At 45.0% G+C, this 57671-nt stretch carries 53 protein-coding genes, 3 tRNA genes and 1 pseudogene (2 of these 57 only partly in view); 33 read left to right on the top strand and 24 right to left on the bottom strand.

Annotated features, from left to right (window positions below):
* Positions 1–1771 carry the 5' portion of a primosomal protein N' gene (locus FTV29_RS01290; RefSeq protein WP_180074973.1) on the bottom strand. The gene continues 452 nt to the left of window position 1, outside the view, so the window shows 1771 of its 2223 coding nt (coding positions 1–1771); it begins with the start codon at positions 1769–1771; its stop codon lies beyond the left edge, outside the window.
* Between the two features lie 150 nt (positions 1772–1921).
* Between FTV29_RS01290 and gspF the strand changes: the two genes are divergently transcribed.
* The 3 genes from gspF (at position 1922) to FTV29_RS01305 (ending at position 4261) form a co-directional block, all read left to right on the top strand.
* Positions 1922–3127, top strand: coding sequence for a type II secretion system inner membrane protein GspF (gene gspF / locus FTV29_RS01295; RefSeq protein ID WP_074383949.1), 1206 nt, complete (start codon positions 1922–1924; stop codon positions 3125–3127).
* Positions 3128–3206: 79 nt separating this feature from the next.
* Positions 3207–3641: a type II secretion system major pseudopilin GspG gene (gspG, locus tag FTV29_RS01300; RefSeq protein WP_005095357.1), complete on the top strand. Its 435-nt coding sequence runs from the start codon at positions 3207–3209 to the stop codon at positions 3639–3641.
* 284 nt (positions 3642–3925) lie between these two features.
* Positions 3926–4261, top strand: coding sequence for a hypothetical protein (locus tag FTV29_RS01305; protein WP_100355491.1), 336 nt, complete (start codon positions 3926–3928; stop codon positions 4259–4261).
* Between the two features lie 153 nt (positions 4262–4414).
* Here FTV29_RS01305 and lnt read toward each other — a convergent pair whose 3' ends face one another.
* Both lnt and FTV29_RS01315 read right to left on the bottom strand, forming a co-directional pair.
* Positions 4415–5974: an apolipoprotein N-acyltransferase gene (lnt, locus tag FTV29_RS01310; RefSeq protein ID WP_159138691.1), complete on the bottom strand. Its 1560-nt coding sequence runs from the start codon at positions 5972–5974 to the stop codon at positions 4415–4417.
* Positions 5971–6810 carry an HlyC/CorC family transporter gene (locus FTV29_RS01315; protein ID WP_005095361.1) on the bottom strand — a complete coding sequence of 280 codons (840 nt, stop codon included), beginning with the start codon at positions 6808–6810 and terminating at the stop codon, positions 5971–5973. Before FTV29_RS01315 ends, lnt begins: the two co-directional genes overlap by 4 nt.
* A 202-nt stretch (positions 6811–7012) precedes the next feature.
* On the opposite strand from FTV29_RS01315, the gene tusA reads away from it, so the two are divergent.
* Positions 7013–7273, top strand: a complete 261-nt coding sequence (gene tusA, locus FTV29_RS01320) for a sulfurtransferase TusA (protein WP_100329307.1) — start codon at positions 7013–7015, stop codon at positions 7271–7273.
* 248 nt (positions 7274–7521) lie between these two features.
* On the opposite strand, the gene FTV29_RS01325 is transcribed toward tusA, so the two are convergent.
* Positions 7522–9234, bottom strand: coding sequence for an electron transfer flavoprotein-ubiquinone oxidoreductase (locus FTV29_RS01325; protein ID WP_005095364.1), 1713 nt, complete (start codon positions 9232–9234; stop codon positions 7522–7524).
* A gap of 186 nt (positions 9235–9420) precedes the next feature.
* Here FTV29_RS01325 and FTV29_RS01330 point away from each other — a divergent pair, with 186 nt between their 5' ends.
* The 5 genes from FTV29_RS01330 to FTV29_RS01350 all read left to right on the top strand — a co-directional run bounded on the left by FTV29_RS01330 (position 9421) and on the right by FTV29_RS01350 (position 13846).
* Positions 9421–10032: a DUF1285 domain-containing protein gene (locus FTV29_RS01330; protein ID WP_005095365.1), complete on the top strand. Its 612-nt coding sequence runs from the start codon at positions 9421–9423 to the stop codon at positions 10030–10032.
* A 48-nt stretch (positions 10033–10080) separates the two neighbouring features.
* A complete protein-coding gene (murI, locus tag FTV29_RS01335) occupies positions 10081–10953 on the top strand; it encodes a glutamate racemase (RefSeq protein WP_180074974.1) in 873 nt (290 codons plus the stop codon).
* A 118-nt stretch (positions 10954–11071) separates the two neighbouring features.
* Positions 11072–12100, top strand: coding sequence for a DUF4062 domain-containing protein (locus tag FTV29_RS01340; RefSeq protein WP_005095369.1), 1029 nt, complete (start codon positions 11072–11074; stop codon positions 12098–12100).
* 65 nt (positions 12101–12165) lie between these two features.
* Positions 12166–13179 (top strand): ferrochelatase, encoded by a 1014-nt coding sequence (hemH, locus tag FTV29_RS01345; protein WP_180074975.1) that lies wholly within the window; start codon positions 12166–12168, stop codon positions 13177–13179.
* 22 nt (positions 13180–13201) lie between these two features.
* Positions 13202–13846 carry an MBL fold metallo-hydrolase gene (locus tag FTV29_RS01350; RefSeq protein ID WP_180001392.1) on the top strand — a complete coding sequence of 215 codons (645 nt, stop codon included), beginning with the start codon at positions 13202–13204 and terminating at the stop codon, positions 13844–13846.
* Between the two features lie 38 nt (positions 13847–13884).
* Here FTV29_RS01350 and FTV29_RS01355 read toward each other — a convergent pair whose 3' ends face one another.
* Complete coding sequence (locus FTV29_RS01355; RefSeq protein ID WP_005095373.1) at positions 13885–14067, bottom strand: hypothetical protein; 183 nt, start codon at positions 14065–14067, stop codon at positions 13885–13887.
* Positions 14068–14241: 174 nt separating this feature from the next.
* On the bottom strand, positions 14242–14415 hold the full coding sequence (locus FTV29_RS01360; protein WP_005095374.1) for a DNA gyrase inhibitor YacG: 174 nt from the start codon (positions 14413–14415) through the stop codon (positions 14242–14244).
* Positions 14416–14500: 85 nt separating this feature from the next.
* Here FTV29_RS01360 and FTV29_RS01365 point away from each other — a divergent pair, with 85 nt between their 5' ends.
* Both FTV29_RS01365 and FTV29_RS01370 read left to right on the top strand, forming a co-directional pair.
* Positions 14501–15145, top strand: a complete 645-nt coding sequence (locus FTV29_RS01365; RefSeq protein WP_171063366.1) for an SAM-dependent methyltransferase — start codon at positions 14501–14503, stop codon at positions 15143–15145.
* Between the two features lie 4 nt (positions 15146–15149).
* On the top strand, positions 15150–16349 hold the full coding sequence (locus tag FTV29_RS01370) for a TIGR03862 family flavoprotein (RefSeq protein WP_159138694.1): 1200 nt from the start codon (positions 15150–15152) through the stop codon (positions 16347–16349).
* 157 nt (positions 16350–16506) lie between these two features.
* On the opposite strand, the gene FTV29_RS01375 is transcribed toward FTV29_RS01370, so the two are convergent.
* Positions 16507–17088, bottom strand: coding sequence for a hypothetical protein (locus tag FTV29_RS01375; RefSeq protein WP_159138695.1), 582 nt, complete (start codon positions 17086–17088; stop codon positions 16507–16509).
* Between the two features lie 15 nt (positions 17089–17103).
* Positions 17104–17880 (bottom strand): class I SAM-dependent methyltransferase, encoded by a 777-nt coding sequence (locus FTV29_RS01380; RefSeq protein WP_074383957.1) that lies wholly within the window; start codon positions 17878–17880, stop codon positions 17104–17106.
* 113 nt (positions 17881–17993) lie between these two features.
* Here FTV29_RS01380 and FTV29_RS01385 point away from each other — a divergent pair, with 113 nt between their 5' ends.
* The 3 genes from FTV29_RS01385 (at position 17994) to FTV29_RS01395 (ending at position 20632) form a co-directional block, all read left to right on the top strand.
* Positions 17994–19265: a hypothetical protein gene (locus tag FTV29_RS01385; RefSeq protein WP_159138696.1), complete on the top strand. Its 1272-nt coding sequence runs from the start codon at positions 17994–17996 to the stop codon at positions 19263–19265.
* Positions 19266–19391: 126 nt separating this feature from the next.
* Positions 19392–19589, top strand: coding sequence for a hypothetical protein (locus FTV29_RS01390; protein ID WP_005172920.1), 198 nt, complete (start codon positions 19392–19394; stop codon positions 19587–19589).
* Between the two features lie 89 nt (positions 19590–19678).
* Positions 19679–20632 (top strand): 2-hydroxyacid dehydrogenase, encoded by a 954-nt coding sequence (locus tag FTV29_RS01395; protein WP_159138697.1) that lies wholly within the window; start codon positions 19679–19681, stop codon positions 20630–20632.
* A 70-nt stretch (positions 20633–20702) separates the two neighbouring features.
* Here the strand turns inward: FTV29_RS01395 and FTV29_RS01400 are convergent, their stop codons facing one another.
* Entirely contained in the window at positions 20703–21197 is a 495-nt protein-coding gene (locus FTV29_RS01400; protein ID WP_159138698.1) for a hypothetical protein, read from the bottom strand.
* A 226-nt stretch (positions 21198–21423) separates the two neighbouring features.
* Positions 21424–21813 carry a hypothetical protein gene (locus FTV29_RS01405; protein ID WP_005095392.1) on the bottom strand — a complete coding sequence of 130 codons (390 nt, stop codon included), beginning with the start codon at positions 21811–21813 and terminating at the stop codon, positions 21424–21426.
* Positions 21814–22053: 240 nt separating this feature from the next.
* Here FTV29_RS01405 and FTV29_RS01410 point away from each other — a divergent pair, with 240 nt between their 5' ends.
* A complete protein-coding gene (locus FTV29_RS01410; RefSeq protein ID WP_180074976.1) occupies positions 22054–22887 on the top strand; it encodes a hypothetical protein in 834 nt (277 codons plus the stop codon).
* 25 nt (positions 22888–22912) lie between these two features.
* On the opposite strand, the gene glyS is transcribed toward FTV29_RS01410, so the two are convergent.
* Both glyS and glyQ read right to left on the bottom strand, forming a co-directional pair.
* Positions 22913–24982 carry a glycine--tRNA ligase subunit beta gene (glyS, locus tag FTV29_RS01415; protein ID WP_180074977.1) on the bottom strand — a complete coding sequence of 690 codons (2070 nt, stop codon included), beginning with the start codon at positions 24980–24982 and terminating at the stop codon, positions 22913–22915.
* Entirely contained in the window at positions 24982–25965 is a 984-nt protein-coding gene (gene glyQ, locus FTV29_RS01420) for a glycine--tRNA ligase subunit alpha (RefSeq protein WP_005095400.1), read from the bottom strand. Before glyQ ends, glyS begins: the two co-directional genes overlap by 1 nt.
* Positions 25966–26278: 313 nt before the next feature.
* Here glyQ and FTV29_RS01425 point away from each other — a divergent pair, with 313 nt between their 5' ends.
* Together FTV29_RS01425 and FTV29_RS01430 are read left to right on the top strand one after the other, a co-directional pair.
* Positions 26279–27121, top strand: coding sequence for a transglutaminase family protein (locus FTV29_RS01425; RefSeq protein ID WP_005172908.1), 843 nt, complete (start codon positions 26279–26281; stop codon positions 27119–27121).
* Positions 27122–27354: 233 nt separating this feature from the next.
* Entirely contained in the window at positions 27355–28473 is a 1119-nt protein-coding gene (locus FTV29_RS01430) for an HPP family protein (protein ID WP_005095404.1), read from the top strand.
* A gap of 122 nt (positions 28474–28595) precedes the next feature.
* On the opposite strand, the gene FTV29_RS01435 is transcribed toward FTV29_RS01430, so the two are convergent.
* From FTV29_RS01435 to FTV29_RS01445, 3 genes are all read right to left on the bottom strand, one after another.
* Positions 28596–30008, bottom strand: coding sequence for a DASS family sodium-coupled anion symporter (locus tag FTV29_RS01435; RefSeq protein WP_005172903.1), 1413 nt, complete (start codon positions 30006–30008; stop codon positions 28596–28598).
* Positions 30009–30091: 83 nt separating this feature from the next.
* The gene (locus FTV29_RS01440; protein WP_159138791.1) at positions 30092–30877 is read right to left on the bottom strand and encodes a sulfite exporter TauE/SafE family protein; all 786 of its coding nucleotides are present in this window, start codon (positions 30875–30877) and stop codon (positions 30092–30094) included.
* A gap of 216 nt (positions 30878–31093) precedes the next feature.
* The gene (locus tag FTV29_RS01445; protein WP_005095409.1) at positions 31094–31369 is read right to left on the bottom strand and encodes a PspC domain-containing protein; all 276 of its coding nucleotides are present in this window, start codon (positions 31367–31369) and stop codon (positions 31094–31096) included.
* A 243-nt stretch (positions 31370–31612) separates the two neighbouring features.
* On the opposite strand from FTV29_RS01445, the gene FTV29_RS01450 reads away from it, so the two are divergent.
* Complete coding sequence (locus tag FTV29_RS01450) at positions 31613–32305, top strand: hypothetical protein (protein ID WP_005172899.1); 693 nt, start codon at positions 31613–31615, stop codon at positions 32303–32305.
* A 191-nt stretch (positions 32306–32496) separates the two neighbouring features.
* On the opposite strand, the gene FTV29_RS01455 is transcribed toward FTV29_RS01450, so the two are convergent.
* The 5 genes from FTV29_RS01455 to FTV29_RS01475 all read right to left on the bottom strand — a co-directional run bounded on the left by FTV29_RS01455 (position 32497) and on the right by FTV29_RS01475 (position 38495).
* Positions 32497–32572: transfer RNA gene (locus FTV29_RS01455), tRNA-Lys, on the bottom strand.
* Positions 32573–32630: 58 nt separating this feature from the next.
* Positions 32631–32706 (bottom strand) — tRNA-Lys (locus FTV29_RS01460).
* Between the two features lie 20 nt (positions 32707–32726).
* Positions 32727–32802 (bottom strand) — tRNA-Lys (locus FTV29_RS01465).
* Positions 32803–32997: 195 nt separating this feature from the next.
* Positions 32998–34839 (bottom strand): long-chain-acyl-CoA synthetase, encoded by a 1842-nt coding sequence (locus tag FTV29_RS01470; RefSeq protein WP_159138790.1) that lies wholly within the window; start codon positions 34837–34839, stop codon positions 32998–33000.
* A 173-nt stretch (positions 34840–35012) separates the two neighbouring features.
* Entirely contained in the window at positions 35013–38495 is a 3483-nt protein-coding gene (locus tag FTV29_RS01475) for an Rne/Rng family ribonuclease (RefSeq protein WP_159138789.1), read from the bottom strand.
* A gap of 766 nt (positions 38496–39261) precedes the next feature.
* Here FTV29_RS01475 and FTV29_RS01480 point away from each other — a divergent pair.
* From FTV29_RS01480 to FTV29_RS01510, 7 genes are all read left to right on the top strand, one after another.
* On the top strand, positions 39262–40218 hold the full coding sequence (locus FTV29_RS01480; protein WP_005095416.1) for an RluA family pseudouridine synthase: 957 nt from the start codon (positions 39262–39264) through the stop codon (positions 40216–40218).
* Between the two features lie 195 nt (positions 40219–40413).
* Positions 40414–41082: an HAD-IA family hydrolase gene (locus FTV29_RS01485; protein ID WP_159138788.1), complete on the top strand. Its 669-nt coding sequence runs from the start codon at positions 40414–40416 to the stop codon at positions 41080–41082.
* A 406-nt stretch (positions 41083–41488) separates the two neighbouring features.
* Positions 41489–42286 carry a 2-keto-4-pentenoate hydratase gene (locus FTV29_RS01490; RefSeq protein ID WP_005095421.1) on the top strand — a complete coding sequence of 266 codons (798 nt, stop codon included), beginning with the start codon at positions 41489–41491 and terminating at the stop codon, positions 42284–42286.
* Between the two features lie 24 nt (positions 42287–42310).
* Positions 42311–43204 carry an acetaldehyde dehydrogenase (acetylating) gene (locus tag FTV29_RS01495; RefSeq protein ID WP_159138787.1) on the top strand — a complete coding sequence of 298 codons (894 nt, stop codon included), beginning with the start codon at positions 42311–42313 and terminating at the stop codon, positions 43202–43204.
* Between the two features lie 11 nt (positions 43205–43215).
* On the top strand, positions 43216–44235 hold the full coding sequence (gene dmpG, locus FTV29_RS01500; protein ID WP_004278525.1) for a 4-hydroxy-2-oxovalerate aldolase: 1020 nt from the start codon (positions 43216–43218) through the stop codon (positions 44233–44235).
* A gap of 429 nt (positions 44236–44664) precedes the next feature.
* Positions 44665–45924, top strand: a complete 1260-nt coding sequence (locus FTV29_RS01505; protein ID WP_159138795.1) for an OprD family outer membrane porin — start codon at positions 44665–44667, stop codon at positions 45922–45924.
* 284 nt (positions 45925–46208) lie between these two features.
* Complete coding sequence (locus FTV29_RS01510; protein ID WP_005095425.1) at positions 46209–47069, top strand: alpha/beta fold hydrolase; 861 nt, start codon at positions 46209–46211, stop codon at positions 47067–47069.
* 379 nt (positions 47070–47448) lie between these two features.
* Here FTV29_RS01510 and hcaR read toward each other — a convergent pair whose 3' ends face one another.
* Positions 47449–48357, bottom strand: coding sequence for a DNA-binding transcriptional regulator HcaR (gene hcaR, locus FTV29_RS01515; protein WP_005172878.1), 909 nt, complete (start codon positions 48355–48357; stop codon positions 47449–47451).
* Between the two features lie 280 nt (positions 48358–48637).
* On the opposite strand from hcaR, the gene hcaE reads away from it, so the two are divergent.
* The 8 genes from hcaE (at position 48638) to FTV29_RS01555 (ending at position 56750) form a co-directional block, all read left to right on the top strand.
* Positions 48638–50005, top strand: a complete 1368-nt coding sequence (gene hcaE / locus FTV29_RS01520) for a 3-phenylpropionate/cinnamic acid dioxygenase subunit alpha (protein ID WP_005095430.1) — start codon at positions 48638–48640, stop codon at positions 50003–50005.
* Complete coding sequence (gene hcaF / locus FTV29_RS01525; RefSeq protein ID WP_005095432.1) at positions 50002–50520, top strand: 3-phenylpropionate/cinnamic acid dioxygenase subunit beta; 519 nt, start codon at positions 50002–50004, stop codon at positions 50518–50520. The genes hcaE and hcaF overlap by 4 nt, the downstream gene beginning before the upstream one ends.
* Positions 50520–50846, top strand: a complete 327-nt coding sequence (gene hcaC, locus FTV29_RS01530; RefSeq protein WP_005095433.1) for a 3-phenylpropionate/cinnamic acid dioxygenase ferredoxin subunit — start codon at positions 50520–50522, stop codon at positions 50844–50846. The genes hcaF and hcaC overlap by 1 nt, the downstream gene beginning before the upstream one ends.
* A gap of 2 nt (positions 50847–50848) precedes the next feature.
* Positions 50849–51664 (top strand): 3-phenylpropionate-dihydrodiol/cinnamic acid-dihydrodiol dehydrogenase, encoded by an 816-nt coding sequence (hcaB, locus tag FTV29_RS01535; RefSeq protein WP_005172874.1) that lies wholly within the window; start codon positions 50849–50851, stop codon positions 51662–51664.
* A 113-nt stretch (positions 51665–51777) separates the two neighbouring features.
* Positions 51778–52743, top strand: a complete 966-nt coding sequence (locus FTV29_RS01540) for a 3-carboxyethylcatechol 2,3-dioxygenase (protein WP_074383973.1) — start codon at positions 51778–51780, stop codon at positions 52741–52743.
* Between the two features lie 5 nt (positions 52744–52748).
* On the top strand, positions 52749–53975 hold the full coding sequence (hcaD, locus tag FTV29_RS01545) for a 3-phenylpropionate/cinnamic acid dioxygenase ferredoxin--NAD(+) reductase subunit (protein WP_159138786.1): 1227 nt from the start codon (positions 52749–52751) through the stop codon (positions 53973–53975).
* Positions 53976–54286: 311 nt separating this feature from the next.
* Positions 54287–55195, top strand: coding sequence for a DMT family transporter (locus FTV29_RS01550; RefSeq protein WP_100534656.1), 909 nt, complete (start codon positions 54287–54289; stop codon positions 55193–55195).
* A 499-nt stretch (positions 55196–55694) separates the two neighbouring features.
* Positions 55695–56750 (top strand): MBL fold metallo-hydrolase, encoded by a 1056-nt coding sequence (locus FTV29_RS01555; RefSeq protein ID WP_159138785.1) that lies wholly within the window; start codon positions 55695–55697, stop codon positions 56748–56750.
* Between the two features lie 54 nt (positions 56751–56804).
* Here the strand turns inward: FTV29_RS01555 and FTV29_RS15225 are convergent.
* The 3 genes and pseudogenes from FTV29_RS15225 to FTV29_RS01570 all read right to left on the bottom strand — a co-directional run.
* Positions 56805–57005, bottom strand: a pseudogene (locus FTV29_RS15225) (DoxX-like family protein); the annotation flags it as partial.
* The gene (locus FTV29_RS01565) at positions 56995–57438 is read right to left on the bottom strand and encodes a thiol-disulfide oxidoreductase DCC family protein (protein ID WP_005172862.1); all 444 of its coding nucleotides are present in this window, start codon (positions 57436–57438) and stop codon (positions 56995–56997) included. The pseudogene FTV29_RS15225 and the gene FTV29_RS01565, both read right to left, overlap by 11 nt.
* 96 nt (positions 57439–57534) lie before the next feature.
* A protein-coding gene (locus tag FTV29_RS01570) for a catalase (RefSeq protein ID WP_005095448.1) crosses the window boundary here: on the bottom strand, positions 57535–57671 show its final stretch. Its footprint extends 1384 nt past the window's final position; 137 of the gene's 1521 nt are visible here — the last part of the coding sequence; its start codon lies off the right edge, out of view; it ends in the stop codon at positions 57535–57537.

A 57671-nucleotide genomic window follows, 5' to 3' on the forward strand; every position in this document is an offset into this window, starting at 1 on the left:
CCTGAACGATCAGTTGTGCGGTACGTTCGGTGGCACGGAAATCCACACTGAGCAGACCGGAATCAATATCCAGAATCGCCACCAGCGTCACATAAGGAAAATGATGCCCTTTGGCCAGCATCTGGGTGCCGAGCAGAATCGCGGGTTCACTTTTTTGAATCTTGTCATAGATTTTTTGCCAGCTACCCACCCGGCTGGTGGAATCGCGATCGACCCGAATCACTTCATGATCTGGAAAAAGTTCATTCAGATGTTCTTCGACCTTGCCAGTGCCCATACCCAGTGTGACCAGTTCCTGATGCTGACACTGCGGACAGTGCTCCGGCATTCGGTGAATGGTGCCACAGTGATGGCAATGCAGATGCTGATAAGGCTGGCGATGCACAGTAAAATTGGCATCGCAGTGCGGACATTGTGCCTGCCAGCCACAACTGCCACAAAGCAGGACGGGGGCATAGCCACGGCGGTTTAAAAAGATCAGTACCTGTTCTTTTTTCTCCAGACGCTTTTTGATGTCCTGAATCAGTTGCAGACTGATGCCATGCTTTTTCTGTGCCACCTTTAAATCCAGAATATGGATTTTCGGCATTAAGGCTGTGCCGGCACGTTGATTCAGCTCCAGCACCTGCATTTTGCCATGTTCAACCAGCGCATAACTGTCGATACTTGGTGTCGCTGATCCCAGCAGCACTGGACATTGCTGTAAATGGCCGCGGTACAGCGCCACATCGCGGGCATGATAGCGGAAACCTTCCTGCTGCTTAAAAGACAAATCATGTTCTTCATCCAGAATGATCAGACCCAAATTCGGTATGGGGGTATAGATGGCGGAACGTGTGCCGAGGATGATTGAAGCTTTGCCAGTCTCTGCTGCCTGCCAGGCTTGCAGACGTTTTGTATCATTTAGGCCTGAATGCAATAGCGCGATATGACACTGAAAACGCGACTGGAAACGGCTAATCGTTTGCGGGGTCAGACCAATTTCCGGCACCAGCACCAAAACCTGCTTGCCCTGTTTCAGCACCTGTTGCATGATTTGTAGATAGACTTCGGTTTTACCACTGCCGGTCAGACCATCCAGTAAAAAAGCCTGATATTGATTGCGATACTTTAATACCTGATCAATGGCATGTTTCTGTTCAGGATTAGCGGTCAGCGGCATTTGCGCCAATTGCATCGGCTGTGGACTGAAATCTTGTGGCTCCAGCACACAGATACAAATCTCTTTTTTCTCCAGTGCTTTTAAGGTCGCAGTTTCAATTCCGGCCAAATTCAATACATTTTCAGTGGTGCCAACCGGATGCAGTTTTAAAATCCGGTAGGCTTCCTGCTGCTTTTCCGAACGGCGTATTTTAGCTTCAGCATCAGGGTTCAGAAGTTTCCAGGTGCGGGCCAGCAGGTTATAAGGCTTACCTTGGCGTAACAGCGTTGGCAGGGCACTGTGCACCACTTCACCCATCGGAAACTGATAATACTGTGCCGACCATGTCAACAAACTTAAAACTTTAGGGTCTATGATGGCACGTTCATCCAGCAATTCAGTGACGGGCTTGAGTTTAAAACGTGGGTCGACCGGAGTATCTGCGGAGAGCTTTTCGATAATCACCCCAACCAGATTCTGTCGTCCAAAAGATACCAATACGCGTGCGCCGACCTGGGCCTGCTCAAATTGTTCTGCATTCATACTGTAATCAAAACAATCGAATACATGCACAGGTACAGCAACGCGTACGCGACAAAGTGGACTAGAATCGGTATGAGAATTTTGCATGTCTGGTGCTGGATATCCTGAAGAAATTTCGTCGTGCTTAAAGTTCGATTATGGTAGAGTGAGCAGATAATTTATATCAAAGAATATGAATGATTTCGGTGGTCTGACGCAACAGCGTTAAGCAAAATTTTGGAAAATTAGAGCATTACAATGCCTGCATATCAGTTTATTGCGCTTGATGCTTCAGGAAAGCAGCAAAAAGGCGTGCTGGAGGGGGATTCTGCACGTCAGATCCGGCAACAGTTAAGGGATAAAGCACTTATTCCGGTCTCTGTTGATCCTGTCGAGAAAAAAGACAAACATGATCGGCGGAAATGGTTTGAAAAAAGCATTACCGCTTATGATCTGGCCTTAATGACCCGGCAATTATCTGTCCTGGTCGCCGCCGCGATTCCGCTGGAAGAAGCCATCCGCGCCGTCGGCAAGCAAAGCGAAAAAGTACATGTACAAAATCTGCTGATGTCGGTGCGTTCCAAGGTTCTGGAGGGGCATAGTCTGGCGCAGGGTCTGCAACAGTCCGGGCGGTTTCCAGAATTGTATATTGCCACCATTGCGGCCGGTGAACGTTCCGGGCATCTGGATCTGATTCTGGATCAATTGGCTGACTATACCGAAAACCGTTTTGCCATGCAGAAAAAAATTCAAGGCGCGATGGTCTATCCAATTATTCTGATGCTGATGTCTTTTGCCATCGTGATGGGGCTGATGACTTATGTGGTGCCAGATATCGTCAAGACTTTTGATCAAAGCAAAGATGCCTTACCGTGGATTACGGTCGCCTTGATGAAAGCCAGTGATTTTATTCGTATTGCGTGGCCATTTCTCTTGGTTGGCGGTTTCTTGGGCATCTCCCTGCTGATACGATTCTTAAGAACCACAGCCGGGCATTATGCCTTCGACCGTTTAACCCTGAAACTGCCTTTATTTGGAAAATTATCACGCGGGATTAATGCCGCACGTTTTGCCAGTACCTTATCCATTTTGACCCAGTCAGGCGTGCCTCTGGTCGATGCCCTACGGATTGGCGCTGCAGTCAGTAATAACTGGGTGATTCGTGATGCGGTCAATCTGGCAGCGGAAAAAGTCACCGAAGGCGGCAACCTGGCAACCCAGCTGGAGCGCAGTGGTTATTTTCCGCCGATGATGGTACAAATGATCAAAAGTGGCGAAGCCTCGGGCGAACTGGATCGCATGCTGGAGCGTGCATCACAGATGCAGGATCGGGAAGTCACCACGCTGATTTCGACTTTACTGGCCTTATTGGAACCTTTAATGCTGGTGCTAATGGCCAGTATTGTTTTGGTCATTGTGATTGCGGTGATGCTGCCAATCGTCAATATGAATAATATGATTTAAACAGAATCAAGTTAAAATTCCTGTGGTATTAAAATTAAATTGAATGTTGTGAATGATGCAAATGAATGAGAGAGATTGAATGAAAAGGAATCAATTAAATAAACAGACGGGCTTTACCTTAATCGAAGTGATGGTGGTGATTGTGATTCTCGGTGTGCTTGCTGCACTGATTGTACCGAACGTGATGGGACGCGGTGAAAAGGCCAAAGTGGATACCACTGTGATCAAGTTACAGAGTATTGCTGGTTCACTGGACCAATATAAGCTGGACAATGGCAAATATCCAAGCATGCAGGAAGGTGGTCTGGATGCACTGGTGAATCAGCCAGCGACTGCGAAAAACTGGTTGCCGGGCGGCTATGTCAAGGGCGGCTATCCTAAAGACAGTTGGGATAATGATCTGCAATATGTGATGCCGGGCACAAATGGTCGTACTTTTGATCTGTATTCATTCGGTGCAGATGGTCAGTCGGGTGGTGAAGGCACCGATGCTGATATTTATTATCAGCCTTGATTGAGAATCAATATAAACTCTCAATAGATGGAATATATCACTTCACTTAATAGATGTTTTCAATACTAAGTGAAGTGATAATAACTCTTAATTATAAATTATAATCTAAGTTTTTGATATTTATTGTAATTAATTAATAATTTGTATATGCGAGTTATAATAAGAATTATTCCCATATTTATCTATTACAATTATCGTAAAATATGAATAAATATAGACTTTCTATTTACTCAAAAAGGCTCATAATGATCTGAACGGCACTTGACGAGCCAACGGAGAAGAATATGAAAGCATTAATCTTAGGGGATGAGATAAACCAATTTCATTGGTCGATGCTGAAATCTATTCTTTTGGTTTTAAGCATGTTACCGATTAGTCAGGGCATTCTGCATTTATGGCAGACTACCGAGGGTAGCAGCCAGATTATGGTAGGTTTTTTTGCCATCAGTTTGATGAGTTCATTATTTGCATTGTGTTTCTGGTCGGCATTGAAAGCCTCGGTATTGCAATTAAAACAACGGCAGATGTCTGTATTCGAAAATATGATGGTGCAAACTTACCGCTATCTTCCAATGTTATCCCTCGCCAGTATGATTTCTTATCTAGCAGTTCAGTTCTAAAATTTGAAATATAAAAAACCGAGGCATTGACCTCGGTTTTTTATTGCCTTGAGTGTCCGTCCCTTTCGTAAAGGGAGCTTAGGAGAGATTGATAAGATGTTATATCTAGTAATCCCCCTAAATCCCCTTTTGTAAAAGAGGGACTTGAAGAAATTATCTTCTCGACTTAAAGCTGACATCCACTTTACGGGGACGGAAGCGCCATCCCAAGAGCAAAAGTAAAACTGAAAAGATCATCACCGGCCAATCACTCAGTTTCATATAAGGTGTTTCGCCTTGCATGGCTGGAAGTTCACCCCGCAGTACCGCTTCCTGATCCATCGGGGCTTTTTTCACAATATGGCCATTGTGGTCAATAAAGGCGGTCACGCCGGTATTGGTGGCACGGATAAACCAGCGGCCATTTTCCTTGGCGCGCATTTGTACCATTTGTAGATGCTGCAAAGGTCCTGCCGTGCCGGTAAACCAGGCATCGTTCGAGACCGTAACTAAAAAGTCACTTTGACTGGCATTGCGGCGTGTCAGGTTTGGATAAGCAACCTCATAACAAATTGCGGAACCTAAAGGATGGTTTTTCACATTCAAGGGCTTTTGATTGTCCGCCCCACGGGTAAAGCCGCTCATAGAGGGATCATTCTGTAGACCTGGCAATACCCAGCTTAACCAGCCTGACAGCGGAATATATTCACCAAAGGGCACCAGGCGCTGCTTTTTATACAAACCCTCCGACTCATCACCCGTGGCCATAATGCTGTTGTAATATTTCGGATAACCCGCAGCTTGTGATTCTGGTAAGTCCCAATACGGAATGCCGGTGACCCATGCAGTACCGGATTTTTCAGCCTGTACTTTCATCGCTTCGAGAAAAGCTTCAATATCGGTCTGGAACATCGGAATCGAGGACTCTGGCCAGACAATCAGGTCACGGCCCCATTCGGTCTTGCTCAGATTGGCATAAATCAATAAAGTTTTTACCTGATATTCAGTCAGCCATTTCAGATCTTGCGGAATATTGCCCTGAATCAGAGAAACCGTAAGCGGCTTTTCATTCTTTGGTTGCACAAAACTCAATTGAGCCGCGCCCCAGGCACCGAATAGTAAAATTGCAGCAGGAACCGCCCAGAACAGACGTCGGTTCAGAATTTCGACCAGTGTACAGGCCAGAATAATCACGACAAAAGATACCCCAAACACCCCAAACAGAGGTGCATAGGCATCTAGGTAGCGTTCGGTAAAGGCATAGCCGGCAAACAACCACGGGAAACCGGTAAAGACCCAGGTTTTAGACCATTCAAACAGAACCCAAAGCGGGGCAAAGGTCAGAGGGGTTTCCGGGAAAAAGCGGCGATAGACAAAGGTTTGAACGGCGCTAAACAGGCCCATCACCAGTGCCATGATCAAGATCATTACAACACTGAGAAATGCACTGGTATCGCCGTAGACATGAATTGAGGTATACAGCCAGAATGCGCCCACAAACCATAGGCCAATTCCATAGGCCCAGCCAATTCCAAAGGCCTGTTTGGCACTACGTCCACGCAGGCAGGCATAGAGTAGTGCCGGAGACAGGATGGCCAGCCACCAGTAATGATAGGGAGCCAATGCCAAACTGAAGATAGCACCTGCAAATAAGGCAATTAAAACAGGATAGATCAGCGGCAACGGTTTTTGCTGTTGATCAGAACTCAACAGCTTGTCGAAATACGCTCTCATTGGCGCACGGCTCGAATTAGGTGAATAGAGCGTGAATCTGCTTCAAGAATGGTAAATTGCCAGTTTTCCAGTTCAATGGTCTGGCCTTCAAGATCGTTCACCAGACCAATTTCCTGTAATAACAAGCCACCCATGGTTTCCACTTCATCGTCAGAAAAATTCGCATCCAGCATATTATTGAAATGCTCAATCGGGGTCAGAGCTTGTACTATCCAGGTATTGGCGGTGTTTGGATCGTTATCCGGAACAATGAATTGTGCCTCTTCATCGGCATTGTCATGTTCATCTTCAATTTCACCAACAATTTCTTCCAGAATATCTTCCAGCGTGACCAGACCCGAGGTGGTGCCGTATTCATCAATCACCACGGCAATATGGGTCTGGGTGTTTTTCAGCATCCGCAGCACCTGATCGGAACGGGCGCTCTCTGGTACAAATAAGGGTTGACGCATCAGTGCGCGAATATCGACTTTGGAGGTTGGTTCGGTCAGAAAAGGCAATAAATCCTTGGCCAATAGAATGCCGACCACATTATCGGTTTGATCGGAGGAAAAGACCGGAAAACGCGAATGCGCAGATTCGACCAACACATGCAGGATATCCAGCAGTTGGTCATCTTCCTGTAAGCTGATCATCGACGTGCGAGGCGTCATGACTTCGCGAATTTTGGTTGCCGGAAGGTCAAGTACACCTTCAAGCATGGCAACAGTATCGGGTTCTAAAAATCGACGTGAATCTTGTACTAATTTTAGCAGTTCGTCGCGAGTTTCGGGTGCAGTTCCCAGCCATTTACGTAAGCCGCGCATACCCCACGACGGGCCTGATTCCTCGTGCATGATTTTTCCTGAAGACTCTTAATATCTAAAAAAACGTGGTTTTATCATACCGCAGAAAATACGCTTGTCTATTGTAAATATGATGTGCAGGCATGATCGTATCAGTCAGGGCTGCGTTTAGTCGTGTGTACTTTGGCAAAGCCGCAATGCCCGAGCGGGATTATGCTAAAATATTTTCAGTCTTCCACTCTTGAGTCTATCGATGCCCCCAACTGAAATTATCCCAAGCCTGCAATTAAATACCCGAGGTTTACGCTGTCCTGAGCCAGTCATGATGTTGCATCAGGCCATTCGTAAATCTAAAGCCGGTGATGTGGTTGAGGTGTTTGCTACCGATAATTCAACCTCTTGGGATATTCCAAAATTTTGCATGCACTTGGGACATGAATTGCTGTTGCAGGAAGAGTGTCTGGATGAAAACGGCAATAAAGAATTTCATTATCTGGTGAAAAAGGGCGGCTAAATTGGCCGAATTTTTTTTGAAATTTATGATCTGATAAGAGTTCCTATTCGATCTTAAAAATAATATTATCGCCATTCTCCAGAAAATAAACCCGCTTTCGAGCGGGTTTATTTTGTTCTCATGAGAGCTTAAATATTCGGATATGAGAACTTGCGGAATATATTCCTCATTCGCAAGATTACCCTAACATTACATGTTAGGGTATGAGCTCGCGCAAGGACTAGCCGAATTACATATTCGGATACTAATTACATGTTAGGGTAATTAGGACCACCGCCACCTTCCGGTGTTACCCAGGTGATGTTCTGAGATGGGTCTTTAATGTCACAGGTCTTGCAGTGTACACAGTTGGCTGCATTGATCTGGAAACGTTTTGAACCGTCATTATTTTCCATGATTTCATAGACACCCGCCGGGCAGTAACGCTGCGCCGGTTCATCCCATTTAGGCAGGTTTACTTCAACCGGAATAGAGGCATCGGTCAGCTTTAAATGCGCAGGCTGGTTTTCTTCATGCACGGTATTCGATACAAATACAGAAGATAAACGGTCAAAAGTCAGCTTGCCATCCGGTTTTGGATAGTTTGGCTTGAAGCTTTCAGCGGCTTGGGTTTTCAGTGCAGCATGGTCTTGCACCAGATCATGCAGGGTAAATGGTACTTTGAACACGTTCTGGTCGATAAAGTTAAATGCACCACCCATCCATTGACCGAACTTGTGCATCGCCGGGCCAAAGTTACGTGAATTGTATAACTCTTCTTTGAGCCAGCTGTTGTTGAACTTGTCGGTATAAGCGGTGAGTTCCTTAACAAAGAAATCGTCACCCTCAACCACACGTGCAATAGCCAGATCACCGCCTTTTTCCACACCAGCCGCAATCGCTTCAAATACCGCTTCACCGCAGAGCATGCCGGATTTCATTGCGGTATGTGAGCCTTTGATTTTGGCAAAGTTCAGGAAGCCGGCATCATCACCAATGAGTGAGCCACCCGGGAAAGTGAACTTCGGTAACGAGTTAAAGCCACCTTTGGTCACGGCACGGGCGCCATAAGAAATACGCTTGCCGCCTTCTAAATACTGCTTGATTAAAGGGTGGGTTTTCCAGCGCTGCATTTCCATGAATGGATACATATGCGGGTTGGTGTAGGACAGATCCACGATCATACCCAAAGTCACCTGATTGTTTTCAGCGTGATACAGCCACCAGCCGCCTGAAGAACCGGTTTCATTCAATGGCCAGCCGGCGCCGTGCATCACCAGACCCGGTTTGTGCTTGGCAGGATCAATCTCCCAGAGTTCTTTAATGCCGATCCCGTAATGCTGTGGATCTGCATCTTTGGCCAGATTGAATTGTTCAATCAGACGTTTACCGAGGTGACCACGACAGCCTTCAGCAAAAATCGTATATTTGGCATGCAGTTCATAACCCGGAGTAAAGTTATGCGTCGGTTCGCCATCTTTACCAATGCCCATGTCACCGGTCTGGATGCCTTTTACCGTACCATCTGCATGATACAGAATGTCTGAGGCGGCAAAGCCCGGGAAGATTGAAACTTCCAGTTCTTCTGCTTTTTGGCCTAACCAGCGCACCACATTGCCGAGCGAGATGACGTAGTTGCCATCATTGTGCATGGTTTTTGGCACCATCCAGTGTGGTGCTTCTTGTGATTTTTCATCTGAAAGCAGGAAGAAGGTTTTATCTTCAGTCACCGGCACATTGAGCGGCGCGCCTTGTTCTTTCCAGTCCGGGAACAATTCATTGATGGCACGCGGTTCTAGCACAGCACCAGACAGAATATGTGCGCCAACTTCGGAGCCTTTTTCTACGACACAAACGGACAAATCATTTAAGTTGTTTTCAATTGCAAGTTGACGGATTTTGATCGCAGCAGATAGACCCGCAGGGCCTGCGCCGACGATGACGACGTCAAACTCCATCGATTCACGTTCGATGTGTTCCATGTAGGACTCCTCATATTACTATTCGGTGGCAACCATAATCGGATGATTGGGTGCTGCCATAAGTGTTCTTGGTTCCTAGACACAAAAATACTGGTGTCTTTGATAATCTGGGCTAGTATAGTTTTAAACCGAGTTTTAGCCAATTGGCTGAAACATATTATTTTTCCGTCATTAAGGTCTTCTTTTATGGATAAGCCAGTACCCAGCAAACATCTGACGAAAAAAGTAACTTCTCCTGATGATAAAAATTTAATGGATATCGCGCAATACTTAAAAGATGCACAGGGCGGTCACAAAAGGTCAATTCCTCCTTTGGAGCAATGGCAGCCAAAGCATTGTGGCACAATGGATCTGAAGGTTTTGGCCAATGGAGAATGGTGGCACGAAGGTCAATTGATCAAACGCCAAGCCATGATTGACCTGTTTGCAACCGTCCTTTGGAAAGAGCAGGGAAAATTCTACCTAAAAACACCGGTAGAAATGATTGAAATTGAAGTGGAAGATGAACCTTTATTGGTCAATCAGGTCGATCAGGTCGAGATTAATGGACTGAGCTATTTGCAACTGGGCACCACAACCCAAGACCTGATTATTGTGGATGCTGAACATCCGATCTTTATGCGTGAATATAAAGATGAGTTGCGACCTTATGTGCATGTACGTTTTGGAATCAATGCCCTGATCCAGCGTGCCGCATTTTTGCATCTGGTCGAGATGGGAGAGCTTGATGAAAATCCGGCAGGTGAAGCCGTTTTAAGTTTGAAAAGTGGCGATTTAGACTTGCATTTGAGCACCTGAGGTTTAAGCTTGGTCGCTAGAGTTTTTGACACCGCAATTCAGACCGTTATGAGCGCCATTCAACCCATTTCCCCGCTATTAGACCCGATGCCCAACGCAACAGCAGATGCACCGATTGGTATTTTTGACTCGGGCGTAGGCGGCTTGTCGGTGGCTCTGGAAATTGCCCGCCATCTGCCGAATGAACGCTTTGTCTATTATGCCGATACTGCACATGTGCCTTATGGCCCGAGAGATGATCAGGAAATCCGTAGCCTGACTGCTCAGGCGATTGAATGGCTGTATCGTCAGGGCTGTAAAGTGGCAGTCGTGGCTTGTAATACGGCCTCTGCCTTTAGTCTGGATTATTTGCGTGACTATTATGGCGAGAACTTTCCAATTATCGGTTTGGTGCCAGCACTTAAACCTGCAGTCTTGAATACCCAGTCGAAAACAGTTGCGGTCTTGGCAACACCGGCCACTTTTCGCGGGCAACTGATTAAAGATGTGATCTCCCGTTTTGCCGAACCCGCTCAGGTTAAAGTCCTGCCTGTGACCAGTCTAGAACTGGTACCTTTTGTTGAGGCTGGAGAGCAGATGAGTGAAGCCTGTTTACAGATATTAATAGGGATTTTACAACCAGTTGTGGATCAAGGCGCTGATTATTTAGTACTGGGATGTACGCATTACCCCTTCCTAAAAGCGTCAATTCAGTATATTTTTGGTCAAAAGCTGACATTAATTGACTCAGGATTCGCAGTTGCGAGACAAACGGCCCGAATTTTAATTAAAAATGAGTTATTATTTGAGCATGAGCGTAAAGAAAGCGTGAAAATTGAATTGGTGGTGAGTGGGCAGAATGCTGAACAGCTCCGGCCGGTTTTGCAGCACCTGATTCCTGCCGGTTTAAAATGGCAGATCAGTAATATGAGTGCAGTTTAAAACTCATTTTTATAATTTTAAAAGAACGATATTTTTTCATTTTGGGGTGGTCATATTGTGTCAAAATGCATGAATTCATGCATTTTTTATGCAAATGTACAGGAGAAGAGGATAGCCCATGCTGGATAAACGATACCAAGTGTTCATCTCAACCTCTGGGGCAGAAATGCAGCCGGAACGTATCATTTTGTCTCAAACATTAGTGGGTATGGGGTTCTTCTCTTGGGGACTGGAACAGCGTACGCCGCTGAATACTGCTTTTTCACGCCGCCAGATTGATGATTGTGACTATGTAGTGATTTTGCTAGGTAGTCAGTATGGGGAACAGTCTGTCTCGGGTGTCGGTTATATGCACCTCGAATACATCTATGCAGTGACCAAGCAAAAACCGATTATTGTGTTTATGCATGACGATCCGGCATCACGTGAAAGCTCATTACATGATACCAAGCCGGAATTACGGGAAAAGTTTAAGGAATTTCGTCAATTACTGCAGCAGGAAGTAGACCAGGTCTTTACTTATCGCAGCTTGCGCGATCTGGAAATGGCAGTACGTTTTAATATGCCGCAAATGCTGGAGCGTTATCCGGTGACCGGATGGGTGCGTCCGCAAAATACCCAGGCGCTGCATGACGAGATTGATCAGCTCAAGGCTAAAGTGAGCCAACTGGAGCGTGATGGTGGAACGGCGGAAATAGATCCGTTCCTGAGCCTGCCTAAAGTATCCATGCATGAAGTCTTTTCTTTTGAATACCGGATGCAGGCTTATCAGGATGGAAACTTTAAGGAAATTAAAGTTCAGAAGAAGCTGACTTGGGCGCAATTATTGGCCCTGCTGGGCTCTACCTTTGTGAACCCGACACCGGAAGAGTTTTTCTCCAAGCGGATGAATGAATATTTAAATGAAAACGGTCTGGAAGATGCACGGGCAGAAATGCCACGTGCACATGCCGTGGCTCGTGCCCAGATGAATATTCGTGCCTTGCATAGCTTGAAAATTCAGATGCGCCAGAATGACTGGATTGTGCCATCAGGTCGGGATGACCGCCAGCGCATGCTCTGGCAGATTACGCCGAAAGCTCAAAAATTACTGGACAGCAGTTTGCTGGATTTAGATCGTACTTTTCAATCTAAGTCAGTGTATTAATCCATATAGAGAATCAATCAAAAACTGTTAAAGTACAGGGGTTGATACCATGACGGATAAACTGAATGTCTTCTCCTGCTAAAGCTAAAGTGACGATTATATTGGCCAACTTGGGTACGCCAGATGCGCCCACGATTCCAGCAGTACGCCGTTTCCTGAAGCAGTTTTTGTCTGATCAGCGGGTGATTGAAATTCCGAAACCCATTTGGCAAATAATCCTGCGTTTATTCATTTTGCCATTTCGGCCTAAGCGGGTTTCACAGGCCTATGCACAGGTCTGGGGAGAGGATTCACCGATGCGTGAAATCCTGTTGCAGCAGGTCAATGCAGTCAAAACCCATTTGACCCCGCTCTATCCGCAGTTTGAGTTGAATGTGGTGCCAGCAATGACTTATGGCAATCCGAATATTCAGCAGGTTTTGGCCAGAGTGTCTGAACAGCCGCAGGACCATGTGATCTTATTTCCACTATTTCCCCAATATTCTGCTACTTCGACTGCACCTCTCTATGATGCCCTGGCAAAATGGGTGGTGAAGCAACGCAATTTGCCTGGTTTGAGCATCATTCGGGATTATTATCAACATCCTTTATTTATTCAGGCTCTGGCGCAAAGCGTGCGTGACTATCAGGTAGTGCATGGTCAGCCGGAAAAACTGTTAATGTCTTTTCATGGTATTCCGCAGCCTTATGCCGACAAAGGCGATCCTTATGCCGATCGTTGTCGTATTACCGGACAACTGGTTGCACAGGCGTTAGGTCTGAGTGCAGAGCAATATGCGATTAGCTTTCAGTCACGTTTTGGCAAACAGGAATGGATTAAGCCCTATACCGATGTTGTGCTGGAAGACTGGGCCAAACAGGGGGTGAAATCCGTGCAGGTGATGAGCCCGGCATTCTCGGCTGACTGTCTGGAAACGCTTGAGGAACTGGCCATAGAAAATGCCGAAACTTTTAAATCTCTGGGGGGAGGCAGTTATCGTTATATTCCTGCTTTAAATAGCCGTGAAGATCATTTGCGATTGCTGAACAGTTTGCTACAGGCTAATCTGGATGCATTGACACAAACGCTTGCTCATTAATTTTTCCGAGGTTTTTTGCCCTATGTTACAAGTCAAAATTGTTCCGGTTACTGCTTTTCAGCAAAACTGTTCGATCATTTGGGATACGGACACGAAAGAAGCCATTTTGATTGATGCAGGGGGCGAAGCTGAAAAACTCAAAGCTGAGGTCGAAGCTCTGGGCTTAACCGTGAAAGCTTTATGGCTGACCCATGGACATCTGGATCATGCAGGTGCAGTAGGCGCCTTGAAAAAGGCCTGGAATGTACCAGTAATTGGGCCACATAAGGAAGATGCTTTCTGGCTGGACATGATTCAAGAGGTTTCAGCGCGTTATGGTTTTCCGATTCCAGAAAAAGTTGAAGTGACACAATGGCTGGAAGGGGGGGAAATACTGAAGCTCGGTAATGAAGAATTTGAAGTGCGTTTCGCGCCAGGGCATACCCCGGGCCATGTGATGTTTTATAATAGCAATCATGCCCTGTTATGGACGGGCGATGTGCTGTTTAAAGGCTCGATTGGCCGTACGGATTTCCCGCGTGGCGATCATCAGCAGCTCTTGGATTCAATTCAGCGTGAATGTTTTAGCCTGCCGGATGAAACCCAGTTTATTTCAGGACATGGACCGATCAGCACCATTGGTTTTGAAAAGCAGCATAATCCCTTTGTTGCAGGCAAAGCGGGTTAAATATCGACGTGAATAAAAGACCAAGTATCCTTGGTCTTTTATTTTGAAAATGGATCACTGCTAAATTGACGAGTTTGCATGTGAATTAGCCAGGCCATAAAAGCAAAAAGTACACCCAGTACAATAAATAAGCTATCTTGTTGGAAAATACCGACTCCCAGAGAGAGAAGTGCCAGTAGACCCACCCCAACTAATATGACTTTTAAAATAATATAGCTCATATTATTGCTCTAAAAATAATGTGAAGATTTAGAGTAGAACAATAATGCTAAGGCACGATGAATGGTGTTAATTCGTGTTGGCTTTTCAGGGTGATTTTATAAACTTTATGTGATTTTTGGCTAATTTTCTACATAGTCTTCAGTTCAGAAATGTTTTTTTACTGTACAGAACTTCTAATCCTCAGAAGTGTCCGCCTGCGGTGCATCTTGAGTGGGCAAGCTATATTCTTCATTGGCCCATGCGCCCAGGTCAATCATCTTGCAGCGTTCTGAACAGAAAGGACGGAAATCATTCTCTTCCCAGGTCGTCAGTTTGCCACAGCGCGGACAGTTTAAAGTAGTGGGCATGAGATCAACTCCAAAGAAAAATAAAGCTTCGATTAGGCAAATATAGCCGCACTTGGTAGACTTATGCGGTTTTTATTAGTTTGATCTGATTATGCCGATTCGTCAATTTCAAGCACAGCGTATGCATGCACCCCGTGATTTTCAAAGCATCAGTCCTGAAGCGGTCTGCATCGAAGTCGGGGCGGGTAAAGGCAAACATGCTTTGTTATTTACCAAAACCCACCCCGATACTCAACTGATTGCGATTGAACGTACCCGCGAAAAATTCCTGGCCATGCAAAAACAGCACGGGATTGAAGGTCAGGCCAATTTACAGACCGTTCATGCCGATGCTTTGCCGTGGATCGTGCATGCATTGTATCCAGAGCAGGTAGAACAATTCTTTATTTTGTATCCAAATCCGGAACCGCATAATCCGGCGCAGCGCTGGGTCAATATGCCATTTTTTGAGTTTTTACTTTCCCGTTTAAAGACGGGTGGAACCATTACACTGGCCAGTAATATTCCTGCCTATATCGAAGAAGCAGAACAGCAGGCAGAACAACTGTGGAAATTACCTTTTATTAAAGAAGTTATTGCCCAGGATTCAGCACGCACCCATTTTGAAATTAAATATCTGGAACGTGGGGAATTGTGTCAGCAACTTATTATTACTAAACCTGAAGCTTATGTGACACGGTTTGATGATTTCCAGCCTTTGCAAGGGCAGAATGCTAGCATCGCGGAATAATCAGATGAGCAAACGTATTGCCATTGTTGGCGCTGGCCCTGCCGGGTTAATGGCCGCAGAAGTCCTTAGTCAGTTTGATTATGAGCTGCACGTCTATGAGCAAAAACCGTCTGCTGCACGTAAATTTTTGATGGCAGGCAAAACCGGCCTGAATATCTCTCATGCGGAACCGGTTGAGCAATTTGTGCAGCGTTATGATCAGGTGGACTGGTTGTCGCCATGGGTCAAACAGTGGGATGCTGTCTGGATTCAAAACTGGATGCAGGAACTCGGCATTGAGCCTTATATTGGTTCATCCGGTCGGGTATTTCCCACAGAGATGAAAGCTGCTCCCTTGCTGCGTGCCTGGCTCAAGCGCTTGGCCAGTCATGGCATCCAGTTTCATTACCGGCATAAAGTCAGCCGCCTGCATCAACAACAGCTTGAGCTGCACGATCTAAAAAATAATGAACTTCGCACTGAAAAATTTGATGCGATTATTTTGGCCTGTGGCGCAATATCCTGGTCAGAACTGGGCAGTGACGGCGCATGGCAAGCCTGGTTAAAACCCGATGAGATTGAAGTTTTTCAGGCCAGTAATGCCGGGGTGGAATATCCATGGTCCAAGTTCATGCAGCCAGTCTTTGGTCAGCCTTTAAAGCGTGTAGAAGCCTGGGTCGGGCAAGGTGAAAAAACCATGGGTGACATTGTGATCAGTCATTATGGGCTAGAAAGTGGTTTGATTTATAAGCAGGGAAGAGGTTTAGGCGAACAGCTAAAACAAAGTCAGCAAATGCAACTGAGTCTGGATTTATTTCCTGACCAAAGTGTGGGGCAATTGGCGAAAAAATTACAGCCGACTAAGAAGCAGTCTTTAAGCAATGTTTGGCGTAAAGCCGGATTGGATGGTGCCAAAGCGGCTTTGGTGCGTGAACTGGTGGCCAAGACTTGGTGGCAAGATGCTGCTGAATTAGCCAAGCAGATAAAACATTTGACCATTCCACTTACAGGCTTTCGTCCGATTGAAGAAGCGATTAGCTGTGCAGGTGGGGTCAAGCGTGAAGTGCTGTCGGAACAGCTCCAACTTAAATCCAATCCGTATGTATTTCTTTGTGGGGAAATGCTGGACTGGGATGCACCGACTGGAGGTTATCTGCTGACAGCCTGTTTTGCTACAGGCCGGGCGGCAGGTCAAGGGGTGCATCAGTTCCTAGAGGCCAGCTAAGTCATTTTATGCTGAGGGAGAAAAAGCCCTTATTCTGAAATGCAGACCAAGCCTGGACAGTATCATGCTTATTCAAGGTGCCTGTATGCACCCGTTGAGCTTAGATGTTCGCTGTGTATTTTAGTCAAGCTGGGTGCAAGCAATGAGCTCCATGGAATTAATTGGCTGGGCGGGCAGGTGCTGTGTTGGCATTCAGATCCGGATATTGCGAACGCCAGCGTTCTAGTTGCTCTTGCGCATGCAGATATTTCCCTAAACCTTTGACACTTTCACTGGCCTCATTCACTGTTTTGGTTTGAGTCTCAGGACTATTTACCAATTTGTCCTGATGTTGCCAATATTGATACATCATGCCCTGAATATAACGGCCCTGTTCGGTTTTCAGTTCTAAATCCTTCAGCATATTCAGGGCTGACTGTACATGATCGCGCTGGCGTTGCTGAATAAACTCCGGACTCAAGCTATCTTCATCACGCATGCTGTTTAATTCTTTTTCCAGCTCCGCACTCATTTCCTGAAAACGTTGCTCATAATCGGTCAGTACTGCAATATCATGTGGATCCTCAGTGGTTTTGGGGAAGTCTTTCAGCGGCTCGGTTTTCAGTTCCTGCATCACCTGATCTGAAGCCGTACTGTCTGCAGCCGGTTCGGTACTTTCTGATGTTTTCTGGTCACATGCCATGAGCAGCATGACTGCTGCAAACAGGGCAGTGCGTGTCATTCCTGATATTTTATGCATGATTGACTCCTGTTTTTAATTAGTTTTTTTAAATACGTATATATGAGTAATATAAGGAAAATCAATCATTTCCTCTATACCTTTGGCTGTATAGTCCCAGATAATCTGTTCAAACTGTTGTTTGAGCTGTGCTTGCCGGGATGCTGGCATGGCTGCAATAAAGCTGGTCGAGAGTAGCCGTTTTGATACCACCTGCTCCACACTGCCCTGTTGTTGCCGAGTCATGCTGATTTCTGCATACGGCTGAAACAGGGTTTGTTGTTCAAATACCTTGCGCCACGCTCCGCTATGATAACGCGGGGTATCACCTTCTAATGGGGCGATACACTCTGCCAGTGCCTGAACCCAGGCTACCCGGGTATCCCGCTGATTCCAGACCAGAACCAGATAAGCATCGGGTTTGAGGACTCGGTTGAGTTCCTGTAAGGTCTCTGCATTCGCAAACCAGTGAAATGACTGTGCACAAAATACCGCATTCAGGCTATGATCAGGCAAGGGGAGTTGATGGCTCAGGCCTTCAACAGCCTCAATGTCCGGATGGGCCAGTTTTAATTGTGCCAGCATTTCCGCAACCGGATCGACAGCGATGATGTTTTTACTGAGCGGGCGTAAATAAGGAATAAACTTGCCGGTCCCACTGCCCAAATCCAAAAGACGCGCATCGACAGGCAAAGTCAAAGTATCGGCCAGCCACTGACTGATCTCTGCCGGATAATCGGGACGCACTTGCTGATACAGCTCGGCAGATGCACTAAAACCCCGTTTTGCTGCCGGATGTAATGATTGTGTCATATTTTGCGCTTTTTAATCTTTTTGATCGATATAAAATAGCATATTCACTTTTTTGACAGCATTCATTGATTGAATTGTTGTGGAAGGGTTCGATTTACCAGCACGGGAAAGTTATGGACAAGCAGATTGTTTTTGAAGATGAGCATATACGCGCGATTTTTATGCCGGGGTCATCTTCAGAATTGATTTTTTCATTTGGCGATTTGATTACCCGTGCCAAGGGCCTCAACATCAATGCAGAAAAGTCGCTACAGAAATTTGAATTCAATGTTCTGGGTATTATGCCCAAGCACAAATCCTGGTTCCCGCAAGGTTCCATGTGGAACATGTTAGAGGCAGTGGCTGAACTGATTGCGCCGTTTCAGCAGCGGGTTGCCTATGGCGGCTCGATGGGTGGCTATGCCGCGATCAAGTATTCCTGCGCCTTAGGCGTGCAGCGCGTGGTGGCGATGGTGCCGCAATATTCGATCAATCCGGATGATGTACACGATGCCCGCTACAATATGTTCTATCAACCAGAGCTGAATGCAGGAATGCGGGTTGAAGCCGAAGATATCGATAGCACGTGCGAATATATTATTGTTTATGATCCGTATTGTGCCGAAGACCGTGCGCATTATCTGAAATTACAGGCCCTGATTCCGCAGCATCATGTGCTGCATTTGCCATTTACCGGACATGATGCCATTGCCGTTCTGGCCAGTTCCGAATTGCTGTATGACTTTTTGGTACATGATTACGAACCGAGTTATTTTTACCAGAAAATGCGTCGGGTCAAGAAAAACAGCAAGTTCTATTATCGCAAAGTCATTGAAAATGTCTTGCCACGCCATCGTATGGCCTTGGGGCGTATCCTGAAAAATAATGATCTGCAACTGGATAATCAGTTTTTTGATGCCAGCCAGAAACAGGTGATCTTAAGAGAATTATTGCGAAATAAACAGGTCGATCAGCATGACCTGCTCAAGCTCGGCATTCATGTCAATTTGCCGCAGGAAAATCGTCAGTTGCTTCTGGATCAATATGGACATGGTCTGGTATTTAATGTCATCAGTCATAAAATCGAAAGTTATGCAGAAGGCGCGATTGCCCTGAACCATAAATTCCTGATTCCGATTTATGCCAAAGGCAATGGCCTATTGAGCATCAGCTTGAATGATGAGCGTTATCTGGTGGTGATGAATGACCGGCATGTCATGAAACTGATCAAGGAGCAGGATGAACTCAGTCTGGGCATGCACCCGATTCTCATGAAACGTTATAGCGATTATTATATGTTCAGCTATAAGCACTTGAATTTAAGTACCAATGAGTATGGCGCTGCGGCCTTTATCGATGAAAGTGACAAAAATACGCAGTTTGTGACGCACAATGAGATAAACTAGCTTTATTTTTTAATAAAAAACAATTACTTGACATGTGATTGGCTAGGCATAATATAGAGATAGGCGGTACAAATAATATCCACCCGTACTGCTCCCGATAGTTGAAACGAACCAGGGGGTCTCTATATGATGCAATCTGCCCAGATGATACAAGTCTGTTTCATGGTCGGTTTAGCGCTGCCCAATCTGGCACATGCAGAAAGTGTACATCCAGCCGTGATTATGATGAGTGCATCGATTATTTTCATGATCATTCTGGCGGTGTATGTGATCTATAAAATCCGGCGTTCATTGCGCAATCATCTCGATAAACCGCTAGATTAAGATTGGCAGAGCGGAAACTGCTTGAAAAGCCTCAATGACTTGTTTTAAATGATAAAGATCAATGGTTCAACAGGATTGAGGGAACAGCCATGAAAGCCGTTTATTTAGACTATGCTTCTCTAGACCAACAGGATTTGGACTTTCAGGCACTGCATGCAGCCTTTGATCCGCTTGTGTTGTATCCAACGACTTCGGCTGCCGAGATTGCTTCCCGCGTGGCCGAGGTTGAGGTCATTATTAGCAATAAAGTACTGATTGATGCTGCGACCATTCAGCAATCTCCTGAACTGAAACTGATCCTGATTTCTGCGACCGGCAGCAATAATGTCGATCTGGCTGCGGCCAAAGCACGCGGCATTGTGGTCTGTAACTGTCAGGCCTATGGTACTTCTGCGGTTGCGCAACATACTTTAATGTTAATGCTCAATCTGGCCACTTCATTTCTGTCTTATCAACGTGCGCTACAACAAGGCCAGTGGCAAAAATCTTCACAATTCTGTTTGCTGGATGCGCCAATTGTCGAGCTGGCCGGAAAAACACTGGGCATTGTCGGTTATGGTGAACTGGGCCATGCGGTGGCGAAACTGGCTGAAGCTTTTGGCATGAAAGTTCTCATTGCGGCGCTGCCAAACCGTCCAGCAGATGCATCCCGTGTACCATTTACCGAGTTGCTTGCTCAAGTTGATTTTCTCAGTCTGCATTGTCCACTTACTGAAGACACTCGACATTTGATCAGTCATGCTGAACTCGAAGCGATGAAGCCAAGCGCATTTTTAATTAACTGTGCGCGTGGTGGTATTGTCGATGAAGCAGCCTTGGCGCAGGCGCTGCGTGAGGGTCAGATTGCTGGTGCAGCGACTGATGTCTTAACGGTGGAGCCACCGAAAGAAGGCAATGTCCTACTCGATGCAACAATCCCAAACCTGATTGTGACGCCGCATAATGCATGGGGCAGTGTTGATGCACGGCAGCGCATTGTGAATCAGATGGTCGAAAATATTGAAGCTTTTAAAAATGGCCAGCCGATACGGCAGGTGAATTGATTTTTAACCCTTCTCTTGAAGTGAATATTTTTTGCTGAAAGATAAATAAAAAGCCCATGACGGGCTTTTCTTATAAATCAGTCACTGCATAACTGGTGGCAGTGCCGGAACCGGATTGAGGCTGCATCTGCGGTGTTGTGGTTTGCTGAGGCGCAGAGGATTCACTCAAAGGCTGTTGCACAATCGGTGCTGCTTGTTGAGGGTTGGCGCGCCACACTTCTTTGGTTTGCTGGATTTTCTGATTGGTTTGTTGGGCTGCTTGCGTAGCTCCCTGATCGACTTTTTGTGCGGTTTCTGAAGCCGCTGCCTTGGTATTTCCCCAAGCACGATCTACACCTGGTTTGACTTTGGCAATGCCTTTTTCAGTCACTTCACCGACTTTTTCTGCGGTATTGATGACGCCTTCCTGAGCTTTATAGGCAAAGACATGCAAAAGATTTGGATTGGTGCCATATGGCGCAATAGGTTTGCTGGTTTGTGCTTCTGATTCGGTTGCAGCTTGTGTCAATACCGGAATGCAGATTAAAAATGCAGTGCCGAGAATAATAGATTTTTTCATCATCATAATGTGATCGACCTCGAAGTAGTCAAATAGCGATCTTTTGTTTGATTTTGAGTGTAGCGGATAATTTCACGAAAACAATGAAGAACTGATGGATTCGCTAGCGCTTCCAAGAAGTACAATTTAGCTTTTTTGTAATGAAAGACGGCGCGGTGAGATATGAAACCGGTTTTTATTTATTTTAGATAAAGAATTGCCCCATTTTCTGAATAAAAACAGGGCAGGATGCTTAGTCACATTGAGTTAATGCATCTTTGGCAAAGTGATGGCGGAGTGAAATAAAGTTTTTTTGTACATTTTTGGCATGTAGATCAAACTTTTGTGCAGTGCTGGTGCCGTCGCGCTGGAAAGTTGCTGAACCTGCATCCATCAGGGTAAGGCCTTTAAATGACCATTGTTCAACGACACGGTTATTGCCAAGATCGCCGGTAAATTCAATCACGCATTTGTCGAGGAACTTGGTCAGTTTTGCCTTGTTGTTGGTGGTTTCTGGAGATACTTCGAGGTTTTGTACTTCCTGTAAGACGCCAACTTCAAGCTGCGGGATTTTTGGTGCAGATGTACAAGCTGTAACTGCGATACTCGCAAGACCCGTCAAAATAAGAGCTTTAAATTTCATATGATTCTTTCTTGTTGAGTGTTGTTAGGTTGAGTATAGGCAATTCAGATGAAATTGCCTATGATTTGAAAACTAATTTTAAAGAATACTCTACCCGTATAGATATAAGTATGGATCATCTACTAGACTCATCTACTAGACTCTTTAGATCAAATAGAAAATTTAGAAAATCAGCTGCGTAATTATATTAATTGTGGAGTTCTTCATTACCAATTATTAAATGATAAGCACAGATGGTGGATGCTATGCAGTGCTTTAGATGTGTTAGGAGACACATCCTTAGCCTTTAAGGATTATCTGCAAACGGAGTTTCCTAAAGAAACAGGGCTTAAATACATTCATTGCTATGGAATTTTACAATGTTTCATTCTTCAACAAGATAGCTTGAAGCATCTATATGAAGTATTCAAAGTTCAATGGGAAGCAAATAGTGAGTTGAAAAAGATCCGTAAGGTTCGGAATGCTTCGATTGGGCACACAATCCTAAATAATGAAGGAGGAAGAAGCGAAAAAGATAAGGATGAATTTAATAATTTTATTTCTCGTATCACAATTAATAAATCTGGTTTTGACTTGTTGAGATATTCTAAAAAGAAAGAAGATACAGTTTATGAAGAAATTTCTATTTATGAGTTACTCAAGAAGCAATTAGATGAAGCAATTGTTCTCTTGAGAAGACTGAATAAAGAAATAATTATTATGGAAAATGAAGTTAAAAAGAAATTTGAAAATGAAAAATTAGTTGGCTTGTTGCCAATTTCTTATTGGTTTGAAAAAATTCATAGTATTTATGATGAGCAGAATAAACTATTTGCTTATACAGCTTTAGATAATATCCAGAGAGAATATTTAGCGTTAAAACAATCTTTAGAAAATCGATTATTACATGGTGAATATTGGTTTAATGAAATTGAAGATTATCTAGTTGCAATCGAGTTAATGAGAAAAGCAATGCGGAGCAATGATGAACGAGCTGGACGAATATATAATTTTTATCTTAATGAAAAAAATGACTATTTCAAAAGCTTAATGGCTGAAATTGATGAAAAGTATGAAATAAAAAACCCGCTTTAAAGCGGGTTTTTTATTAAATCGGAACTTAGTGCTGTAACACTGAAATATCAGCGACTTTCGTAAACAAATCACGCAGCTGAGCAAGCATACGTAAACGGTTTGCTTTAAGGTCTGCATCATCAGCCATCACCATTACACCGTCAAAGAACGCATCGACTGGCGCACGAAGTGCAGCTAAAGCTGAAAGTGCAGCAGTGTAGTCTTTGGCAGCAAATAACGGCTCAACCACAGGTGTAATTTTCGCAAGTTCAGCGAACAATGCTTTTTCAGCATCTTCAACCAGGTTTGCTTCAACAATTTCACCTTCAGGTGCAGCTTCTTTTGCAAGAATATTGGCAACACGCTTGTTGGCAGCAGCAAGGGCAGCAGCTTCAGGCAAGGCACGGAAGTGATTTACTGCATTGACACGCTTGTCAAAATCAAGTGGTGACTTTGGCGACAAGGCTTGAACAGCTTGAATCACATCAACTGCAACGCCTTGGTCTTCGTATTTGGCACGGTAACGACCTTCTAAGAATGCAACAGCATCATTTAAAGTCTTGTCGTGATCTTTCAATACATCGCCATAAGCAGCTAAAGCAAGTTTGATCAAATCTTCAATTGATACATCAAGTTCATTTTCAGTGACTAGACGTAAAATACCAATCGCAGAACGACGCAGTGCAAACGGGTCTTTAGAGCCTGTAGGCGCTTGACCAATACCAAAAATACCCGTCAAAGTATCTAAACGATCCGCAAGGGCAATGGTTGTACCTGTTTTGGTTTTCGGTAAAACGTCACCCGCGAATTTAGGTAAATACTGCTCGCCTAAAGACTCAGCAACTTCATCATTTTCGCCTTCAAGACGTGCGTAGTAAGTCCCCGCGATCCCTTGAAGTTCAGGGAACTCACCCACAAGTTCAGAGGTTAAATCACATTTTGCAAGAAGCGCTGCTTTTTCAGCATCGGCAGCATTTGCATCTGTAATTGGCGCTAAAGCCACAGCCAATTTTGCAATACGTTCAGACTTGTTCCAAAGCGTGCCCAATTCTGCTTGGAACACCATGTTCGCCAATTTCTCTTTACGCGATGCAAGCGGTTGCTTTTGATCTTGCAGGAAGAAGAATTCAGCATCCGACAAACGTGGACGAACCACTTTCTCGTTACCTTCAATAATTTGTGTTGGGTCTTTCGACTCAATGTTCGACACCGTAATGAAGTACGGTTGCAGTTTATTGTCAGCATTCACTAAACAGAAGTACTTTTGGTTGTCCTGCATGGTGGTAATTAATGCTTCTTGCGGAACAGCAAGGAAGCGTTCTTCAAAGCTGGCACGAAGCGCAACAGGCCATTCAACCAATGCTGTTACTTCGTCACGAAGGTCACTTGGTACAATTGCAATGGCATTGACTTCATCAGCCAACGCTTTCACTTGTTGGTCGATAATGGCTTGACGTTCTTCAAAAGAAGCCACAACATGCGCTGCTTTTAATTTCGCTAAGTATTCGTCAGCATGCGTTAAAGTGATTGCTTCAGGTGCATGGAAACGATGACCGAAAGTCACGTTAGCTGCTTTGTGATCTTGAATGGTTGCATCAACAATGTCGTTGTCTTTAAGCAATACCACCCATTTCACAGGACGTACAAATTCAGTACGGCTCGCCGCAGAACGCATGCGTTTTGCAATTGGCAGGTTGTCTAATGCATTTTGTAAAATTTGTGGTAAAAGTGCATCAAGGCTTTGGCCTTTGACATCTTTTAGGTAGCACACTTTTTCAAATTTACCGGCTTGGAAAGTCGATACTTGATCAACCGTGATGCCTTGACCACGCATAAAGCCTTCAAGCGCTTTAGTCGGGTTGCCTTCCGCATCAAATGCTGCTTGCTTTGCAGGGCCGTCGAAACGCTTTTGTGTATCTGCTTGCGCGCCGTCAACATTTGTAATTTTTAATGCCAAACGACGTGGTGCTGCATAGGCTTCGATAGAATCAAAAGCAAGACCAGCATCTTTTAAGCCTTTTACGGTTTCTGCTTGCAATGCATCACGTAATTTTTTAAGGCTTTTCGGTGGAAGTTCTTCACAGCCTAATTCGAACAAAACGGTATGTTTAGACATTATTTGCTCTCCTTAGATTCAACTTTTGCTTCCGCTTCAACTTGTGCTTTTAACTGCGCTAACACTTCATCACGAAGCTCAGGTTCTGCCATAGGGAAGCCCAATTTCGCACGCGCTGCTACATAGCTATTTGCAATGGCACGTGCCAAAGTACGCACACGTAAAATATAACGTTGACGTTCAGTCACCGAAATCGCGCCACGCGCGTCTAATAAGTTAAAGCAGTGTGATGCTTTAATCACTTGCTCATAAGCAGGCAATGGCAGTTCAGCTTCGATTAAACGTGTTGCTTCAGCTTCGTAGAAATCGAACAACTCAAACATTTTTTCAACGTTTGCATATTCAAAGTTATAAGTTGACTGCTCAACTTCATTTTGATGGAACACATCGCCATAGGTCACAGTACCGAACTGACCTTTGGTCCAAACTAAATCGTAAACCGAGTCTACACCTTGCAAGTACATGGCAAGACGCTCAAGACCGTAGGTGATTTCGCCTGTTACCGGGTAGCATTCAACACCGCCCACTTGCTGGAAATAAGTAAACTGCGTCACTTCCATACCGTTGAGCCAGACTTCCCAGCCTAGACCCCAAGCGCCGAGTGTTGGAGATTCCCAGTTGTCTTCGACAAAACGAATGTCGTGTACCAGTGGGTCGATCCCAATCGCTTTAAGCGAGTCAAGGTAGAGCTGTTGGATGTTGTCCGGGTTTGGCTTCAGTACCACCTGGAATTGGTAATAATGTTGCAGACGGTTGGGGTTTTCGCCATAACGGCCATCTTTCGGACGACGTGACGGCTGAACGTAGGCTGCGTTCCAGGTTTCAGGCCCTAAAGCACGAAGGAAAGTCGCTGTATGGAATGTTCCTGCGCCCATTTCCATGTCGTAAGGCTGTAAAATTACACAGCCTTGCTCCGCCCAGTAAGTTTGTAAGGCAAGAATTAAGCCTTGGAAGGTATCAATATGCGATATGGCGCGACTCATGGTCATCCACTTAAAATTAGAGAAAAATTGTGCTCAATTATAAGGACTTTGCAGGGGAGTGGCAAAGGGTTAATGTGTGGAACCTTTTTTGAAAAAATCCAGAATACCTTTAAACAAGAAGAGTCATCTATGCATCTGTCGTGATTTCAGCTTTACTGGCCGATTGAGGCTAACTTAAAAATCAAGAATAAATCAGATATATGGCATCCGATTAACCGGAGCATTATAAAGCTCAACTGATCTTATACGATTAGCATCCTAAAATTAGTTTAATATTCACACAATATAATAATGCTTAAAAATAAGGAAATTCATGACCACTTATCAAATTCAATGTCATTTAAAATATAAGGTTGTCCAGACCACAGAATTTGTTTTTCTGATTCAGGCGGCACATCATTCCGATCAAACTATTCTTGAACAACAACTGACATTTAATATGCCTGTCGTATGGCGTGAATTCCAGGATTTAAATCATCAAAATCGTTATATACGTCTGCATGTCCAACCTTGTGATGTCTTTGAAGTGCATTATAACGCGACAGTTGAACGTCATCCGGTGATCAATGCAGATGCGCAGCATAATCTGAATGAAGTGCTGATTCCGGATTTGCCTGATGCGGTGCTGCCTTATTTGCTGGCCAGCCGTTACTGTAATTCGGATTTATTTGCAGAAATGGCCAATCGGTCCTTTGGCTGGATGACGCCGGGTTATGCGCGGGTCAAAGCGATTGAACAATGGATTTATAACAATATATTTTATGTTTCTGGCAGCACGGATCAGTTTAGTACTGCAACAGATGTGCTCATCCATCGGGCGGGCGTCTGTCGTGACTTTGCTCATTTAGGTATTGCGCTGTGTCGTGCTTTAGGCATTCCAGCACGCATGGTGGTCGGTTATGTCGAAATCGAAAAGTTTTTACCCGATTTTCACGCCATTTTTGAAGCTTATTTAGAGGGTGGGTGGGTACTGTTTGATCCGACCCGTTTGGCGCCTGTAGAAAATTTAATTCGGATTGGCACTGGCATCGATGCCGGAGATGTGGCATTTTCGACCTTCTATGGTGAGGTCGAGCTGATTAAAATCGAGCCGATTATTCGATCTGAATCAGATGAAAATCCGCTATCAAAGCCCACTGAAATTACTGCAAAATAACATGATTTTAAACAGTTTTATCAGCTTCATTGTAAGTCACGATGTTGTTGGAATATGCATGAAGTATAAAGCCTCAGCCCTTCAAAACCATTTTGATGATGAGCAATCATGCCGACATTTTTTTTCTAAAAAGTAGGCATACCTGCAGCATTAAAAGATATAAAACAAATATACCTTTAAGGCTGCTTGGTTCTATAATGCGGAAAATCGATAAAAAGTAAATCAGGTAGACTGTGTTTCACTCAAATCTAGACTGGCTCAATACCTTAAAACCAAACTTCAAAGTCCTTCCGCTCAAAGACCGTCTGTTATGCGGCATCGGTGCCCTGATCGGCTTGGCCGTATCCTCATTGCTGAGTTTGTGGATTCTGGGTGATTTTAAGGCCTGGTATATTGCACCGATGGGGGCGTCTTCGGTGTTGCTGTTTGCAGTGCCGGCCAGTCCTCTGGCACAGCCCTGGAATATTATGGTGGGGAATACCATTGCGGCTGTGGTCGGCGTAACCTGCGCATTATTCATGGCCAATCCGACTGAAGCTTTTAGTGTCGCCGTCGCTCTGTCGATTATGCTGATGATGACCACAGATTCCTTGCATCCCCCGAGTGGTGCGGTCGCGATTACTGCGGTCTTGGGCGGAAATGCGGTACATGATCTGGGCTATGCCTTTGTGTTTTATCCGGTGCTCTTAAATTCACTGCTGCTGATGATCATCGCCATTGTATTTAACCGCATGATTGGCAAGAGCTATCCGCAGCAGGCGCAACTGAATACCCGTTCTAAAGATCCAACCCCGACCCAGAAAGTTACCATTCAGCCGCAGGATATTCAGGACGTGCTAGACCAGCAAACAGAATTGCTGGATATCAGTGAATATGACCTGCAAAAGATTATTCTGGAAGCACAGGATATTGCCAATGCGCGGGCGGTGCATGAATTTACTTGTCAGGATATTATGACCAAAGATGTGGTCACGCTGCATGAAAATGACAATATTCATCATGCGCTGGACAAGTTTAAACAGATGAACCTGATGAGCCTGCCCGTGGTCAATGCAGAAGAAAAACTGGTCGGCACTTTGGCCATGTATGACGTGGTGGAATGGTTTAAGCGTGCTTCGGATATTCGCAGCAGTTGGGAAGATCAGGTCAGGCATATTATGAGCTTAAAAGTCGTCACGGTGCAGCCGACCCAGCCGATTCAGGATCTGGTGCCTTATTTTGTTGAACGTTCTTTTAATTATATTCCGGTGGTCAGTCAACAACAGCTGGTGGGAATTATCAGTCGTGCCGATATCATTGCTGCACTGAATCAGGAACTCAATCAACTTAAGATCAAAAGCAGAACTGAATAAGATGATTTTAGAGAAATTATCTGAGTTTAATGCATCTGCTTTGAGCAAGGATTTTGCTTAAAAAGCAGCGATACTTGCCAATAAAAAAGCACGCCAAAACGTGCTTTTTTATTGGACTTGGTTTAGAGGAAGAACCAGTAAATAAACAGTGAAATAATAAAGATACACATAATATTCAGTACAAAACCGACTTTCATCATTTCGCTTTGCTGGATATGACCGGTTCCAAAAACAATCGCATTGGGCGGGGTAGCTACCGGCAGCATAAAGGCACATGAGGCACCAATACCAATGACAATCACCAGAATTTCTTTGGGCATGCCCATCTGATCCGCAATTGCGGCAAATACTGGTACCAGCAGGGCAGCCGAAGCGGTATTACTGGTAAATTCAGTCAGGAAGATAATAAAAGTGGCGACTACAAAAATAATCATCAGCGGGGAGGCATCACCAAAGGCATTGGCCAGAGTTTGCCCCAGTACCAGCGAACTGCCTGAATCCTTCAGAATGGCACTCAAGGTCAGACCACCACCAAATAGGTACAAGACCCCCCAGTCGGTATTTTCTGCAATCTGTTTCCAGCTTGCGGTACCTAGAATTACCACCATACAGGCAGCCGAAATTGCAATCCAGGTATCCGGCTGAGAAATACCAAAAATTTCGGTGAATTTTTTACTGAAAATCCAGGCAATTGCAGTACAGAGAAAGAGGATCATGGTGGCTATACGGGTGCCGGTCCAGGGAATATCTTCGGTCACAAATTGTACTTTGTGATTTAGTTTTGGACGTAGTACCAGATATAAACTGACTAGCATGGCGGGGAGAATAATGAACATCATCGGCAAGCCGATTTTCATCCAGTCGGCAAAATCATAGCCGAGTGCCTTGGCGGCAATGGCATTCGGAGGGGAACCGACCATGGTGCCCAGCCCGCCAATACTGGCCGAATAGGCAATGCCGAGCAGGATAAAGACAAAAGTTTTACGATCCTTGCTGACATCCAGATGTGAAAGCAAGCCTAAGGCCAAAGGCAGCATCATGGCAGCAGTGGCCGTATTGGAAATCCACATGGACAGCAGCGCCGTCACCACAAAAATCGCCAGTACAGAAATACCCAAATGCCCACCAGACATGGAGATAATCCACATGGCAATTTTCCGGTCCAGCTTCTGGATATGCAATGCCGTTGCCAGCGCAAAACCACCAAAAAACAGGAAAATGACAGGATCGGCAAAAGTGGCCAAAGCGGCTTGTGTGGTGATGGGAACCAGTCCCCCGTCAGAGGCCATTGGCATGGCGAGTAACACCGCCATCACTGGAACTAAAAGTGCGGTAATGGTGATATGAATCGCTTCAGTCAGCCAGAGAATACCGATAAAAGCCAGCAGAGCCAGACCCTTATTGGCATTCTGGTCATAGGGCAGATAAAGATAGAGGCTATAGGCCACAATAGCTGCAACAACAATAAGGATCCAGCCTTTGAGCAGCCCTTTAGGCATCGCATTGGTTGGGGTGGCTAGATTGGTCTGAGTCATATGCTCTCCTTGCAAGGTTTTTATTTACGTCATTTTTTTATATCAGCTTTGAATTTGTAATTTTGCTTTGTTTAAAAAATACCCTATTTAAAGATACTATAACCAGATTGTTGCAATAATCCAGCACTTTGCCAAAGTGCATAGAGGCCAAGAAGTAAAAGCAGGCCAAGTACCATACGTTTAAAATGCTGCTGAGATAAACGGTGGCGTATTTTTCCTCCAATCCAGACGCCAGCAAGTGCAAATAAGCTTATCCCGATCAGAATATGCTGTTGGGGGACTTCAAATGCAATCAGAAGGGGAAAGAGCCAAACCAGCTGAATCAGTTTACTGGCAATAAAATTGAGATTGCTGATAATGACGATGTCGGTTTTAGACAGCTGGCAGCTCATCAGATACATCATCAGAAAAGGTGCCATGGCATTGGTGGCGCCTCCAATGATGCCGGCCAGCAAACCAAAATACAGCATACTGGAAACATGAGAACTGACTTGCAGCGGCCGTGTTCTTAGCTGGTCGAGTACATAGAACACCATCACCAGACCCAGCAATAATTTTAGAATCCCTTCATTCAACCAGAATAATAACTGAACTCCGAGCATGCTTCCCAGCAGGCTACTCAGGATTAAGGGCCAATAACGTTTGAGATAATAGCCCATACTGCTGAACAGGCCATGCTGTGGATCGGCATTGAGCATAATCAGGTTAAGCAGCAGGCAGGGCAGAATCACAAGCGTCACTGCCATACTCAGCGGATATTCACTGGACAGAACGGCTGTACTCATCATGGGAAAGCCGAATCCGCTTAAACCATGCAGCAGTGCAGCTAAGGCACAGAGCCAGAGCATCATCCATTCTGCCTGAGTCATCTGACATCCATTTCAAACATTGGAATATTGAATTTATCGCTAATTGAGCTAAAAGATAAAGTAAAAAGCTGTCATACAGCATAGAAATAACAAAAATATAGGCAAAAAAAAGCCACGATAATCTAGGGGAATTATCGTGGCATCAAAATCTCACCCCATTAGACTGGGTGAAGGAGGAAGCACTTCAATACATCTTGCTATAAATTAGGATGCAGATTAATAGCGTTTATCCTGATTGACGGTGCGCACAGGATTTTGATAGCCCTGAACTTGCTGAACCTTGTCCTGTTCAATGCTGTACTGCTTTTTTGGCATGATTAACCACAGAACCAGATAGACCAGAATACCCGGAAATGCAGCACTCATGACCGAAATCACCACAAAGATAAGGCGTAATAAATTTGCGTTCCAACCAAAACGTTCAGCAATACCACCCATCACACCTGCAATCATGTTTGAGCGGTTAGAGCGATATAAACCAACATTGGCCATTAAAATCTCCTGATTAAAAATAGGGTTGAATCCTAAAACAGATCCATACTTCAAAAATGGAGTTGGATCAAAATTTTTAAAGTGCTGATTGCAAATAAATTCGTTAAGTAATGTTAATAAAGATTAAATCCAGCTCTAAGAGCCACTAACATAGTGAAAATTCTATTGAACTCTTGTGTAAAGTTCATTGGCTTGCAATGTGCTCTGTACGTGCTGTGTTTCCTAATTTAGGTATGCTTTAAAATGAAATTGGATGTATCAAGTTGTACATTAAGCAGTTTTTTTAAATTCGGCCTAATGTTGGGGGGGATGGGTATACTACAGGCTTGTGATCGCCATCAAGTCAAGCCTGAGCAGGAGCTTCAGGCAGAATCAGGACAGGAGGGGGTGAAAATTTCCGCTGCGAATGCACAGCCTGATGTCGTGCCGGTGAGTGCAAAATCTTTAACTCAGGTAGCAGGGCAAGCTACCCTTCGGGCAGAAACCGAGTCAAATCTGGCCGTCGTACCAGATTATGCCAAAGATTTTATCGGCCGCTATTATACCGAGATCGACTGTGATGGTAACTTTGCGCCCTGCAATGAGGGTAAGGCAGAATTTATTTTGACCTTAATGCCGGATGGTACGGTGCATCGCAGCATTTTGCAGTATGGCAAAGTGTTTATTGATAATGCCAAAAGTAGCACTGCCAGCAATATCACCTATCGCAAAGACCGTTGGTTTATCAATCCGGAGCGTACCGAGGTGGTGGTGAGTCGCAAAGAAGGGGCGAGCTTTTATTATACGATTAAGGATTCGAACCATCTGGTGATGAATCTGGACAAAATCTATAGTGAAAAGGAAAGAATCAATCGTGAATTATTTGATCGCGGCTATCCTGCACCCTCTAAAGCTTATGAACTGGTAAAAGACACCACATTTGATATTAGAAAATAATGCGATAAGAAACGGCGCTGCTCTTTTTTTTAGAATTGGATTAAAGAAAACTATTTATAACTGTTTAAAAATCAAAACAAGTTTTGAAGACAAATCAGCCTAAAATCCAAGCGTGAAAATATAATAGCAGCTGATAGAAAGCAAATCAAAATAGTGTAAGGGATGTTTCAGAAAAAATTCTAAGCAAAGAATGGTGGGCCGTCCGCGACTCGAACGCGGGACCAATGGATTAAAAGTCCACTGCTCTACCAACTGAGCTAACGGCCCATTCTGGGTAATCAAAATGAATTTGATTGAGATTTCTAAAACTGATGTTTTAGAATGATGGTGGGCCGTCCGCGACTCGAACGCGGGACCAATGGATTAAAAGTCCACTGCTCTACCAACTGAGCTAACGGCCCATCAAGGGATATCAAAGAAATGGTGGGCCGTCCGCGACTCGAACGCGGGACCAATGGATTAAAAGTCCACTGCTCTACCAACTGAGCTAACGGCCCTGAACCGGCATTCAAACTAGGTTTGAATGTATAGTGCAAGTCAAGCTAAATAGCTTAAAGCACCACTTTGTTTGATGGAGCGTATTGTAGCAAGATCTCATTTCAGCGCAAGCAAAAAATAACAAAGTTGCCCATGTTTGATTATAAATAGAACAATTGTGCTTTATCTAAACAAAAAATAGGCAACTTCAGTACTTAGAAGCGATATTGGTAGGCCTGAATGTTGGCAAAAATCTCTGCTGTGAGCTCAGAATAGGCCGTTGCACCTGGTAATAGAACCAACAGGCGTTCATCGGTTTTATTCGGATCGAATGCTTGCTCTTTCAACCTGTTTTTCTGGTATTTGAAGGTGCCTGTCGTTTCGACTTGCTGCTGGATACGTAAAAACACCGGAACGGCATAAGCAGGCAAGCACTGTTTAAAGGTGCTGACCATCTGTTGCAGGTCTTCTTGATCCAGTTGCATATCTGGTTTTAAGGTCAGCGCTGCCATCCCGGCACGACCATTGGTATTTGGAATTTCAACGCCATAGACCACGGCTTCAACAATTTTGTCATACTCGGTGAGCATATTTTCGACTTCGGTGGTCGAGACATTTTCACCTTTCCAGCGGAAAGTATCACCTAAGCGGTCGACAAACTGGGCATGACGAAAGCCGATATTACGTACCAGATCACCCGTATTGAAATAAGCATCACCTTTGCCAAATACATCCTGCATGATCACAGACTTGTTTTTTTCCGGGTCGGTATAACCATCAAAGGGTGAGCGACGGGTGATTTTACCAATTAATAAGCCGGTTTCGCCTTTTTTTACCCGTTTGCAATGGCCTTTGGCATCCCGTACCGGCTCATTTTTATCTTTATCAAAGGCAATAATGGCATACGGTGTGGGTGAGAAACCGACGGTATTATCAAAATTGAAAATATTGCTAAAACCGACATTGCCTTCACTGGACGCATACAATTCCAGCACTTCCTGAATCCCAAAACGGGATTTGAACTTGTCCCAGATATTCGGGCGCATGCCATTTCCAATCATTCGGGTGACCCGATGGTCTTTTTCCAGTTCAGAGGGAGGGGCATCCATCAGATAGCGGCACAACTCACCGACATAGCCAATTGCAGAAGCATCAAATTTCTTTACATCTTTCCAGAAGGAGGAGGTCGAGAATTTACGTCGAATCGCAAGCGTTCCTGCACCTGCAATCACGCCACACCAGCATACCACCATGCCTGTGGCATGATAAAGCGGCAGGGTGCAGTACATCACATCATCTTTCTTCAGGTTTAGCACATGGCCATAGGTGCCATAAGCCAGCGTCCAGCGCCCGTTGGTAAAGATGACTGCCTTAGGCAGGCCGGTGGTGCCCGACGTATAAATGTAGAACAGCCCATCTTTGCCTTGCACCGAATGGGTGGTCGGTGGATTGAATTTCGGGGAGAGATCGATTTTTTCAGCCAGATTGATAAAGCCTGCAGGCGCCTGACCCGGATCGGCTTGAGTATTTTGGTCGGCAAACCAATGCAGGCGATCACTGCTAATATTGAGGTCATCACGAATCTCGTTGACCGCGTTCTGGCACTCTTCACCGACAATCACCGCAATTGGTTTGACCAGGTTGATACTGTGGGTCAGCACCTTACCCACTTGCGAGGTATTGACCAGTGCCGTGGTGACACCAAGTTTGGCCAGACCGAGCACGCTGGCAATGAGTTCAGGGCGGTTCTCGACCATCAGCGCCACGACATCACCTTTCTTGGCACCCAAGGAAAGATAAAAATGTGCAATCTGGTTGGCCCAGGCATTAAGAGCGGTATAACTATAGCTTTGATCTTCAAAACGCAAAGCGATACCTTCAGGATTACGCTGTGAAGCTTTTTCAAAAGCCAGACCCAGACCGGCCGGTGTATTCGGAGTACGTAAATAAGCCTGTCTTAGCCCAGTCAGCAAATTAGGCACTTTGATTAAGAAGGCCGGGATTTTGGCAGCGACATCTGCAATACCAATAAGATCGTGCGGTTTCATTTGGGTCATGAGAATCCTATTTGTTTTTCGTATCCGATAGGTTTAATTTATATACAGTAGACAAGCTATCCATCTTTTAACGTTAAAAAGCTAGTGCAATCTACCTATTTTGACCAAATCTAGCAAAAAAAACCTAGTCATCGAAATGACTAGGTTTTTTTATGTGACTGCAATTGGGCAAATTATGACTCAGTTGCAGTATTGGCTTTTTTCGGTGGACGGCCACGTGGACGACGCGGGCGAGCAGCTTGCTTCTCGGCTTTTTCCGCTTCGCTGGCTTCAGCTTCCTCTACGGTCGCTTCTGCCACATCTTTGCTTTTTGCCACAGGCGCTTCTGTTTCAGCACTTGCTTCAGCTGGAGCAGCTTCTTCGACCTGAACTTCAGCTGGTGCAACTTCAGTGGTCACTTCTACTGGTGCTGCGGTTTCAGTTGCTGGTTCCGTCGGCTGAGTATTTTCCGTCGTTTCAACCACTGCTTCCGATGTTACAGGTGCTTCAGTTACAGCTGCTTCAACAGGTTCAGCTGGTGCTTCTACTGCTACAGGTTCTGGCGCAGCTTCAACTGCCGGCGCGGCTTCCACTTTTGCCTGCTGTTTGGCTTGTTGCAAAGCCTGCTCCGCAGCCTGTTTGGCCAAACGGCGACGCTCACGTGGATCGTTGGCAACACGCTTGTCTGAGACCGGTTTTGGTGGGTTCAGGTCCAGGACTGGAGCAGGCTCTGCTTCAACCTTGGCTACCGTTACTTCAACATCACGGGTGACCGGTTTTTTCTCTGCAGCAGCAGGTGCTGCGGCAGCCACCAGACTCGCGTTGTACTCTTTCGTGAACTTTTCTAAAGCACGGTTGAAGGTTGGTAATAAACCAAACTGTTCGATCAGCACTGAGCAGTCTTCACCATAGACATGACGAATCAGGCTACCAATGGTGAACTGGCCCAAAGTTGGCACTTGTGACGGTGTTAACTGCTGAGCTGCAGGTTGTTGCGACTGTGCTGCACGCTGCTGGCGACGACGCTGACGCGGATCGTTGCTGGCCCGTGTTTTTTCAGACGTTGCTTCAGTCGCTACAATTTCTTCCACAGGAGCTGTCAAGGTGGCTTCAACCACATTTTCAGCTGCAGCCGCTTCAACTGGCGCATCTGCCGGTGCAGTGACTTCAACTGCTGGCGTTGCAACTGTAGCATTGTCATTCAATGCCACGATTTCGCTTTTTGCCTGGTCAATATTTACGACCATTGCTGTTGGCATCACATCCGGACGGGGTGCATCGACCAATTCAACACGAAGCTGCTTGTCATTGACGGCCGGCGCTTCAACAACTGCAGGAGCTGCCTGAGGCGCTTGTTCGTTCAGAACACTTGGATCGCGGTGGCGATTTGGGCGTTCCGGACGTTGCTGGTTGCGGCGGTCACGGCGCGGCATTGCCTGTTGTGGCTGTTGTTCATTGTTCTGAACATCATTTTGCTGCGCTGGCTCGTTGTGATGCTGACGGCGAGAATGACGCTTGTTTTCACGTGCTTCATGGCGTTGTTCTTGACGAGACACCTGAACCACTTCTTCATGCACTTGATGTTGCTGAGGTGCAGGAGCTTCAGACTGAACCTGCTCGCGCGGTTCTTTGTGCTTCGGGTTCGGGTTGCGCGGTTTCTTGTTGTGACGTGGTGCTCTTTCTTCACGCTCTGCCGGTTTTTCTGCCGCATCACGTTCCTGTTTTTGTGCAACAGTCGATGGTGCCAGGTAAGCATTATTGTTGCTTGATACAGCAGCAGGTTGTGCTACGTGCTGTGGTGCTGGCTGTGCAACCGGTGCAGCCACCTGACCGAACTGGCCACGACTTACCGCACCGCCATTGATCATTTGTTCAATCGCTGCTGCAGCATTATTGGCAGTACGTGATGGATCAACAGTCGCTGCCTGTTTTTGTACAAACAGGTTTTCTAACCATGCACATGGGCTGCTTGAAGCCACTGGAGCTGCTGCCTGTACAGGTGCTTGCTGTGCCACTTGCGGTTGAGCCGGCTGGTTTTGTGGATTGCGGCGTTTATTGTTATTACGGCCGTTGTTTTGTTGCGGCTGTGAAGGCGCTGGTGCTGCGTGTTGCGCATGCTGCTCTTCTTCTAGATGCCATTCAGAAGACTCATAGCCCAATTCTTTTTCACTTGAACGGGTCGCTTCGGTACGTTCATAGCTGGTTGGGGCAAAGCCTTCGGCATTATAGGTAATTTCATAATGCGGTGTTTCTAGATGTGGATGCGGCAATACTGTCACACGTACATTCGAGGTCTGTTCCAGATATACCAGGGTATGACGCTTTTCATTCAACATGAATGCAGCAATTTCGACCGGAACTTCGACCTGAACTTCACCTTGACGTTCACGCAGCGCAATCTCTTCCACTTTACGCATGATTGAAAGTGAAAGTGAACGCAAGTCACGTACCATGCCGGTACCATGACAGCGTGGGCAGACATAGCCAGTCGCTTCTTCAAGAGAAGGACGTAGACGCTGACGGCTCATTTCCATCAGGCCAAAACGTGACAATTGACCGAATTGAATACGGGCACGGTCACTCTGGGTCGCTTCACGAAGTTTCGCTTCCACCATACGCTGGTTGCGATCTTTGGTCATGTCGATAAAGTCGATCACCACCAGGCCGCCGATATCGCGTAAACGCAATTGACGCGCAATTTCTTCTGCAGCTTCAATATTGGTGTTCAGCGCAGTATCTTCAACATCACTACCGCGGGTCGATTTTGCTGAGTTGATATCGATCGACACCAAAGCTTCAGTTTGATCGATGACGATCGAACCGCCAGAAGGCAGTTTTACTTCACGTTCATAGGCAGTCTGAATCTGGCTTTCAATCGCGAAATGAGCAAATAAAGGCTCATTTAAGGTATAGGTTTTTAGTTTGTCGAGTTGACGTGGCATCACTGCTTTTACGAAGTTATAAGCTTCGTTATAGGCTTGCTCAGAGTCAATCAGAATTTCCGCAACATCATCACGCAGGTAGTCACGAATGGCACGTGTCACCACACCCGCTTCCTGATGCACCAACATTGGAGATGGGCCAGAACTTGCTGTTTTCTGGATTTGTGCCCAAAGGTCAAGCAGATGTTGCAGATCAAGTTGCAGCTCTTCTTGTGAACGGCCGATGCCGGCAGTACGCACAATCACGCTCATGCCACGTGGTACGTTAAGCGTCGCCAGCATTTCTTTCAGTTCTTCACGCACAGCACCAGAAATTTGACGGCTGATACCACCACCTTTCGGGTTGTTTGGCATTAAAACCAGGTAACGGCCAGCAAGTGAAATAAACGTAGACAGGGCAGCGCCTTTATTGCCACGCTCTTCTTTTTCCACCTGAACCAAAAGCTCGGTGCCTTCCGTGATCAGTTCACGGATATTTGAGGTCTGGCGTGGATCGGCTTTGTAATATGAGTTTGCGATTTCACGCATCGACAGGAAGCCTTGACGACCTGCACCATATTCGACGAATACAGCTTCTAAAGAAGGCTCAACGCGAGTCACGTGACCTTTATAGATATTGGATTTTTTTTGTTCACGGGTACGATTCTCTAAATCAAAATCGTAAAGACGCTGACCAGTGACAAGTGCAACGCGAATTTCTTCGGCATGTGTTGCATTAATCAACATACGTTTCATGGGTGTAACACCTTATAGTGATACACAGCAAAAAATCGCTATACACGTAGCGAACATCACACATCACGGATCAATGGCTCAAATCTGCAATGAATTTCATTGTGGTCTGAGTCTTTTCTTACCGGCTTCTACTTGTATAGATAGGCTTCGGTTTTGATTCACGTATTGATGATGGCAATACGGCTTCAATCTTTAAACGGATTAAAGTCACCTGAACGCTTCACTGGCGGACGAGCGGTGCATTGGATGTATGTAACTTTCACTGTCACATTGCTCGAAGATCATCCCTTCTTTATAGAAAGTGTCTTGATACGGAATTGTCGTCGTATCTTTACAAACTGTGCAGATCCAATGCATCGACGCTGTAGCCTGAAGTCGTCTTCAGGGTGCGACTAATCTGATGTGTATCAGTTTACGTTTAAAAACCAACGAAAGTTGGCGACATATTTTTTAAGACAAACTGATTTATGTACCTGAGGTACAATTAAACGCAACAGTTTGCTTTGTTTGCCGATATAATAAGCCTTCGGCGTCGGCATAATTCTTTGGGGACCTTCCCGTATCATGTGAGTCTTTAATTGAACAATCAAGTTCAGAAAAATCTGAAATGATTCAACTTTTACCCACAAACGATGGTTTCCGTGCGCTGACTATATCAAACCTTGCATCATCTGCCTATGGGCTAAGCTTATGTTTCTTGTGTAAAGCATAACCTAAGTGATCAGTTTTTAATCAATTTTAGTATTTTTTGGGTCATAGTAACTGTATGAATTCTACGCAACAATGGCAAAACGTCACTTGGTTTGAAGTGGATGAACATCAAGATGGACAACGCATCGATAATTTCCTGTTTAGTCGTCTGAAAGGTGTGCCAAAAAGCCGTATCTATCGCCTGATTCGTGAAGGCCAGGTGCGCGTCAATAAAAAACGCATCAAGGCGGAAACCAAACTGGCGATTGCTGATCAGATTCGTGTTGCACCGATCCGTTATGAGCAAAAAGATGAATCTGCTGCGCCCATTTCTGACAAGGTTGCCAATGGTTTGTTGGCCCGCGTGATCTATGAAGATGAAGGTCTGATGGTGGTGAATAAACCTTCGGGCATCGCGGTACATGGCGGTAGTGGTGTCGCATATGGTCTGATCGAAGGCTTACGTGCAGCGACTGGGAAAAAATATCTGGAACTGATTCATCGTATTGACCGTGACACGTCTGGTCTGGTGATGATCTCGAAAAAACGTAGCGTACTGAAAAGCTTACAGGACATGCTGCGTGAACATAAAATTAAAAAAACCTATGCTGCTGTGGTCAAAGGTAACGTAGCACTTGACCGTCAGTTGATTGATGCGCCTTTACATCGCTATGAGCTGGCCAATGGCGAGCGTCGTGTCTGTGTATCGCCGAAAGAAGGTAAAGAGTCGAAGACGCAGTGGAATGTGCAGGAACGCTTTATGCATGCCACACTGGTCTATGCCTCTCCACTTTCGGGTCGTACCCATCAGATTCGTGTACATGGTTTGAGTATTGGGCATCCGCTAGTAGGCGATGAAAAATATGGTCATGAAACTGGTTATAACGGGCCGAAACCGCGCCGCTTGTGTCTGCATGCCATGCGTCTGGAGATTCCGGGTTATGCCATGATTGAAGCACCTTTGCCGGAAGATATGCAGAGTCTGGTGGCGCAGTTAAGAGCACAGAAAGCGGATAAGCCGACGGCTCAGTAAAGACTTATTTTTTTTCTTTTAATAAATTCAATCCACCCTAACCCTCCTTTGAAAAAGGAGGGAATTCCCCTCTTTCTTAAAGAGGGGCTAGGGGAGATTTTAGGCATTAAACCTCTCTCTAGCCCTCTTCTACAAGGAGAGGGCTAGAGAGAGGTGGTAAAGCTACCTAACCTTGAATCAAATTTAGGAAACCTTATGAACACACCTGTAAAACTGGTCATTTTTGATTGGGATGGCACGTTATTTGATTCGGTCAGTCAAATCGTGGCGAGTTTGCAGTTTGCAGCACAGCAGTTTCAGCAGCCCTTAAGCGATGAAGACGCGAAAAGCATTATTGGCTTAGGTTTGCCTGAAGTGGCACAGCGTTTATTTCCGAATGTGCCTGAATTGCATGCCAATATTTTACAAAGTTATTCCGAACACTATGTGGCAAACTCTTCCGGAGATTCCTGGTTTGAAGGGGTGGCACATATGCTTGCAGATTTGCAGCAACACGGTGTGAAGCTGGCAGTGGCGACGGGTAAAAGCCGTAAAGGTCTGGATCGTGTCTTGAAGCAGACCAACAGTGAGCAGCTGTTTGTGACCACGCGTGCTGCCAGTGAAACCCGTTCCAAACCAGATCCACTCATGTTAGAAGAAATACTGGCAGAAACAGGTGTGCAGGCCAAACATGCGCTTATGGTCGGTGACACTTCTTATGATCTGGAAATGGCACAAAATATGGCCATGCCAAGTGTCGGTGTCAGCTATGGCGTGCATGAACCTGAGCTTTTGGCGCAATTCAATCCGGTCTGTATCGTGGATGATGTGACCGCTTTACATGCGGCATTGTTGGCTAAAGTCCAATGGAAACAAGTGATTTAATCTATTATCTTGGTTACAGTAAAAAATGGTATTTCCCCGGTTTAAAACTGCCGGGGAGCGCTACAGATTTAAGCATTTGCTCTTATCTTTTAGTCTAAAGTCACAATTATGTTGATTTTATTCGGTCGGATTAGCAGAGTTTTTCTGCTAAATAATGATGTATTTTAAATACTAAGATTTTGTTTTGTCTTGGTTTTTATGGATTTTCTTTATAGATAATAGCTATAGCAAAAAATAAAATAACTATTGGCATAAAAGCCGTATTTTTCCCATTCTAAAACTGTTTATTCCTATGCTCGCTCTGAGAAAGGTAATCCTGACGGATTATCGGCCTGATCATGTCCATATTTTCTGTCCATCTTAGATCTCAGCATAAGCCTAATTTTTGCAGTTTAAGGAAACATTGATGTCGAATTCTGCTGTTGTTGAATCAGTTGCACAAGCCCTTCGTAGCGCTGAATTATCACAAACTGCGATCGCGCCGATTCGCCCAGAACTGGGTGGTGAAAGTGCTGACGTAGATATTGCCTATGCCGTTCAAGAAGTGAATACCGAGCGCGCTTTGTCTGAAGGTCGCCGTCTGGTAGGCCGTAAAATTGGTTTAACCTCTAAAGTGGTTCAAGCGCAACTCGGCGTAGATCAGCCTGACTTCGGCATGTTGTTTGCTGACATGGCCTATGGCGATGGTGAAGTAATTCCTGCAGGTCTGCTGATTCAACCTAAGGTTGAAGCGGAAATCGCATTGGTAATTAACCAGGATTTGACCAAAGAAAAACATACCTATGCAGACATTATCAGCGCGACTGAGTATGCCCTGCCTGCAGTTGAAGTGGTCGATAGCCGGATCGAAAACTGGAAAATCAGTTTAATTGATACAGTTGCAGATAACGCATCTTCCGCAGCATTCGTTTTAGGTTCTCAACCTGTAAAACTTGAAAACCTTGATCTGGTGAACTGCAAAATGGTCATGACGCGTGGTGACGAAGTTGTGTCTCAAGGTGTGGGTAAAGCATGTCTGGCCAATCCACTCAATGCTGCAGTTTGGCTGGCAGATGAAATGGTACGCCGTGGTCGTCCATTACTTGCAGGCGACATTATCTTAACAGGTGCCTTAGGGCCTATGGTTGTGGCTCAACCAGGCGATGAATTCAAAGTTGAAATTGAAGGCTTCGGTTCTGTTACAGCTGCATTTGCTGCTGAATAATCGAGATTCCAAGAGAGTACATTCATGAAAAAGATTAAATGTGCAATGATCGGTCCAGGTAATATCGGTACTGATTTGCTTTACAAGTTACAACGCAGCGAATGGTTAGAGCCAGTGTGGATGGTGGGGATTGACCCGACCTCTGAAGGTCTGGCACGTGCTGCAAAAATGGGTTTAAAAACCACCGCTGAAGGTGTGGATGGTCTTCTGCCTCACGTGATTGCAGATGATATTAAAATTGCATTCGATGCAACGTCTGCTTATGTACATGCTGAAAACAGCCGCAAGCTCAATGAACTTGGCGTACTGATGATTGACTTGACGCCTGCTGCGATCGGTCCTTTCTGTGTACCACCGGTCAACCTGGAAGTATTGCTTGCGGGTGGCGAAGTACCAAACGTAAACATGGTCACCTGTGGTGGTCAGGCAACGATTCCGATGGTTGCTGCAGTTTCTCGCGTTCAACCGGTTGAATATGGTGAGATCATTGCAACGGTATCGACTAAATCAGTAGGTCCAGGTACACGTAAAAACATTGATGAATTTACCCGTACCACTGCCGGTGCCATTGAGAAAGTGGGCGGTGCGAAACAGGGTAAAGCGATTATCATCATCAACCCGGCTGAGCCACCACTGATGATGCGTGACACAGTTCACTGTCTGGTAGAAGGTGAGCCAGATCAAGCTGCGATCACTGAATCTGTACACGCAATGATTAAAGAAGTTCAAAAATATGTACCGGGTTACAAGCTTGTCAATGGTCCAGTTTTTGATGGCAACCGCGTGTCAATTTACTTAGAAGTTGAAGGGCTTGGTGATTTCCTGCCGAAATATGCGGGTAACCTTGACATCATGACTGCTGCTGCAGCACGTACTGCAGAGATGTTTGCAGAACACGTATTCAATAAAGACGCTTAAGGAGCAACCACATGTCTAAGATTATTGTTCATGATATGACTTTGCGTGATGGTATGCACCCACAGCGCCATCAAACCACTGTTGAGCAAATGATTGCGATTTCAACAGCACTTGATGATGCAGGCGTACCTTTAATTGAAGTCACGCACGGTGACGGCCTTGGCGGTTCATCCGTCAACTACGGTTTTGCTGCTGCGACTGACGAAGAATATTTAACAGCTGTTGTACCACGTATGAAGAATGCAAAAATTTCTGCATTACTTCTACCTGGTATCGGTACGGTTGACCATTTAAAAATGGCGCATGAAATTGGTGTTTCTACTATTCGTGTTGCAACGCACTGTACAGAAGCGGATTGCTCAGAACAGCACATCACTGCTGCGCGTAAGTTAGACATGGACACAGTGGGCTTCCTAATGCTTGCTCACATGGCGACTCCTGAAAAACTGCTTGAAGAAGCAAACAAGATGGTGTCTTACGGTGCAAACTGTATCTATGTCACTGACTCAGCAGGCTATATGCTTCCTCAAGATGTCATCGATCGTGTTGGTCATTTACGTCAACACTTGGACCCAAGCATTGAGCTCGGTTTCCACGGTCACCATAACTTGGGTATGGGTGTATCGAATACGGTTGCTGCGGTACAAGCCGGTGCAGTACGTGTTGACTTGGCATCTGCAGGTTTGGGTGCGGGTGCGGGTAATACACCACTTGAGTTGTTCATTGCGGTTGCAAACCGTATGGGCATGGACACTGGCGTTGACTTGTTCAAAGTACAAGACGTTGCTGAAGATCTGGTCATTCCAATGATGCACAACCCGATCCGTGCCGATCGTGATGCAGCAACTTTGGGTTATGCGGGTGTGTATTCTTCATTCCTGCTGTTTGCTAAACGCGCTGAAGCAAAATATGGCGTTTCTGCACGTGAAATCCTGATGGAGCTTGGTCGTCGTGGTACGGTCGGTGGTCAGGAAGACATGATTGAAGATTTAGCATTAACCATGTCTAAAGCGCGTGAGTTACAAGCTTAACTTTTAATCGCTCAGTATTAAAATAAGTTTGATAAAAAAGCATCCAAATTGGGTGCTTTTTTATTTTAAATGAGACTGATTAATATATTAAAACTCTGGGGTGAGATGTTTTAGTGATAATATTGTAGGGCGATTATTTTGGCTTTATATTTTCCTTAAACATAAAAACGATAAATAAAAAATGGCTGCTGAAAGATTTTAAAAAATTTACTCTTATTAATAGAAGAAACAAAAGTTTGAATTAAATATCTGGTCAATTTTTTATTTTAATTAATCGTTTTAAAATCTAAGCGATTGGTTGCTTGAGGAGAGTTCTGAAATATCGGCCGATGAAAGCAGAAAATCTTAATACTGTGGTCGGATTTTTTATTTAAATCGACTTGCGCATGATGGCGACATAGATTTTATCTGTTAAATGGGGAACTCATGATGCGTCGTCAAAACTTATGGATAGCAATGTTTGCTGCGATAGCAACTTTAGGAACAACTGCAGCGAATGCAGATTTTATTGACGACAGTAATGTGCAATTAAAATTTAAAAATTTCTATTTAGATCGCCAGTATCAAGATGATGCTTCATCACGTAACTGGGGTTCTTGGTCACAAGGGGTGACTCTGGATGCCAAGTCGGGTTATCACGATATTGGCGGTGGGATAAAGGTCGGTGCTGATGTGCTAGTTCAACATGCAGTTAAACTCAAAGGTCGTGATAAGAATCCGGATTGGGTTTTACCGCATGATGGCAAGCAATCAAAAGACCATTTCGGTAAAGTCGGTGCAACCTTAAAAGCCAAGGTTTCAGAAACCGAATTAAAAGTTGGTGAATTACGCCCAGTGTCGCCAGTTTTAGTGTTTGATCCATCGCGTCAGTTGTTAACAACTTATAGCGGTGCATGGTTAGAGTCGAAAGAGCTTAAAGATACTAAGCTTACACTGGCTTATATTGACGGGATTAACAACCGTTATGACAACCAGTTCCGTGATTTAACCAAATTTAATCCACCACAATTTGATAATGGTGCAGAAGCGGATGGGATGTGGATTGCCGGTATAGATCACCAGCTGACAAAAGAGTTGGGTGCAAGTTATTGGTATGCCGATGTTCAAGACATTTACCAGCAGCATTATCTGGGTGTGAGTTACAAAATCGGGTTAGGTGAAAAAACCAAATTAGATAGTCATGTGCGTTATTTCAATAACTCCGAATCTGGCGATAAATTATATGGTGAGATCGACAACCAGGCATTATCGGTAGCTGCAAAAATCAATCATGGTACGCATACGGTCGGTGTGGGTTATCAGCAAATGTTTGGTGACAGTGCATTCCCGACATTGGGAGGCTGGGTGCCACAGCCTTATTTGGCAAACTGGGGAGTCGCAACTTTCACAGCGCCGGAAGAAAAGTCATGGCATGTGTCTTATGGTTATGACTTTTCTGAAGTCGGCTTGAAGGGACTAAATGCAACAGCGATTTATTTCAAAGGCTATGATCAGCAAGGTACCGGAGCATATCAAGGTCAGAACTTCAATACGGATGAAGTGAATGCAATCGTCAATTACACTGTGCCAGAAGGTAAATTAAAAGGTTTAGGCGTACAGGGCATGTATATTGATGTGAATTTTGCAAATCCAGCAAAACCAGACCTTCAGGAATACCGTGTAGCAACCACTTATACCTATAAGTTCTAATTCTGCTGCCTTGATCAAGAGCGCTATCCGGTGTAGCGCTGTTTTTCTATCTGCACATAAACTAAATCCTGAAAATAAATAAGGATTTTGATATTAAAATAACCATATAAAACATAAACTTAAATTATATTTATTTTGTAGTGTGCAATCGTAATTTTGTATCAGTTGACCCGTCTTGAGCGGTTAAGATAAGGATGTAAAAAAGTCATTTTAATGAGTCAACTTGACGTCGAATTCTTGAAAAGAGAGGGACACGCAAGCGAAAGACTGTAAGAGGAAGTAATATGAGCACTGTTCAAATCCCTGACTATCAAACAGATCCGTTCTTTGGCTTGGAAGACAAATGGATTGAAACTGCTGAAGGTGAGTTGACCCATTACCACGAAATTGGTGAAGGTACGCCTATTCTATTTTTACACGGTTCAGGCACAGGTGTATCTGCTGCGGCAAACTGGTGGTTAAACCTGCCACAAATTGGTGAGCAAGCACGTTGCATCGCGATTGATACCATTGGTTATGGCCAAACTGTGGTTGCGCCAAACACTGAATATGGTATTCGTGCCTGGGTGGACCATGCGATCCGTACGCTAGATGCTTTGGGTATCGAAAAAACCTGGTTAGTGGGTAACTCTTTAGGTGGCTGGTTGGCATTCCAGTTGGCACTGGATTATCCAGAGCGCGTTTTGGGTATCGTGTCTATGGGGACAGGCGGTGCGAAACAAACTGCTGCACTCAAAGCGCATGCAAACCCGGTGTTGACTGAAGAAGGCATCAAGAAAACCTTGTCAATGTTTGTGGTAAATAAAGACTTGATCACGGATGAACTGGTTAAAGTTCGCTTTGCTTCTGCTGCAAATGACTATGCATCAAATCGTTTGATGGATGTAGTTGGCGCACGTGACCGTGACCGTTTCGAATTCCCGCTTGATTTCGAAAAAATGAAAGATATTACTGTGCCAGTGTTACTGATTCATGGTACGCAAGATGTGGTCATTCCAGTATCACGTACTTGGGACATCCTGAATGTGGTTCCAAATGCTGATGCGCACATCTTCAGCCAATGTGGTCACTGGTCTCAAGTTGAGAAAGCAGACGAATTCAATACTGTGATCAAAAACTATCTTGCTGTTCACGGCGTAAAATAATTTTACCGTGTTTTAAAAAGGGATGGCTTCGGTCATCCTTTTTTTGTGGGCAAAATATTGAACAGAATGTATTTAAGTGCATATGATTCTCATTTGTATAGGTTGATGTAAAAATCTAATTATTTTTAGCAAGTTATTAAATTTAAGCCGAGAAAAAACTGACTTAACTTTTATTAGACTTAAGTTGTAAATGAAGGGAGTTTAGGGTGAAAAACAGGCAGTATTAGCCTAGATCAGGCGACCAATTAAGGAGCTACAGATTGATCCTTTATCAAAAAATAGAATTTAAAATAAATTTTTTAGCAAAAAATGATAAAACAAAAAAGCACATGCCACTCAAAAGTTGAATGGCATATGCTTGATCGGGGATGGAGCGGGATTAGTCCTGTTCGTCGCGGTTAATGTCCAGATAAAACACCCGGGTTAATAGCTCAAGGAATTTGGTTACCGCATAGGATTTGTTGTTTTTGTGGTAACTGACATACAGATCCAGATATGGCAGTTCCACGTCCAGAGGGCGAATTACGGTATTGTCCATGGTCAGCGGTACAATATAGCCCGGTAATATGGTGCAGCCCAAGCCAATACCAATCGAGTTGATATTGAACAGGATGTTATCCGCTTTCTGTACGATGTTGAGCTCAACATTATTGGCTTTGGCAAAGTCCAGAATGGCATGATGCAAAGTATGTGACTGCTCTGCTGATGGAATAATAAAATCAATACCATTCAATGCTTTAACTGGAATTCTCTCGTATTTTGCCAATGGGTGATCTTTAGGTAATATAAAAATCAAAGGCTCACGAATTACAAACTGGCTTTCAATTTCATCACTATTGAAGTTATGACGGGTAAAAGTCAGATCCAGATCACCTTTTTTCAACAGACGCATTTGTTCATTATTGTTCAGGCTGAGCAATTCAATTTTTAAATCCGGATTTTGCACACGCAGATTTGGCAAGATATACGGGAAGATTTTCATCTCGGCCACCGGAACAAAACCAATCCGTAGCATTTGCTGCTTGGCTTGTGACACCTGACGTGCCATGGCAACGGCCTTGTCTGCTTGTGCCAAGGTCAGGCGCGCCTGTTCCAGAAATACGGCACCTTCTTCGGTCAGCTCCACTTTACGTTTGGTTCGGTTGAGTAGCTTGACGCCGACATCTTCTTCCAGGTCTTTGATTTGCTGGCTAAGTGAGGGTTGAGCCGTATAAAGTTTAAGTGCTGCCTTACTAAAGTTCAGTTCTTCAGCAACGGTGATAAAGTAGCGAAGGTGTCGTAATTCCATGTCATCAGCCCGAAGAGTAATCCAAAAAATGTCTTACTATAATTTCATAGAAGTATAATCTATAAACAACTATGTCGTGAAGGTTATTTTGATATTTAGAAAGTAAATACTCTTGAGATATTTATTAATGTTTTAATATCAGAACAAGCACGTGGAATAATTGCTTAAAGCTATTAATTGAAACAAAAAAAATATTTCCCCAAAATCAATCCAAAATCCATTATCCATTCGAATTGAGTCTATTTACTTTGTGCCTTGATGGGTCACAGGAGAGCTTTTCATGAGTGGAAAAATTGATGTGCGTGAAATCGACGCTTTAGTCGATGCACAAAATGGGCGTATCACTCCATCTATCTATACAGATCCAGATATTTACGAATTAGAACTTGAACGCGTTTTTGGCCGTACTTGGTTGTTCCTTTGTCATGAAAGCCAGATTCCAAAGGCGGGTGACTTCTTCAATACCTATATGGGTGAAGATCCGATCATCGTGGCACGTCAAAAAGATGGCTCAATCAAAGCATTCTTAAACCAGTGCCGTCACCGTTCTATGCGTGTGAGTTTCGCAGACTGTGGTAATACCCGTGCATTCACTTGCCCATACCACGGCTGGTCTTATGGCATTGACGGTTCTTTAAAAGACATTCCGCTTGAAGAACGTGCTTACCCACAAGGTGCATGTAAAGAGCAATGGGGCTTGGTCGAAGTGAATCGTGTCAAGTCTTACAAAGGCCTGGTATTTGCTTGTTGGGATGAAACCACACCTGATCTTGAAGAATACATGGGCGATATCGCCTGGTATCTAGATGGTGTACTTGACCGTCGTCCAGGTGGTACAGAAATTATCGGTGGTGTACACAAATGGGAAATCGAGTGTAACTGGAAATTTGCAGCGGAACAGTTTGCATCTGACCAGTATCATGCCTTGTTCTCTCATGCATCTGCGATCCAAGTCCTTGGCGCAAAACCAGATGATGAAGCATCGAAAAAACTTGGTGCTGCACAAACGGCTCGTCCAGTTTGGGAAACGGCTAAAGATGCACTTCAGTACGGTTCACGTGGTCACGGTTCAGGTTTCTTCTTTACAGAGAAACCAGATGCAAACGTATGGGTCGACGGTGAAGTAGCCAACTACTTCCGCGAAACTTATGAAGAAGTGAAAGAGCGTTTAGGTGAAGTCCGTGCCCTGCGTCTTGCAGGTCATAACACCATGTTCCCGACCTTGTCTTGGTTGAACGGTACGGCAACGCTTCGTGTATGGCACCCACGTGGTCCAAACAAAACTGAAGTATGGGCATTCTGTATTGCGGATGCTGAAGCATCACAAGAAGTGAAAGAAGCATTTGAACGTTCTGCAACGCGTGCTTTCGGTCCTGCTGGTTTCCTAGAGCAAGATGACTCTGAAAACTGGATCGAAATCCAGAAAGTTTTACGTGGTTATAAAGCCCGTCAAAACAAACTCATTATGGAAATGGGTAAAGGTAACGAGAAAATCCGTGAAGACGGTATTCCGGGGATCACCAACTATATTTTCTCTGAAACTGCAGCACGTGGCATGTACCGCCGCTGGGCAGATTTATTGATCCATGAAAAATGGGAAGACGTTGAAGCAGCAGCTGACGCATACGAGAAGGAGCTTATGAAATGAGTCAAGTGAGTTTAGAACTTCATCATCAAATCAGTCAGTTCCTGTATCGCGAAGCAAAATTGCTGGACGACTGGAAATTCCGCGATTGGTTGGATACCTTGGCTGAAGATATTTCTTATACGCTACGTACCACACCAAACGCGCAAACCCGTGACCGTCGCCGTTCAGTTGAGCCACCGACGACTTGGGTATTCAACGATACCAAAGACCTTTTAGAGCGTCGTGTCGCACGTCTTGAAACCGGTATGGCTTGGGCTGAAGAGCCTCCATCACGTACCACTCACATGGTGAGCAACGTGATCGTAGAGCCAGCTGAAGTTGAAGGCGAATACGACGTATATGTAACCTATTTGCTATATCGTACGCAAAAAGAGAAAGACATTGTCATTTACTGCGGTAAACGCCATGACAAGATCCGTAAAGTTGAAGGCGGCCTCGGCTTCCAGATCTTCAACCGTAAGATCATGCTGGATCAAGCGACCTATAGCTCACATAACCTGAGTGTATTCTTCTAATGAATAAGATTTTTGTTTGCCAAGTTGACGAATTAGACGAAGGCGAAGCGCTAAAAGTAGATTGCGGCGTGAATGGTATTGATGCATTGGCAGTATTCAATAACGGTGGTGAGTTCTTCGCAATGAACGACCGCTGTTCACACGGCAATGCGTCTATGTCTGAAGGTTATCTGGAAGACGACGGTACAGTGGAATGTCCACTTCATGCTGCACGTTTCTGTTTGAAAACAGGTGAGGCACTTTGCTTGCCAGCAACTGATCCAATTCAAACATTCCCAGTAGTGGTTGAAGACGGCGCATTATATGTAGAGATGGCAGGAGAGTAATCATGGGTTGGCTACAAGGCGAAGTTGCACTTATTACCGGTGGTGGTTCAGGCTTAGGCTGGGCGCTAGTGGAACGTTTCCTGGAAGAGGGTGCACAAGTTGCCGTTCTTCAACGTTCAAAAGCAAAAGTGGAGGCATTAAACGAACACTTTGGCGGTAAAGTTCTTGCGATTGAAGGCGATGTAGCCAGCTATGCAGACAACGTTCGTGCAGTGAATGCCACTGTAGAGCGTTTCGGCAAACTCGACTGTTTCGTCGGCAATGCCGGGATCTGGGATCATTATGCCGATATCGTCAACACCTCTGGTGAGCAGCTGGAAAAAGCCTTTGACGAGATTATGGGGATTAATACCAAGTCACTCATTCTCGGCGCGAAGGCTGCACTGGAGGCATTGATCGCTTCTGAAGGTTCTATCATATTTACTTTGTCTAATTCGGCACTGTACTCCGCTGGCGGAGGCCCTGTATATACTGCATCTAAGCATGCAGGGGTGGGTATTATGAAAGAATTGGCCTATGAGCTTGCGCCTAAAGTACGAGTGAATGCGGTTGCACCGTCAGGTATGAATGTGAATATCAAAGGCGCAGCGTCGCTCGGTCAGGAAAATGTTGGCCTGCTCGATGCACGTGATCCTGAGAAAATTGCACGTGGTATGCCACTGAATTTCTTGCCTGAACCGGAAGATATGACAGGTTCATACGTACTCTTGGCATCTCGTCAAAATAACCGTCCTTTGACTGGCGTTCTGATCAATGCAGAATGCGGTCTGGGAATTCGTGGCTTACGTCAGCCCCGTGCCGGTTTCTTTGACGAATAAAAATCTGCTTTTAAAAATCTCCCCTTACCCCTCTTTATAAAAGAGGGGGAAAATCTCCCTCCTTTTTAAAGGAGGGTTGGGGAGGATTTAAGTCTTCCTTTTTGGAGTCTCTCATGGCCGTTAAACTTATTTGTGCATCGCACAGTCCTTTAATGGAATTTGCTTCACCACAGGAAAAGCGTAAAGAACAAGCCGTTCGTGATGCTTTTGAAAAACTCTCTGCTGAAGTAAAAGCTTACGACCCAACTCTGATCATCACCTTTGGTCCTGACCATTTTAATGGTTTCTTCTATGACCTGATGCCAAGTTTCTGTGTCGGTATTCGTGCCAAAGCTGCGGGTGACTGGGATTATGGTAAAGACAATGATCACATTGATGTACCTGAAGACAAAGCATTAGGTTTGGTTCGACGTGTACTAGATGAAGGTGTAGACGTTGCATATTCTTACCGTATGCAGGCGGATCATGGGGTGACTCAGCCATTACACTTCCTGTGTGACGGCAAACTCGATCGTTATCCAACGATTCCAATTTTTATTAATGGCGCTGCAGCACCGATGCCAACCCCCAAGCGTACCATTGCTTTAGGTCGTGCGGTCGGTCAGTTTATCAAGTCACTGAATCTTGAAAACGAACGCGTACTGGTTCTGGGTACGGGCGGTCTGTCGCATGATCCACCCACACCGCAAATGGGTTCGGTTCCACCACAAGTAGAAGAGTTCCTGATTGCAGGTCGTAATCCAACGCCTGAAGCACGTGAAGCACGTCAGGGCAAAGTCATTGCAGTCGGTCAGAAACTGGCAGCAGGCGATACTTCGGTTGCAGTTCCTTTAAATGCTGAATGGGATCGTGCACTACTTGAAACCTTCAAGAACGCTGATTTCGCGACCTTAGAAGCCATGACAGAAGATGAAATTCGTCGTGACGGCGGTCGTGGTGGTCAGGAAGTCCGTTCCTGGATGGCGGCATTTGCAGCCTTAAGCGAAATGGGCGAATACGACATGACAACACACTGCTATGAAGATATCAGTGAATGGATTGCGGGCTTCGGCATCGTATCTGCAGAGTTAAAAGGTTAATTGACATGAGCAACATCGAAACCATCGTAATTGTAGGGGCTGGCCAGGCAGGTGCAAGCGCGATTTTAGAACTTCGTGGCAACAAGTACGCAGGTAAAATCATTCTGATTGGTGATGAAACGCATCTTCCTTATGAGCGTCCGCCACTGTCTAAAGACGTGATTCTAAAACCTGAGGACACCAAGATTGAAATTCTGTCAGCAGAAAAACTGGCTGAACTTGGCGTGACCACCATTCGTGGCAATGGCGTGAGTCAAATTAACGCGACCGCGAAAACGGTTGAACTTCAAAATGGTGATGTTGTTGCTTATGACAAATTGCTTCTCGCAACAGGCGGTGCCGCGCGCCGTCTGCCAAACTTCGATGCTTTGGGCAAACATGTTTATACGCTTCGTAACCTTGAAGATTCACAAGCCTTGGTTCCTGTATTGCAAGCAGGTCAACGTATTCTGCTGATCGGTGGCGGTGTGATCGGTCTTGAACTGGCATCCTCTGCGCGTTACAAAGACTGTCAGGTGACTGTGCTTGAGCAGGGACCAATGGTAATGGGTCGTTGTTCACCGCGTATTTTAAGTGAATTTCTGCTTGAACAACATCGTCTGGCAGGCGTAGATGTTCGCTTAAATACTCAAGTTGCAGCTTGCCGTTTAGATGGTGAAGAAATTGTGGTGACTTTAGCTGATGGCGAAGAGTTACGTGCTGATGCTGTGGTTTATGGAATCGGAATTGTGCCAAACGCACAGCTTGCCATTGCAGCCGGTTTAGATGCTGATCTTGCGATCAAGGTCAATGAAAATTGCCAGACTTCAAATGCCGATATTTATGCAGCAGGTGATGTCGCGACACAACTTCGTGAAGACGGCGAATTCCGCCGTGTCGAGACTTGGGAAAATGCCAATCTTCAGGCAGGCATTTTTGCGCGTCATGTCATGGGTGTCGAACATCCAAAAGCCAATCCGGCCTGGTTCTGGACCGATCAGCTCAATATCAACTTCCAGTTTGTCGGTGATATGGCAGCGACCCAATGGCTGGTTCGTGGTGACATGGATGCAGCCAAAGGCGCAGACAATTCATTCGTGATGTATGGTGTGACCGATGGTCAAATCGTTGCCGGTATTACCGTGAATGCGGCCAAAGAAATGCGTCATCTGAAAAAAATGATCAGCAAGAATACGGCTTTTGAAGCTGAAAAACATTTGGATCTGACACAAGACTTACGCAAAATTGCTTAAGTTGTATTGAGATATCTTGGAACAGACCTATGTTTTGCATAGGTCTGTTTTTTTATGTTGATCGAATACTCTCTATATGATCACTACCTCAAGTTTCAGTTTTGGTTTGTATTACTTTGCGTAGGTAATGCCTCACTTTTGAGAGATGAGCCATACATGGCGCAAGGTGACAAAAATCTTTTTCTAAACTGAGGATATGTCCATATATCCCAGTTTAGCGGCGGCATCCATGCCGCAATCAGTATTGTCGATTGTGGATTTGAACGAGAAGTTAGTTCAACTCTTTCTGATTAACTTTAATTGAGTCTTTTATGAATTCAAATTCATCTCCCATGCTGGTGACGGCAAGTATTTATGCTTTACTGGTGCTGATTTGGGCCGCAACGCCTTTGGCGATTGTCTGGAGCGTGGCCGAGATTCACCCGATGTGGGTACTGATCATTCGCTATTTTGGCGCATCGATTATTGCGCTATTCCTGCTAAAAATCATGCGTGATCCTTTGCCTTTTGACAGCACCTCAATGAAAAGCTATCTGGCCGGCAGTCTGAATTTAATCGGTGCACAGCTGTTTATTTATCTGGCAGCCAATTATCTGACCTCAGGTCTGATGGCCCTGATTTTTGGTTTTTCGCCGCTGATTGCCGGTCTGATCGGGCATGTGATCTTAAAAACTCATCAGTTAGTGTGGCTGCAATGGTCGGGTATGGCTGTTGCCATTGCCGGACTGAGTTTTGTATTTTTAGATTCGGCAGACAGCAAGGTGAATCCTTGGGGTGTGGTGCTGATGCTGATCAGTATGGTGTCCTATATCAGTTCAATCTTCTGGGTCAAACAGATCAACGCACCTTTAAGCCCAATGTCACAAGCGACAGGTTCATTGCTGCTATCAGCAGCCGGTTCACTGCTCTTGATTCCATTTATCTGGCAGCATATGCCGACCCAGTTGCCTGGCACACAGGCGCTGATCGGGTTTGTATTTACCATGATCATGTCCTCGATTGTGGCGATGCTGTGTTATTTCTGGCTGATTCGGCGTTTAAATGCTTCAACAGTATCTTTGAGTAATGTCATGACGCCAGTCATCGCACTGGTACTTGGTGCGACTCTGAATCATGAAATCATCAGCAGTCATGCCTTTGCAGGAATTGCCGTGGTGATGTTCGGCATCATTATGTACTTTTGGAAAGAGTGGCGTGAGCAATACTTTTCCAAGCGCTAAATCTGTAGCAAATCAAAAGGGCGAAAGCCCTTTTTTATGCTTTAAATTTTTTAGATGAAAGAAGTCTATGGCTACATCCGTTCACAAGAGTTTAAGCAAGTTTATTTAGCAGATTGGCCAAATGTTAAAAATAGTAGATTTCATCGTCCGCACTCTCAATCGTTGCATAACTCAGGCATGCACGATCAAATCAGCACATTATGAGGATAAAATTTTGGCTGGAATCAGCAGAGTAGGGCTTGGTATGATTTTGTATTTTTTAAAAAACTGTATGCATCATGTTTTTCTCGACAGTACCCATAGTCCGGCCAGCCAGCAGGCTATCAGAGCGCTATTTTTTTGCTAAAATAACAAAAACATACATGATTGTCTGTGATGGATTTCATACTATACTCAAGTGCGCCTGTTTTTAGTTTGTATGCTCATTAAAAGATGCGTCGCCTGACCATTTCAAGCGGTTGCTGTCTTGCATATAGCGAATAATAAATAGTGGATGTTTATGCAAGATCTTCTCAAAACTAAAAAATTTCAGTTAACCACGGAGTCCAGCTGGAAACATCTCTGGTCTAAGCCGGTATTTGAGTATCTGCATTCAGATCATTTCAATGGACAACAGTTTCGTAATCTCGAGCATCCTGCTCGGGCGCACAGTCGTTTTGACTTATATAAATGGCTCATTACCCGAAAATCCAAAACCTGGAATATCAATCTCGACGCAGAACGTGCCGAGTTTTTTGCGCGACCGCGTGCATTGCCACAGCAGCGTCCCGATGCGCCTTTAGATGACTGGCAAATCTGGTTTATTGGTCACGCCACTGTGCTCATTCAAATCGGGCCTTATAATTTCCTGACCGATCCGGTCTGGGCTGAATATGCCAGTCCTTCTGCATCCACTGGTCCGCAGCGGGTCATTCCTGCCGGTATTGCGCTAGATGAACTGCCACATATTGATGCTGTGCTGCTCAGCCATAACCACTATGATCATATGGATCTGGCCACGCTAGAATGGTTGCATAGCACATTTGAAATGCCAATTTATACCGGACTGGGCAATGCCTGGTATTTGCCAAAGCACTATACGGTGCATGAGATGGACTGGTGGGAAAATGCATTTTTTGAAGAAATCCGCATTGTCTATACGCCGGCACAGCATGCCTCGGGGCGCGGTATGCGTGATCAGAATTGTGCTTTGTGGGGTGGCTTTTCCTTATTGCATGGTCAGGAACATTGTTTCTTTGCCGGAGATAGTGGTTATGCCTCGCATTTTAAAGAGGTTCGCAAGCGTCTGGGTGTGCCCCGAATTGCCTTGCTGCCCATCGGTGCCTATGAGCCGCGTGCACTGATGCGTGCGATTCATATGAATCCGGAAGATGCATTTCATGCACATCAGGACTTGCAGGCCAAATGCTCACTGGCGATTCATTACCGTACTTTCCAGCTTACTGATGAAGATCGGGATGCGCCAGAGCATGAATTGCATGAAATTATCAAACATTCTTCCAAGCTGATTAATCCGTTTTACTGCGTACATGAAGGCAAACGGATTATTGTCTAATGGCTTCACGCTGTTCTTGCTTGATGAGTTGAATGGCAAGCACAGAAAGCATCAGCCAAACAGCATTTCACCTATGCCAGAAAATCCAACCAAGACTTTGGCCAGTACCCGCTCAAAGCCCAGGTTTTGCCAGATTGTGATTTCAGCAGGGGACTGAAACAGTATTTTTGGAATCAGTCCTTGATAGAATCAGCGCATTGCCAAGCTTAGCTGAATGTTGCGAAGTGTTTGGGTGAAAACAGGCTCAGAATTCACGAATAGCATTTTCCAGAAAATGGTGTTTATTTTCGCTAGATGGAATCAGGCAATAATCAGTTTTACCAAATAGTTGGTAGCGCTTTAAAGCAACGCCACGATACAGAAAGTCGCGGATAAAACGCGGCACTAAATAGCCTGTACTCATTAAATTCAACGGAAAACCGAGATGCTGCATGACTTTTAACAGGGCAGTGGATTCGGTATAAAGTGTGCCAGCTTGGATGACGAGCATCGTGCTGTAATGTGCAGTGGACATCTGGTAATGCTCGAGCAGGGCAACACCTAAAGGGGATTGGGCAGAGACCAGTTTAAACTGTATCTTGTTATCGTATTGAATCAAAAATCGTGCCCAGCCATTACAGATCACACAAACAGCATCAAATAAAATGATGTCGTGTTGTTGAATGATGTCTTCAATATCTTTGCTCATCGTTATATTTTTTCTAGTGACGTATTATTTGTATACTGCTTGATATCACACTAAAAAACCACCCGAGGGTGGTTTTTTATATATCGCTAAGGCAGCTTAAAGCAAGCTGGCTAAGCCTTTGGCTGGATCGGTTTCACGAGCAGCCTGTGCATCTGCCACTGTCATGCCGAGTGCTTGTGCTACGCCTTCGCCATAGGCCGGATCGCAACTATAACAATTGCGGATGTGACGGT

Origin of the sequence: Acinetobacter sp. YH12254 (assembly GCF_013417415.1) — a bacterium.
Taxonomy (GTDB): Bacteria; Pseudomonadota; Gammaproteobacteria; order Pseudomonadales; family Moraxellaceae; genus Acinetobacter; species Acinetobacter pseudolwoffii.

Coding starts and splice junctions, on each gene's coding strand:
- gspF (WP_074383949.1), top strand. CDS start 1,922: ATGCCTGCATATCAGTTTATTGCGCTTGATGCTTCAGGAAAGCAGCAA.
- gspG (WP_005095357.1), top strand. CDS start 3,207: ATGAAAAGGAATCAATTAAATAAACAGACGGGCTTTACCTTAATCGAA.
- FTV29_RS01305 (WP_100355491.1), top strand. CDS start 3,926: ATGAAAGCATTAATCTTAGGGGATGAGATAAACCAATTTCATTGGTCG.
- lnt (WP_159138691.1), bottom strand. CDS start 5,974: ATGAGAGCGTATTTCGACAAGCTGTTGAGTTCTGATCAACAGCAAAAA.
- FTV29_RS01315 (WP_005095361.1), bottom strand. CDS start 6,810: ATGCACGAGGAATCAGGCCCGTCGTGGGGTATGCGCGGCTTACGTAAA.
- tusA (WP_100329307.1), top strand. CDS start 7,013: ATGCCCCCAACTGAAATTATCCCAAGCCTGCAATTAAATACCCGAGGT.
- FTV29_RS01325 (WP_005095364.1), bottom strand. CDS start 9,234: ATGGAACACATCGAACGTGAATCGATGGAGTTTGACGTCGTCATCGTC.
- FTV29_RS01330 (WP_005095365.1), top strand. CDS start 9,421: ATGGATAAGCCAGTACCCAGCAAACATCTGACGAAAAAAGTAACTTCT.
- murI (WP_180074974.1), top strand. CDS start 10,081: ATGAGCGCCATTCAACCCATTTCCCCGCTATTAGACCCGATGCCCAAC.
- FTV29_RS01340 (WP_005095369.1), top strand. CDS start 11,072: ATGCTGGATAAACGATACCAAGTGTTCATCTCAACCTCTGGGGCAGAA.
- hemH (WP_180074975.1), top strand. CDS start 12,166: ATGTCTTCTCCTGCTAAAGCTAAAGTGACGATTATATTGGCCAACTTG.
- FTV29_RS01350 (WP_180001392.1), top strand. CDS start 13,202: ATGTTACAAGTCAAAATTGTTCCGGTTACTGCTTTTCAGCAAAACTGT.
- FTV29_RS01355 (WP_005095373.1), bottom strand. CDS start 14,067: ATGAGCTATATTATTTTAAAAGTCATATTAGTTGGGGTGGGTCTACTG.
- FTV29_RS01360 (WP_005095374.1), bottom strand. CDS start 14,415: ATGCCCACTACTTTAAACTGTCCGCGCTGTGGCAAACTGACGACCTGG.
- FTV29_RS01370 (WP_159138694.1), top strand. CDS start 15,150: ATGAGCAAACGTATTGCCATTGTTGGCGCTGGCCCTGCCGGGTTAATG.
- FTV29_RS01375 (WP_159138695.1), bottom strand. CDS start 17,088: ATGCATAAAATATCAGGAATGACACGCACTGCCCTGTTTGCAGCAGTC.
- FTV29_RS01380 (WP_074383957.1), bottom strand. CDS start 17,880: ATGACACAATCATTACATCCGGCAGCAAAACGGGGTTTTAGTGCATCT.
- FTV29_RS01385 (WP_159138696.1), top strand. CDS start 17,994: ATGGACAAGCAGATTGTTTTTGAAGATGAGCATATACGCGCGATTTTT.
- FTV29_RS01390 (WP_005172920.1), top strand. CDS start 19,392: ATGATGCAATCTGCCCAGATGATACAAGTCTGTTTCATGGTCGGTTTA.
- FTV29_RS01395 (WP_159138697.1), top strand. CDS start 19,679: ATGAAAGCCGTTTATTTAGACTATGCTTCTCTAGACCAACAGGATTTG.
- FTV29_RS01400 (WP_159138698.1), bottom strand. CDS start 21,197: ATGATGATGAAAAAATCTATTATTCTCGGCACTGCATTTTTAATCTGC.
- FTV29_RS01405 (WP_005095392.1), bottom strand. CDS start 21,813: ATGAAATTTAAAGCTCTTATTTTGACGGGTCTTGCGAGTATCGCAGTT.
- FTV29_RS01410 (WP_180074976.1), top strand. CDS start 22,054: ATGCTATGCAGTGCTTTAGATGTGTTAGGAGACACATCCTTAGCCTTT.
- glyS (WP_180074977.1), bottom strand. CDS start 24,982: ATGTCTAAACATACCGTTTTGTTCGAATTAGGCTGTGAAGAACTTCCA.
- glyQ (WP_005095400.1), bottom strand. CDS start 25,965: ATGAGTCGCGCCATATCGCATATTGATACCTTCCAAGGCTTAATTCTT.
- FTV29_RS01425 (WP_005172908.1), top strand. CDS start 26,279: ATGACCACTTATCAAATTCAATGTCATTTAAAATATAAGGTTGTCCAG.
- FTV29_RS01435 (WP_005172903.1), bottom strand. CDS start 30,008: ATGACTCAGACCAATCTAGCCACCCCAACCAATGCGATGCCTAAAGGG.
- FTV29_RS01440 (WP_159138791.1), bottom strand. CDS start 30,877: ATGACTCAGGCAGAATGGATGATGCTCTGGCTCTGTGCCTTAGCTGCA.
- FTV29_RS01445 (WP_005095409.1), bottom strand. CDS start 31,369: ATGGCCAATGTTGGTTTATATCGCTCTAACCGCTCAAACATGATTGCA.
- FTV29_RS01450 (WP_005172899.1), top strand. CDS start 31,613: ATGAAATTGGATGTATCAAGTTGTACATTAAGCAGTTTTTTTAAATTC.
- FTV29_RS01470 (WP_159138790.1), bottom strand. CDS start 34,839: ATGACCCAAATGAAACCGCACGATCTTATTGGTATTGCAGATGTCGCT.
- FTV29_RS01475 (WP_159138789.1), bottom strand. CDS start 38,495: ATGAAACGTATGTTGATTAATGCAACACATGCCGAAGAAATTCGCGTT.
- FTV29_RS01480 (WP_005095416.1), top strand. CDS start 39,262: ATGAATTCTACGCAACAATGGCAAAACGTCACTTGGTTTGAAGTGGAT.
- FTV29_RS01485 (WP_159138788.1), top strand. CDS start 40,414: ATGAACACACCTGTAAAACTGGTCATTTTTGATTGGGATGGCACGTTA.
- FTV29_RS01490 (WP_005095421.1), top strand. CDS start 41,489: ATGTCGAATTCTGCTGTTGTTGAATCAGTTGCACAAGCCCTTCGTAGC.
- FTV29_RS01495 (WP_159138787.1), top strand. CDS start 42,311: ATGAAAAAGATTAAATGTGCAATGATCGGTCCAGGTAATATCGGTACT.
- dmpG (WP_004278525.1), top strand. CDS start 43,216: ATGTCTAAGATTATTGTTCATGATATGACTTTGCGTGATGGTATGCAC.
- FTV29_RS01505 (WP_159138795.1), top strand. CDS start 44,665: ATGCGTCGTCAAAACTTATGGATAGCAATGTTTGCTGCGATAGCAACT.
- FTV29_RS01510 (WP_005095425.1), top strand. CDS start 46,209: ATGAGCACTGTTCAAATCCCTGACTATCAAACAGATCCGTTCTTTGGC.
- hcaR (WP_005172878.1), bottom strand. CDS start 48,357: ATGGAATTACGACACCTTCGCTACTTTATCACCGTTGCTGAAGAACTG.
- hcaE (WP_005095430.1), top strand. CDS start 48,638: ATGAGTGGAAAAATTGATGTGCGTGAAATCGACGCTTTAGTCGATGCA.
- hcaF (WP_005095432.1), top strand. CDS start 50,002: ATGAGTCAAGTGAGTTTAGAACTTCATCATCAAATCAGTCAGTTCCTG.
- hcaC (WP_005095433.1), top strand. CDS start 50,520: ATGAATAAGATTTTTGTTTGCCAAGTTGACGAATTAGACGAAGGCGAA.
- hcaB (WP_005172874.1), top strand. CDS start 50,849: ATGGGTTGGCTACAAGGCGAAGTTGCACTTATTACCGGTGGTGGTTCA.
- FTV29_RS01540 (WP_074383973.1), top strand. CDS start 51,778: ATGGCCGTTAAACTTATTTGTGCATCGCACAGTCCTTTAATGGAATTT.
- hcaD (WP_159138786.1), top strand. CDS start 52,749: ATGAGCAACATCGAAACCATCGTAATTGTAGGGGCTGGCCAGGCAGGT.
- FTV29_RS01550 (WP_100534656.1), top strand. CDS start 54,287: ATGAATTCAAATTCATCTCCCATGCTGGTGACGGCAAGTATTTATGCT.
- FTV29_RS01555 (WP_159138785.1), top strand. CDS start 55,695: ATGCAAGATCTTCTCAAAACTAAAAAATTTCAGTTAACCACGGAGTCC.
- FTV29_RS01565 (WP_005172862.1), bottom strand. CDS start 57,438: ATGAGCAAAGATATTGAAGACATCATTCAACAACACGACATCATTTTA.